Here is a 55,409-nt window from a genome sequence, read left to right as displayed (position 1 = left end):
TGGAGGAGATCGTCGTCGGGCCGGGCATTGACGGTCTTCTCGGGCTTATCGTGCGCATCTTTGCGCGCGAAGGCGACAAAATCGTCACCTCGCTCGGCGCCTATCCGACCTTCAACTATCATGTGGCTGGCTATGGCCGTCGGCTGGCGACCGTGCCCTATCGCGACGACCGGGAAGACCTCGATGCGCTCGCCGCCACGGCGCGCGCCGAAAACGCGGCGATCGTCTATGTCTCCAACCCGGACAATCCGATGGGGACATGGTGGGACGCCGCCGCGATCGACGCGTTCTGCGATGCCGTGCCCGAACGAACGCTGATCGTTTTGGACGAAGCCTATGGCGAGACAGCGCCGGCGGGCACGCTGCCGCCCATCAACACCGCACGGCCCAACCTGATCCGGCTGCGCACTTTTTCAAAGGCCTATGGGCTGGCGGGCCTGCGCTGCGGCTATGCGTTCGGCACCAAGGCGCTGATCGCCCCGTTCGACAAGGTGCGCGATCATTTCGGCGTTAACGTGATGGCGCAGGCCGCCGCCCTCGCCTCGCTGGGCGACCGCGACTGGCTGGCCGGCACGCTGGGCAAGATCGCGGCGGCCCGCGACGAGATCGCGCGGATCGGGGGCGACAACGGGCTCACCGCCCTGCCCTCGGCAACCAATTTCGTCACGCTCGATTGCGGGCGCGACGGCGACCATGCCATGGCGGTTCTGAAGGGGCTGATGGCCGGCGGGGTTTTCGTGCGCAAGCCGATGGCGCCGGTGCTCGACCGGTGTATCCGCGTCAGCGTCGGCCGGCCTGAAGAGCTGGCGCATTTCGCCACGACGCTGCCGATAGCGCTTGCCCAAGCGCGCGGCGATGCTTGATCGCAAACGGCAAATCGGCGAGGGCTTGGTTCAAGGCCGGCTTCGGCGGGCACGAGCATGGATGCTGACAGCGTGACCGATACACATCAGGAGCCGGACGGCGACAGCACGGATGAAGCCGACCGCCAGGCGATGATCATGATCCGGCCCAGCCGGCACACGCTGCCCGAGGACATCTTCGCCATTTCGATCGGCGTGGCGCTGGTCTCGTTCGGCGTCTTTCTGTTCCAGCAGGCCGAACTGGTCGTTTCCGGCGTTGCCGGCATCGCGCTGACCATCTCCTATGCGACCGGGCTGGATTTCTCCGCCCTGTTCTTTGCGCTCAACCTGCCGTTTTACGCGCTGGCCGTACGCGGCATGGGCTGGCGGTTCGTGATCAAGACGTTCTGCGCCATCGCGCTGATGAGCGTTCTGGTACGCTACTACCCGGTTCTGATCACCATCGAGACGCTGGAGCCGGGGTTTGCCGCGCTGATCGGCGGGATCATGATCGGGCTGGGGCTTCTGGCGCTGTTCCGCCACGGCGCGGGGCTCGGCGGCATCAACATCCTGGTCTACTGGCTGCAATCGGCGCGCGGCATGCGCGCCGGCTATGTCCAGCTCGGCATTGACGCGCTGATCCTGGCCGGCGCCGCGCTCGTCATCGGATGGCAGGGCATCGTGTGGTCGGTGGCCGGCGCGGTGATGTTCAACCTGATCCTGGGCGTCAACCACAAGCCGGGCCGCTATGTCGGCGTGAACTGACGGTACCGGTAATAAAACTCAGCTCTTTCATGCTATGATTTCCGTAGAAGACGCAGTCGAGTTCTTTGGGCCGGTCAGTTCGCAAATCTAAGCTTGATTAGGATCACGATGTCGAGGCGAGCCGGAAAGACTGTCGCAACCGCTGAATGCTTGCCCGACGGCCTTGAAGCTCTTCGCAAGGAGTTAACTCTGGCCGAAGTAATGCATCTAATAGAGAAAACGGCTCGATGGGTTGATCCCGCGACCTTTGCCTATCTGCCGGTTTGGTATCCCGAGCACGCCCGCCGAGCCCTGTTCTACAAGTCAAACTGGACTGAGCCGCAGATGAACCGCAATCGGCAGACCGGGCTCAGCGTCCATAAGTCAGAAGGCAATATTAATGCTAACAAGGCTCTGACAAAGGCGTTGGGCCTTCGTGGAAAGCAGCGGCCAAACTGGTCATGTTGCCATATCTGGGGTTTGGACGACGACCGCTATCAGTCATCCAACGAAGTCGTCCAGGATCATCGATTCTTTTCCTGCGTTGCCAACATGGTGTTGCTGCCAACACCGTTGAAGGCGTTCACCGATGCCATGATCGAGGTAAAGACGATGCTGCGTGTTTGCGCGCTTCACCTTTACGGTTGGTTATGCGAGCACGAGGCCGTTTCAAACACCGGTGCGCAGATTGCAAGCTGGTCCGACTGGGATGACTATCCGGTCAGTTGGCCCAAGCCAGATAAACCGGCTTTGCCGTCTGGGACGGTCCCCTTCTCAGATCGCATAAAGAACGCCGCCGACAAGCGAAAAGCGACAATCCGGAGAGACTTGGAACAGGCCGGTCCGCACTATCCCCGAAAACAGGTGCAAGCCGTGCTGGATTTCTGGAACATCGCTCTCTGAGCACGTGTTCGCCGGAAACAAACCCAATCGCTTCCTTGCGGCCAATTTATGAGACCTTATGAGCAAGAAGGCCGCGCGCTCACACCCCAAGAGCGCGCGGCCTGTCAGCGGAACCCCCGTTGCAACCGGTCGCTTGCCCCCCGCAAACCGGTGCCCCACCCGCCGATGTCTTTTCGAAGCCGGCCGTCGGGCCGGCACCACCGCTCAATGGCGGGTCATCCACTCACGCGCTTCGCGCAGCGCCTTGGCCAGTTCGGCCTTGTTCATGGTTTCGGCGATCTCGGCGCGCAGGGCGCCGGCTCGCGGCGAGCCCTTGATGGCCGCGATGTTGAACCATTTGTGCGCGGCAACCAGATCGGCGTCGCCATTGCGGCCCGTCGCGCAAGCCAGGCCCATCTCGAACAAGATGTCTGCGTTGGCGCCGGCGCCCATCCCGGCAAAGTCGGCGTTTTCCATTTCAAGGCGTGCCATGTCGACCCCCTATTGCGTGTCCCTGTTTCGTCCCCGAGCCCTTTGTCGTCCCGGCGTTTTGATGGGTGGAGGATGCCGGCAAGGCTTCAACGGCTGGCAAACAAGTGTCCTTAATGGCGCGCAAACGAAACAAAAACAGGGGGTAAATTCAACCGCGCGTTAACATGTCAAATAGCTGATTTTGCTTGGCAAACCGGGGATTTTCACACATCGTTCACAGTTGGCGCGGAAAGCAATCGCTAACCGTGGCAGCGGGTCGATGCGGGAGGGACGCGGTTTTTGCCGGTCCATGAAGCGACCGATCCGCCCGCCGGAACGCTACCGACTCCCGTCAAAACCCGTTTACTTTTACGTGTGCGTCAATAATAGTGCACGCGAACGGTCCTTGAACCGTGCATGATTGGGAGGAACCTCATGAAGACATCTCTGCTTGCGCTGGCGGTCGCCGTCACCATGACCGCAACGCCCGCTCTTGCCGACGCCATTGTCGGCACCTGGCGCACAGGAAGCGGCGAAACCGCGCGAATCGCGGAGTGCGGGAGTGCATTCTGCATCACCCTTCAGACCGGAACCTATGCAGGCCAGCAGATTGGCCGCGTCTCCCTCAGCGGCAACCGCTACGTCGGCAACATCACCGACCCGGCAGAAGGGCGCCAATACAAGGGACGTGCCCGCCTTTCGGGTAACACGCTCAACATGACAGGTTGCTTTGGTGTTTGCACTCCCATCACAAGCCGGACCGAGGCGTGGAAACGCCAGTAACCGGACCCGATCGGCCTCCCCGAACCGGACGGGGAGGCCCCATGGTCAGCGCGCGCGCTGGCCGAACAGCACCTTCTGCGCCTCCTTGTCGTCGCGCAGATTGGTTTGCTCGCGCTTTTCGCGTCCGACCGCCAGGCCGCGCTCGACCGCCGGCCGCGCATTCATCGTGTCGAACCAGCGCTTGAGGTTGGGGAAGTCGTCCAGATCCTGGCCCTGCCGTTCGTAGGGCAGGACCCAGCCGATGCACGCCATGTCGGCGATCGAATAGTCGCCGGCGAGGAAGTCGCGGTCGGCAAGGCGCCTGTTCATCACGCCATAGAGCCTGTTGACCTCATTGGTGTAGCGGTCGATCGCATAGGGCACCTGTTCGGGCGCATATTGGCGGAAATGATGCGCCTGGCCGGCCATCGGACCCAGCCCGCCCATCTGCCAGAACAGCCACTCGTCGACGGCGGTCCGCGCGCGCGGATCTGCGGGATAAAAGCGGTCGAACTTGCGGCCCAGATATTGCAGGATCGCGCCGGACTCGAACACCGAGATCGGCTCGCCGCCCGGGCCTTCCGGGTCGATGATGGCGGGCATGCGGTTGTTGGGCGCGATCTTCAGGAAATCGGGCGCGAACTGCTCGCCCTTGCCGATGTCGATGTAGCGCACCTGATAGGGCACGCCCAGTTCCTCCAGCATGATCGATATCTTCCAGCCATTGGGCGTCGGCCAATAGTATAGCTCGATCGGTGCGGTCTGTTGCGGCATGGGTCCCTCCGGTGCTGTCGCCTACGCACATAGGCGGCCGCGCGCCAAGCGCAAGCCGCGTTAACGACCCTGAACGCCATATGAATGGCGACCTCAGCACCGGTTCAGTGCCCCCTGTCTAATGTGTGCGGCAGGAAAGGGACACAGCCGATGCTCGCACGACGCTTCATCATCATCTGCCTGATCGCCATGATCTTCGCGTTCGCGCTGATCAGCCTGATCGAGCAGAGCAGCGGGCCGGCCTATTCCTGGAAAATTCAATCGACCGTGCCGTGCGTCTTCGAGCGCCCGCGCGTGTGCGCCATCCCGCGCCAGTAACTCGTCAGGGGCCGACCATGACCATGCACACAACAAACCGCCGCCGTTTTCAGACTGTTCGCGCCTTCGGACGCGCCGCGCTTCTGGCCACCTTGTTCATCGGCCCGCTGGCCGGCTTCGCCGCCGCCCAGGCGGACGAAGGCGCCCGCAAGGGAAACGGCGTGGGTTTCGTCCTCTATGTCAGCCTGATGCGGCCGTGACGCGACCGGGCCAGAGATCGCCGCGTTGCGTCTTTTGCGCGCAATGATCTGGCCGTATATGATTGTGCATGGACAAGAGAACAGACGAATCACACCCCATGGCCGGCCAGGACAGTGCCGGGTTTCTGACCCCGCCGCCCGAGCGCCCCACCTTCTACACCGATCCCGCCGAGGCGGTTGCCGCCTTGCGCGCGCTTTACGAGCGCAACACGGCCTTTATCCGCGACGCGTTTTCCGAGATGACCGACAAGGGCGATCTGGAGGGGCGCGTGCGCGCCTATTATCCGCAGCTCTCGGTCAGGACGGCCAGCTACAATCAGGTGGATTCGCGGCTCGCCTACGGCCATCTGGCCCAGCCGGGCCATTACGCGACCACCGTGACCCGACCCGACCTGTTCGGCAGCTATCTGGAAACGCAGATCGGGCTCTTGCTGAAGAACCATAGTGTGGCGGTCGAGGTGTCGGAGTCGGGCACGCCGATCCCGCTGCACTTCGCGTTCCTGGAAGGCACCCATGTCGATGGCGCCAAGGCCGACCAGCTGGCGCGTCCGCTGCGCGACGTGTTCGACGTACCGGACCTGAACGTGACCAATGACGACATCGCCAACGGCGACTTCGAACCGGCGCCCGGCCAGCCCTCGCCGCTTGCCCCGTTCACCGCCCAGCGCGTCGATTATTCGCTGCACCGGTTGTCGCATTACACCGCGACAAGCCCGTGGCATTTCCAGAACTTCGTCCTTTTTACCAACTACCAGTTCTACATCGACGAGTTCTGCGCCTTTGCGCGCGAGCAGATCGCCGACACCAATTCCGGTTATCAGAGTTTCGTCGAGCCGGGCAATGTGGTGACGCGCGCCGGCGCGGCCGAGCCGGAGAGCGGCGCACCGCCATCGCGCCTGCCGCAAATGCCGACCTATCATTTGACGCGGCCGGACCGCACCGGCATCACCATGGTCAATATCGGCGTCGGCCCGTCCAACGCCAAGACGATCACCGACCATATCGCGGTGCTGCGCCCGCATGCCTGGCTGATGCTCGGCCATTGCGCGGGCCTGCGCAACACGCAGCAGCTGGGCGATTATGTGCTGGCGCATGCCTATGTGCGCGAGGATTCGGTGCTCGACGACGATCTGCCGCTGTCCGTGCCGGTGCCGCCGCTGGCCGAGGTTCAGGTCGCGCTGGAACAGGCGGTGGCGGAGGTGACAGGCCTTTCGGGCTACGATCTCAAACGCATCATGCGCACGGGCACGGTCGCCACGATCGACAACCGCAACTGGGAGCTGCGCGACCAGCGCGGGCCGGTCAAACGGCTGTCGCAGTCACGCTCGATTGCACTCGACATGGAATCGGCGACGATCGCCGCCAACGGCTTCCGCTTCCGCGTGCCCTACGGCACGCTTTTGTGCGTCTCCGACAAGCCGCTGCATGGCGAACTCAAGCTGCCGGGCATGGCGACCGAATTCTACAGGACGCAGGTCAACCAGCATCTGATCATCGGCATCAAGGCGATGGAGAAGCTGGCGCAGATGCCGCCCGAACGGCTGCATTCGCGGAAACTCAGAAGCTTCTCGGAGACGGCGTTTCAGTAGGGGGTTTTGGTATCTGATCCGAAACGGCTTTTCACGGACCCGAACTGGCGCCAGCGGCCGTTTGAAGCAAGCACCTCACTGTTCGTCGGTCAGCATCGGCCAAGGGATTTCCCCACCGGCGGTGATCGATACATCACAGTTCTTGGCCACGAACGCATCGCAGTCGGCTTTCGATGCCGGCCCGTATGCCCGATAGTAGATGGCGGATACAACCATGTCGGCCGGAACCACGATGCACCCATGGTGGCCTGAAGCCCCCTTCGGCACTCTGGCATGGACCACGAACTGGTCCTTCTCCAACGCGGATTGCAGATTGGTCGTCTGCTCCCGGTCGGACTCGTGGCGGATTTTCACTTCGTTCTCGCCCGTTGCATCAAAAACCCTCAGTGAAGAGGCACCACCGACATTGGACATCACCACGCTTACCTCGAAGGGACGAAGGGCCGTCATGCAAACATCCGGCGTATAGAAGACCATGTTCCAGTTGGGCGGTGAGACGCGTTCGGGGCGCTGCTCCAATTGTGCGGTGTAGTTGAAGCAGGGCAGCAAACCGCGCGCTGTCAGCCGAACCAATAATGACTTGCCTATCCAGTAGGCGTCATAATCCGCTACACCGAGCACTCTCTTGATATTCTCTTCAGACATCGGCACCCTCCCGGATAGAAATAAACGAAATGAATATGATATACAAAATTGATCGATTGGCAAATTGATCGATGATTATCCCTAAAATTAAGCAGATATGACAACCAAAAATTCGACCAAAACTTGTCCGTTGATTCGTTTTTATTGTCATCGAATTCCGACTGCCAATCGACTGTCGGGCGAGCCCCGTTCGGCCTTGGGAATTCGGCCGACAGGTGGCGCGAGCAGTCAAAACAAGCGGTAGATCTGGCAAATCTCTTGGTTATGGTGTCTGTCGTGCCGGCCAATGCAGCGCCACCGCACCATAGCCCGTCATCGACGGGATCTTGGTTTTTCGTCCACCCTGTTCTGGCAAGACGATGGCAAAAGGAAATTGATGCCACTCCTGCCCAAATCCACCGCTCCGCTCCTGATCGGCGCATCGGCGCTGATGTTCGCCGGCGGCGTCAACGGGCTGATCCTGCCGGTGCGCGGCGCTCAGGAAGGGTTCTCGGCGTTTTCGCTCGGGCTTCTGGGCACGGGATGGGCGGTCGGCTTCGTGCTCGGCTGCCTGATCGTGCCGCGCACGGTCAAGCGCGTCGGCCATATCCGCTCGTTCGGCGCGATGACGGCGCTGGCAAGCGTGGCGATCCTGCTTTCCCTGTTGCTGATGCATCCGGCCGCATGGATTCCTCTCAGGGCGCTGTCGGGCTTCTGCTTTGCCGGCGCCCAGCAGATCATGGAGAGCTGGCTGAACGAGCGTTCCGGCCCCGACAGCCGCGGCCGCGTTTTCGGCATCTATGCGATGGTCAACCTGACCGCGACCACCATCGGCCAGATGGTGCTGCCGCTCGGCGACACCGGTGCGGAGACATTCTTCGTGCTCGGCGCCGTCTTCTATGCGCTCGCGATGATCCCAACGGCGCTTTACGCCTCGCAGCAGCCAAAGCCGCTGACCGAAGTGTCACTCGATATTCCCAAATTGTGGCGCAATTCGCCGGTCGCCGTCGTCGGCATCGTGCTCGTCGGCATGGCCAACTCGGCGTTCGGCACGCTGGCCGCCGTCTATGGCAACGCGATCGGCATGAGCGTGACCGCCATCGCCATCTTCCTGTCGGCGACCCTGATTGCTGGCGCGGTGGCGCAGGTGCCGGTCGGCTATGCGTCCGACAAGACCGACCGCCGCCATGTGCTCATCGCCGTGGGCGTTCTGGCCGTTGCGACCTCTGTCTATTTCATCGTCGCGGCGCCCCGGGACGCCATGCCGATCCTGATCGGAGCCGGCCTGTTCGGTGCGTTCATCCACACCATGTATCCGCTGCTGGTCAGCCACGCCAACGACCATGCGGCGGCGGACGACTTCCTGCGCACGTCGGGCGGGCTGCTGCTGCTGTTCGGCATCGGTTCGATCGCGGGGCCGCTGATCGCGGGCGGCGTGATGGGCTTTGCCGGACCCGAGGGTCTTTTCATGACGATCGCGGCGGCCCACACGATGCTTATCGGCTTTACGATCTGGCGCATCCGTCAGCGCGCGGCCGCCGCCATCCGCAGAGCCTATGTGCGCATGCCGACCGCGCGCTTCTCGACGCCCGAAACGCTCGCGATGAACCCGCGCGCCGACGAAGACGATCAAGCGGACGACGACCGCTAACCGGCAAGCACCGGCCAGAGCGAAGCCACCAGCAGTGCCGCCATGGTCCAGTTGAAGGCGCGCAGGCGCCGCGCATCGGTCAGGAAGCGCTGCATCTGCTGGCCGATCAGCGTCCAGGTGCTGACGGTCGGCAGGTTGATCACGCCGAAGACCAGCGCGACCAGCACGATCGCCGACAGGCTGCGGTCCGGCGCGTAGATCGTGATCGCCGTCAGCGCCATCGTCCAGGCCTTGGGGTTGACCCACTGGAAAGCGGCAGCCTGCAGGAACGTCATCGGTGCGCCCTGCGTCTCGCCCCCTTGCGGCGCACCGGCATTGGCGATCTTGAAGGCCAGCCAGAGCAGATAGGCGACCGAGACAATCTTGAGGATCGTGTAGCTGGCCGGCACGGCATCGAAGACCTGCATCAGCCCGACGCCGACAAGAACGATCATCACGGTGAAGCCGATGCCGATGCCCAGCATGTGCGGGATGGTCCGCACCAGCCCGAAATTGGCGCCCGACGCCAGAAGCATCAGATTGTTGGGCCCCGGCGTGACCGACGAGACGAAGGCGAAGGTGGCAAAGGCGGCGAGCAGTTCGGCGTTCATCGCACAATCATGCGCCCAGTTGGCGCGCAATGTGCTTTCTTTATTGAGCCATTTCCGGCTATATGCGCAATCGATGAAGGCAGTCGACGCAAAAAGCGAAGAAATATTGCGCGTTCTTTCGGCGGACGGGCGGATCAGCAACATCGATCTGGCTGCGCGGGTGAATCTGTCGCCCTCGGCCTGCCTGCGCCGCGTCCAGGAGCTCGAAAGGTCCGGCGTGATCGGCGGATACCGGGCGGTGATCGACCGGTCGAAGCTGGGCCAGGCGTTCACCGCCTATGTCGGCATCGGGCTGGCCGACCATTCCAAGGCCGCCCAGGACGCGTTCGAGCGCGCGGTGGCGCATGTGCCCGAGGTGCGCGAATGCCACAATGTGACGGGGCTGATCGAATATCTGCTGCGCGTCGAGGTGGCCGACATCGCCGCCTACAAGCGGTTCCACGCCGATGTGCTCGGCGCAATTCCGCAGGTCCGCTCGATCACGACCTATGTGGTGATGGGCTCGCCCAAGGACGAGCGGGCGTGAGCGTCTGCTGGCCGCTCGGTTTTGCCGCTGGTCTTGTGGCCATTATGCACGACGCATAGGCTGTTTCGGAAAGAGATCGCATCGGGACGACGCGCCATGGCCTATGTCCACGGATTTGTCGCCGCCGTGCCCAATGACAAACGCGGGCCTTTGTCGACCACGCCAAGGCAACCGGCCGCGTCTTCAACAACCATGGCGCATGGGCTTGCCCCTTTCGAGGCTCGCCGCCAGTTCCCATCATCCTGAGGTGCGATGCCGAGCTTGCCGAAACGGTGCCTGGAAGGGTCATGGGATTGGCGCCCGCATCTCGGCATGCGGCGCCTTGAGGCTTCCGCTGCGACCGACAAGGCACGGTTGTCGAATGCCGAATTATTGACGTTTACGTCAAAGTAAATTACGGGAAAGGCACTGCGCCGAAGCGTTGCGGCGTCGACGCATCTTGATAGGTCGGGCGCGCGCGGGCTAACTGCCGGCGGACTGACAACAACAGGACGCGGCCCGCAGCCGATGCGGGACGGCACGCGTCACCGGAGGACAATGATGAGCGAAGCCAACGGGGCGGACGATCCCAGGAACGAACCGCGGGAGTCGATGGAGTTCGATGTCGTCATCGTCGGCGCGGGGCCCGCGGGGCTTGCGGCCGCGATCCGGCTCAAGCAGATCGACGAGAACATTTCCGTCGTCGTCCTCGAAAAGGGCGCCGAAGTGGGCGCGCACATATTGTCGGGCGCGGTGATCGATCCGGTCGGCCTCGACACGCTGATCCCCGACTGGCGCGACGATCCGGACCAGCCGCTCAAGACGCCGGTCACCGACGACCATTTCCTCTATCTGGGGCCGGCGGGCGGCATGCGCCTGCCCAACTTCATGATGCCGCCGCTGATGAACAACCATTGCAACTACATCGCTTCTCTGGGCAATGTGTGCCGCTGGCTGGCCGGCCGCGCCGAGGCGCTCGGCGTTGAAATCTATCCAGGCTTTGCCGCCGCCGAGCTGATCTTCGACGGCAATGGCGCGGTCAAGGGCGTCGCCACCGGCGACATGGGCATCGGCCGCGACGGCGAGCCGACGGCGATGTTCGCGCGCGGCATGGAACTGCACGGCAAATATGTCCTGATCGGCGAAGGCGTGCGCGGTTCGCTCGCCAAGCAGCTGATCGCGAAGTTCTCGCTTGATGAGGGCAAGCAGCCCGGCAAGTACGGCATCGGCCTGAAAGAGCTCTGGCAGGTCGATCCGGCCAAGCACCGGCCCGGCCTCGTCCAGCATTCGTTCGGCTGGCCGCTCGGCAACCGGACGGGGGGCGGCTCGTTCCTCTACCATCTCGAAGACAATCTGGTGGCCGTCGGCTTCGTCGTCCACCTGAACTACAAGAACCCCTTTCTCAAGCCGTTCGAGGAGTTCCAGCGCTTCAAGACGCACCCGATGATCCGCGAGACGTTCGGCGGCGCCAAGCGCATCTCCTACGGGGCGCGCGCCATCACCGAGGGCGGCTGGCAATCGGTGCCCAAGGTCTCGTTCCCGGGCGGCGCGCTGATCGGCTGCTCGGCCGGCTTCGTCAACGTGCCGCGTATCAAGGGCAGCCACAATGCGATGCTGTCGGGCATGCTGGCGGCCGACAAAACCGCCGAGGCGCTGTCCAAAGGCCGCGCCAACGACGATGCGCTCGATGCCTATGAGGCCGACTGGCGCGGCAGCCCGATCGGCCAGGATCTGAAGAAGGTGCGGAACGTCAAGCCCCTCTGGTCGCGCTTCGGCACCATGGTCGGCGTCGGCATTGGCGGCATCGACATGTGGATCAACCAACTGACCGGCGGCTGGTCGCCGCTTGGAACGCTTGGTCACGGCAAGGCCGACCATGAGGCGCTCGAGCCGGCTTCCAAGCACGCGCCGATCGCCTATCCCAAGCCCGACGGCGAGATCACGTTCGACCGCCTGTCGTCGGTGTTCCTGTCCAACACCAATCACGAGGAAGACCAGCCGATCCATCTCAAGGTCATCGACGACGGGCTGCAGAAGCGTTCCGAATATGCCGATTATGCCGGCCCGTCCTGGCGTTATTGCCCCGCCGGCGTCTATGAGTGGCTCAATGCCGATGGCGACACGATCGGCGATGGTGCCGAGCGCCAGCCGGACGATGCGGTGCGGTTCCAGATCAACGCGCAGAACTGCGTGCACTGCAAGACCTGCGACATCAAGGACCCCAACCAGAACATCAACTGGACGGTGCCGCAGGGCGGCGAAGGCCCGGTTTATCCGAACATGTAGGAATGATGAGCGGTCTTGGGCAAAGACGGCATTATGATAAAACCGACAAGCAGCTAGCGGAACTGAATTGATGCCAGTCTGTGAAAGTCTTGCATTTGACACACGATAGCTCTTTTATCACTCTGCTTAAACCGATGTTGGCCGGGTGAATGCATCATGACTATACTTTGTCGGTCGCTCACCGCTGCCTTGGCGGTTTTGGCTCTGGTCGTGTCAGCCGCCGCCGAGGGTTTGCCGCTTCGGCCACCGCCGGATTTCGCGAGCCGAAACCTCACCGGTGGCGACGACATAAGGGCCTTGCAGACCAATCTGAACCGGCTCGGCTACTATGACGGCGCGATTGACGGCGCCGTGGGGCCATTGACACGCGCGGCCCTTCTTGAACTTCGGCGTGCGGCGGCGCTTGAATCGGTGACCAACAATGCACCGACGGAGGGAGATTTCGCCGCCTCTTTCAGGCTTCTTCGCGACAGGGAGATATCGGCTGGAACGTTGAATTTCGACGATCCGTCCTATCTCGCCGAGATAGCCGCACAGCAGCTTACAAGGCAACTCTCCGGCGACGGGGCGCCGATCGGCCGGATCGTTGGCCGTCTGGACACCTCGACGCTAGACAATGCGGGTCCGTCGATTACGACCGCTTCGAGACAAATGAGAGCGGTCGATCGTGCGCCGGCCAGCGCTGTCGAAAGCCAGTCGCGCGAGCGGCAGACAACAGCGACGCCCGCTGACGAGACCGGCCGAGTTGCCGCCGCGTCCGTTCGGCCCGTTCCAACGCGTGCGTTCAGCTCTCCCGATCGCTATCCGCCCGAGGGGTTCCGCGGATACGGAATCATCGCCTTCAAGGCAATCGCGACATCCTATGACATCGAAAAACACCAGCAGATCTGTGCGGCCTATGTGGCCGCATTCCGCCCCACGGCAACCCAGTCCAACACGGCCGTCACGGACCAGTTCCTCACCGTATGGCCGGTCGAGACGGACGATGTTGCCGACGCGCTCAACCAGAGCATGCGTGACCGCGATCTGACCGTCTGCCAAGACGCCATCAGGCACTTCGATACCGAGACCGCCCGCTACGCAATCCAAGAGGCGGAAAAAGCGGGCTTCGCCGGCTCGGGTACAGGCCCATTCCTGCTCGCTTGGTCGCCGGCGACGGAGTTTGGCAAGGAGGACACATTCGTCCTGTCCCTCGATCTTTCCCGCGTGTCCAACTACGATCTGGCCCACGCCATGATGCAGGAATGGCGCAATGATGTGGAGACCGACTTTGCCGACCTTAGGGGCTTCACGCTTGCACGGTTGCAGGTGACGCTGCGGCGATGGGCCGACAAGTACGGCCCTGGCTTTTTGGAGGCATTCTAGGTCGTGATCGAACTGGCTTATGGGCTCGGCATCGGCGGCGTTATCGGCTTTCTGGCCGGGGTCTTGCTCGCAACTTGGGTCGACCCGGCGACAACAGGAGGATGGGCGCTGCTGGTCGTTGTGTGTGTCGGCATCGGCGCCACGATCGGCTTTCTTGGCAGGGTGTTCGTCAAGCGCCCGACGAGGGGAAAGACCTAGCGGTCAAGCGTCCCCGCATGATGGGCGAAGTGCTCGCCGAGGAAAGTGCCGACGAAATAGTAGGAATGGTCGTAGCCGTCGCGCATGTTGAGCGTCAGTTGCTGGCCGGCATGGCGGCAGGCTTCTGCGAAGAGTTCGGGCCGCAACTGCTCGGCCAGGAACTGGTCGGCGGCGCCCTGGTCGATCAGGATGTGCGCCTTTGACCGTTGTCGGGCGACCAGTTCGGTGGCGTCATAAGCCTGCCATGCCGACCGGTCGGCGCCCAGATAGGCCGCAAACGCCTTTTGCCCCCATGGCACCTTGCTCGGCGCCACGATCGGCGCGAAGGCGGACACGGACCGATAGCGTTCGGGATGCTTCAGATGCAGCGTCAGCGCGCCGTGCCCGCCCATGGAATGGCCGAAAATGCCCTGCCGGTTCATGTCGGCTGCCGGAAAACGATCGGCAACAAGCGCCGGCAGTTCCTCGGCGATGTAGCGGTCCATGCGGAAATGCCGCGCCCAAGGGTCCTCGGTCGCCGTCAGGTAGAAGCCGGCGCCCTGCCCCAGATCGTAGGCATCGTCGTCGGCCACTCCCTCGCCGCGCGGCGAGGTGTCCGGAAACACCACCATCATGCCGTGTTCGGCCGCATGGCGATGGATGCCGGACTTTTCGTTGACGTTCTGCCAGGTGCAGGTCAGCCCCGACAGATACCACAAGACCGGCACCGGGCCGTCGGCGGCCTGCGGCGGCGTATAGACCGCAAAACGCATGGTGCAGTTGGTGACCGCGCTGTCGTGATCGTGGACCGTCAGAAAGCCGCCGAACGATTTGTGGCGCAGCGCCTCCTGCATCAATACAGCACCACCGAGCGGATGCTCTCGCCCGCATGCATCAGGTCGAAGCCCTTGTTGATGTCTTCGAGCGGCATCGTGTGGGTGATCAGCGAGTCGATATCGATGCGGCCCTCCATGTACATATCGACGATGCGCGGCACGTCGGTGCGGCCCCTCGCGCCGCCGAAGGCCGAGCCGCGCCAGTTGCGGCCGGTCACGAGCTGGAACGGCCGGGTCGAAATCTCGGCGCCCGCCGGCGCGACGCCGATGATCACCGAGGTGCCCCAGCCCTTGTGGCAGCATTCCAGCGCCGTTCGCATCACATCGACATTGCCGATGCATTCGAACGAATAGTCCGCGCCGCCGGTCAGTTCGACCAGATGACCGGTCAGATCACCGGAGACATCCTTGGGGTTGACGAAGTCGGTCATGCCGAACTGGCGCGCGATCGCCTCCTTGGCAGGGTTCATGTCGACGCCGACGATCTGGCGTGCGCCGACGAGCTTGAGGCCCTGGATGACGTTCAGCCCGATGCCGCCCAGGCCGAACACGACGGCGGTCGAATTGGGTTCCACCTTTGCGGTGAACATGACCGCGCCGATGCCGGTGGTCACGCCACAGCCGATGTAGCAGATCTTGTCGAAGGGCGCGTCCTTGCGCACCTTGGCGAGCGCGATCTCGGGCAGGACCGTGTAGTTCGAAAAGGTCGAGCAGCCCATATAGTGCAACAGTTTCTCGCCCTTGTAGGAAAAGCGCGAAGTGCCGTCCGGCATCACGCCCTGCCCCTGGGTCGAGCGGATCTTCTGGCACAGATTGGTCTTGGGGTTCAGGCAGTACTCGCACTCGCGGCATTCGGGCGTATAGAGCGGGATGACATGGTCGCCGACCTCGACCGATGTGACGCCCGGGCCGGTCTCGACGACGATGCCCGCGCCCTCATGGCCGAGGATCGCGGGGAATGCGCCTTCCGGATCGGCGCCAGACAGGGTGAATTCGTCGGTGTGGCAGATGCCGGTCGCCTTGACCTCCACCAGCACCTCGCCTTCGCGGGGACCCTCCAGATCGACTTCAACGATTTCAAGGGGTTTTGCCGCCTCGAATGCGACCGCCGCACGCGTCTTCATGGCCCGATCCTCCCGCCGTTTTTGTCCGATTAGGCATGGATAGGCTCGCCGGCGCAAGTTCAAATCGGGCTTCGCCGTTGCGGGCCCGGCCAACCGCGCTATCTTGTCCGCATGGCGGCAAGCGGATCGATGATTGCAAAGGCGGGAATGGCGGCGGCGCTGTTCATCGCGACGGGCGGCGCCGCATCCGGACAGGATATCGCTGTCCGTGCCGAACCGCCGGAGCTGACGGCAGGCTACGATTTTTCCGATACGCTGGGCGGCTTTCGCATCATCGCCCTGTCCGGGCTCGGCACCCGGACCGATCCGATCCGCATCGACCAGCAGGTCTTCGCCGCAACGGCTTCGACGCTCGTCATCCGCGCCACCAAGCCGATCAACCCGTTCGCCCATCCCAAAACCCACGCGACCGGAACGCTGCATTTCGACATCACTGCACAGAACATTTCGGGCCTGCCGTGGATCGGCGCGGAGTTCGAGCTGCAGGAGATGCTGGGCCAGGCCAGCGTCTATGGCGACGGGCTGTCGTTCGACCAGCGCCGCACCGGCAATTACAGCGTCGTGTCGGACCGCTTCGCCGACAGCCGTCTGGATTTCGAGCCGTTTGACCGGATCCTGTTTCATGACGGGTTCGTCGATCCGGGCGAAACGGTGCGGTTCCGCTTCCTGATTACCGACCTGACACCGGCGAACCTGTTCTACATCAAGTTCGACCCGCGCATTCCCGCATCCTGAGATTGCGCCGCGCCCCGCGGTCTGCGAGATAGAACCATGACCGCGACCGCAGATCCCAGCCGCGCCGAATTCGAACAGTTGCTGCGCTTTTACGCCGACAGCGGGCTGGATTTCGCGCTGGATGCGGAGCCGGGCGACAGGTTCGAGGCACCAGCGCCGCCGGCCCAACCCGCAGTAGCCAGGCCGGCGCCATCCGCACCAAATCAGGAACCGGCGGCAGGCCGGCCGGCGGCGAACCTCGCACAGCCGGCGCGCATCCCCGACGATCAGGCGGTCGGCCTTGCGCAGCAAACGGCCGCCGGCGCAGCCGATCTGGACGCGCTGCGAGCCGCGGTCGAGGCCTTCGAAGGCTGCAATCTCAAGCGCAGCGCGCGCAGCACCATCTTTGAGGGCGGCACACGCGGCGCTCACGTGATGCTGGTCGGCGCGGCGCCGTCTCGCGACGACGACAAGAACGCCGAGGCCTTTTCCGGGATCGACGGCATCCTTCTGGGCAAGATGCTGGCGGCGATCGGGCTCGACAGCAAGGCCGACATCTATGCCGGCTTTTGCGTGCCCTGGACCGTGCCGGGCGGCGAGCGGCCGACGCCGCTGCACATGAAGATCTGCGCGCCGCTCTTGCATCGGCAGATCGCCCTCGCGAGGCCGCGCCTGATCGTCGCGCTCGGCAACGCGGCCAGCCAGCAACTGCACGGCTCGAAAAAGACGATCATGCAGTTGCGCGGCACGTGGGCCGAGACCGATTTCGGTGCCGGCGCTGTTCCGGTGACGGCGCTGTTCGACCCCGCCTTCCTGCGCGAGCAACCGCGCTTCAAGCGCATGGCATGGCTCGATCTCCTGGCGCTGAAAAAGCGTTTGACAGGAGACGGCAACACGGCCTAACGGCGCCCCTTCGCAAAACCGTGTCGCCGGCGGACGCGCCTTCGGCATCGCGCTCGATTACCTTGAATATGTCAGTCCGGCCGGAAGCCCTGGGAGCCATCCATGCTGCGTAACATCGTTCCGGTCACGGGGCTGATGCTCTCGACATTCTTCCTGCTCGCCGGCAGCGGGCTGACCGGCATCACGCTGCCGCTGCGCGCGGGGCTGGAGGGCTGGAGCCCGGTCATCATCGGCTGGATCGGCTTTGGCTACGCGCTGTGCTTTACCGCCGGCTGCGTGGTCGTGCCGCGCATGGTGCGCCGGGTCGGCCATGTGCGCGTCTATGCGGTGCTGGCGACGCTGCTCGCCATGTCGCTCCTGTTCCATGCGCTGATCGTCCATCCGCTGGCGTGGATCGCGTTTCGCGGCGTGGCGGGCTTTGCGCTCGCCGGAGCCTACATGGTGGTGGAAAGCTGGCTGAACGAAAAAGCCACCAACGAGTCGCGCGGCCAAATCTTCTCATTCTACATGATCATGAACATGGTCGGCATGATGGCCGGCCAGTTCATGGTGTTGCTCGGCGATCCGGCGACGACGACGCTGTTCATCATCGCCGCCCTTCTTTACGCCATGGCGGTGATCCCCACCGGACTTTCCAACGCCGTTTCGCCGCAGCCGCTGACGCAGGTGACGCTGGATCTGCGCAAGCTCTACCGCAATTCGCCCGCCGCGATGGTCGGCATGCTGATGACCGGCATCATCGCCGGCATATGGAACTTCCAGGCGCCGGTGTTCGCCGAACAGACCGGCTTGTCGGGCAACCAGATCCCGCTGATGCTTGCGCTGGCGATGATTTCCGGCGCGGTCTTCCAGTTGCCGCTGGGCCGCGCGTCGGACCGCATGGACCGGCGCTATGTGATGATCTTCGCCGGCATTGTCGGTGTCGGCTGCGCCATCGCCTACCAGATCGTACCGGGCGCCGCGTCGGCACCGGGCATTTTCATCACCGTGTTCATCCTCGGAGCGGTTCTGTTTCCGATCTATTCGCTGGTCGTCGCCCATGCCAACGATTATGCCGAACCCAGCGAGTTCGTTGAAATCTCGTCGGGGCTTCTGGTGGTCAACGGGGCCGGCGCGATGATCGGGCCGGTCCTGTCGGGCTTTCTGATCGTCGGCCTCGGGCCGGGCGGCTTTTTTCTCTCGCTGGCGGTCGCATTCGCCATCTTCGGCGGATACGCGGCCTGGCGCATCACCCAGCGCGAAGCGGTGCCGGCCGACGAGATGACCGACTACACCTACGTGCCGGTGACCCGCAGCCAGACGCCCGAGATGTTCACGCTCGATCCGCGCTCGGACGAGGAGTGAACAACACGGCCACGTCCTTCGACGCTGACATCCCAGGAGGAGGTTTTTTTGCTCAGCCGTGCGGCGGGGTTACCGGCCGCGCCTTGCCGCGCTCGAGCCCCAGGCGGTGCTCGCGATAGATGATGAAAATGCCCGAGGCGACGACGATGGCCGAGCCGACCAGTGTGGCGGCCGTCGGATATTCGGCGAACAGCGCGATTCCGATGACGATCGACAGCACGACCGACGTGTATTCGAAGGGCGCGATCGTCGATGTTTCCGCGTAGCGATAGCTCTGAGTGAGGAGGATCTGCCCCAGCCCCCCACAGAAGCCGGCGGCGACCAGAGCCGACGTCTGGACTGCGGTGAGCGCGCTCCAGCCGAACGGGATCGAGAACAGCGCGAGTACGCTGGCCGTGATCGAGAAGTACAGCACGATCGTCGCGGTCTTCTCGGTATCGACCAGCCGGCGCACGAGTACGAAAGCGAAGGCGGCAAGGCAGGCCGACAGGAAAGTGGCAAGCGCCCCGGCGGCCTGGCCGGCATCGCCGCCGCCGCGCAGCAGTTGCAGATTGGGCCAGGAGATGATCATGACGCCGACCAGCCCGATGATGACGGCGCTCCAGCGATAGCGGCGGACGACCTCGCCGAGAATCAGGGCGCCGAGCACGACCGTGAGCAGCGGCCGCGCATAGCCGATCGCGATGGCATCGGGCAGCGGCAGGCGGGTCAGGCCAAAAAATCCAAGGCCCATCGCGCTCACCCCGACCAGACCGCGCAGCACATGGCTCAACGGGCGGTCCGTGTACCAGGCATCCGTGAACTGCCGCGTGACCAGCAGATAGGCGACGATCGGCAGGATGGCGAAGAAGGATCGAAAGAAGACGATCTGGCCGGGCGGCAACTGCCCGGCGATTTTGATGGCGGTCGCCATCGCCATGAAGGCGCAGACCGAGGCCACCTTCAGGGCGATGCCGAGGAGCGGGTTCTGTTCGGGTGCGGGAGATGCTGCCGGGCCGGTCACATGGGCTTCAATGAACCCGCCGGCAGACGAATGCAAGGCCACCGCACCCGCGCGCAATTGCCCATGACGGCCCGGATGCGATCGTGTAAACGGGCGCTTTGGCGGTCGGGATGGTAACGAAGGGCAAGAGGCGATGCGAACCGAAACCGGACAGGTCATCAGGCTGGGCGATTATCGGCCAAGCGACTATCTGATCGACAAGACCGACCTGGTGTTCCGCCTCGACCCGACCCGGACGCGCGTCACGGCGAAGCTGCAGATGCGGCGGCGGGCCGGCGTCGCGCCCGGCACGCCGCTGACACTGGACGGCGACGGGCTGACATTCGTCGGCGCGCGGATCGACGGCGCAGACGCGGGCGACAATGCCGTCAGCGCAACCGCTGACGCGCTCGTCGTCAACGCGCCCCCGGCGTCCGAGACGTTCACGCTGGAGATCGAGACGGTCGTCGATCCGACCGCGAACACCCAGTTGATGGGGCTCTACCGCACCGGCGGCAATTACTGCACGCAATGCGAGGCCGAAGGTTTCCGCCGCATCACCTATTTCCTCGACCGGCCGGACGTCCTGTCGGTCTACGCGGTGCGGATCGAAGCGGACCGCAAGGACGTGCCATTGCTCCTGTCGAACGGCAATCCCGTCGAGAACGGCGATCTGGGCGATGGCCGCCACTATGCGGTCTGGCACGACCCGCACCCCAAGCCGTCCTACCTGTTCGCGCTTTTTGCCGGCAATCTTGGCGTGGTGGAGGACGAATTCACGACGGCATCGGGACGTCTGGTCACGCTGAAGATCTATGTCGAACACGGCAAGGAGCCGCGTGCCGCTTATGCGATGGATGCGCTCAAGCGGTCGATGCGCTGGGACGAAGAGCGTTTCGGTCTCGAATATGATCTCGACATCTTCCAGATCGTCGCCGTGTCCGATTTCAACATGGGCGCGATGGAGAACAAGGGCCTCAACATCTTCAACGACAAATATGTGCTGGCCGATCCGCGTACAGCGACCGACCAGGACTATGCGTCGATCGAGGCGATCATCGCGCATGAGTATTTCCACAACTGGACGGGCAACCGCATCACCTGCCGCGACTGGTTCCAGCTTTGCCTGAAGGAAGGACTGACGGTCTATCGCGACCAGGAGTTCTCCGCCGACATGCGTTCGCGTCCGGTCAAGCGGATCGGCGATGTGCGGCTCTTGCGGGCGCATCAGTTTCCCGAGGATTCGGGCCCGCTTGCGCATCCCGTGCGGCCGCGCACCTATCGCGAGATCAACAATTTCTACACGGCAACCGTCTACGAGAAGGGCGCCGAGATCGTGCGAATGCTGCGCACGCTGCTGGGCGCCAAGGGCTTTGCCGCCGGCATGGATCTCTATTTCCAGCGCCATGACGGAGAGGCGGCGACCATCGAACAGTTCCTGGCCTGCTTTGCCGAAGCGGCGCAGACGGACCTGACGCAGTTCGCGCTCTGGTACGATCAGCCCGGCACGCCCAATCTGGCGATCACGACGCGCTACGACCGGACGGCGCGGACATTCGCGGTAACCGTCAACCAGAGCCTGAAGCCGCCGGTTGCCGGCACGCCGAACGCACCGATGGTCATCCCGATCGCCTTCGCGCTCGCAGGCAAGAACGGCTCGACACTCGACCATGACGCGGTGAGCGGCGCCCGGACGATGCAGCACGAGGGCGAGGACGGAGTTCTGGTGATCACCGAACCGAAGCACGAAATCGTCTTTACCGGCATCGCCGAGGAACCGGTCCTGTCGGTGCTGCGCGGATTTTCCGCGCCGGTGACGCGGGTGCCGCAGGCGCCCACGCGCGACCGGTTTTTTCTCGCACGCCATGACAGCGATCCGTTCTCACGCTGGGAAGCGCTCAACAGCCTGGCGATGGAAGACCTGATCAAGGCGACGCGGGCCGTCTCGGCGGGGGATCCGGCCGCGGCGAGCGATGCGCTTGTCGATATCTTTTCGGCCGTTGCCGGCGATGGGACGTTCGACAATGCCTACCGCGCTCTTTGCCTGACGCTGCCGGCCGAAACCGACATTGCCCGCGAGATCGGCCGCGACATCGATCCGGATGCGATCAACAAGGCGCGGCGCGGCGTCACCGAGCACCTGGCAAAGGCCTGCGAGCGCGTGTTTGCCCGCATCTATCACGAACTGCAGCCGCGCAACGCCTATGACCCGGGCGCCGAGGGGGCCGGCCGCCGCGCATTGCGCAATGTGGCCCTGACCATGCTGTGCCATGCCGCGCGCAGCACCGATCTGGCCGAACAGGCTCTCGCCGAAGCCGACAACATGACCGATCGCGCCCATGCGCTGATGGTGCTGACCCATCTTGCACCCGAAAGCGAAGCCGCCGCGCAGGCGCTCGAAGCGTTTCGGACCGCGTTCCGCGCCGAGCCGATCGTGCTCGACAAATGGTTCACCATCCAGGCGACGGTTCCGCGCGCCGAGACGGTGGAAACCGTGCAGGCGCTGACCAAAGCGCCCGGCTTTTCCTGGGACAATCCCAACCGGCTGCGCTCGCTGATCGGCGCGTTCGCCACCGGCAATCCGGTCGCCTTCAACCGCGCCGACGGCAAGGGCTACGAGCTCTTGTGCGCGGCGATCAGGCGGATCGATGCGAAGAACCCGCAGGTTGCCGCGCGCCTGATGACGGCGATGCGGGCCTGGCGAAACCTCGAGCCGGGCCGGCGCCAGCGCGCAAAAACGGCCATCGAGTCGCTGCGACGAGGCGACCGCGTCTCACGCGATCTGGCCGACATTATCGACCGCACGCTGGCCTGACCCCCGAAATGGCGGGGTAAAAAAATCGTTAACGGCTGTGGACAGGCCGAATCGGTTTTGATTCATTGTCTGCGATTCGGCAGTTCGAGTGGGCGTGTCGCGTTTCAGGAACAATCGGCAAGAATCCGTCGGGGGCCGGCAGTGTCGAGCTGTCGGAGGGAGAGCACGTGGCAGTCAGCGAGACCAGCAAGGCAGAACCGGGGGGCATGACCGGCCTCGCGCGGTTTCTCGCTGAACCGGCCTTTCAGCGCCTCCTCGCGCTCGAACCATGGCTGAAGCGCTCGATCCCGGTCCTGATCCTCGTCTTCCTTGCGATTGTCTTCAGCGCCCGCGCGATGGCTCTGATGAACGACCGCGAACAGGCAGGCCAGTCGGCCCGGATCATGCTGTCGCTGCTGGCCGACACCGGCGCCGCTGCGGTGCGCGAAGCCGAGCGTAACGGGTTTGCGCCACATGGCGCGGCCGATTTCGACCGCATCCTGTCGCGCGCCTTGCCGGCCGAGGCACTCTCCACCGGCCGCATGTTCATCGTCGCGGACGCCGGCGGCACGGTGATCAGCCAGCGCGGCGGAACGACCGACATGATCGGCGACCGTCTTGCGAGTCGGCTCGACGGGGTGCAGCCGCTGACGATGTTCGGTCAGGATGCAGGCGTGCAGACTGTCATGCTCGGCGACAAGCCTTGCCTCGCCGCCGCGTCGAAAGTCTCGGACGCCGACGGTTTCGTCATCCTCGCCCTGCAGCCGACCGGCGCGATCTACACGCCGTGGCGGCAGCGCGCTTCGATGAACGTGGCGCTTTTCGTCGCCATGTCGTCGATCCTTCTCATCCTGCTCTATGCCTATTTCGGGCAGGTGGCGCGTGCACACGAGGCCGACCAGGTCTATTGCGAAACCCACAAGCGCATGGATCTGGCGCTGTCGCGCGGCCATTGCGGCCTGTGGGATTGGGATCTGGCGCGCGGCCGCATCTACTGGTCGCGATCCATGTTCGATCTTCTGGGCTATGCGCCCGTCAACGACGTCCTGTCGTTTGGCGAGGTGTCCAAGCTCGTGCACCCCGAGGATGCGGACCTGTTCGATCTCGCCGAACGGGCCGCGGCGATGGAGATCAAGGGCGTCGATCGCATCCTGCGCATGCGGCACGCCGAAGGCCATTATGTACGCCTGCGCATCCGCACCGAACTGGCCGAACATCCCGGCCATGGCAATCATCTGATCGGCATCGCCGTCGACATGACCGAGCAGCACCGCCTGACGGAACTGTCGCAGATCGCCAGCCAGAACCTGAAGGCCGCCATCGAGAGCACATCGGAGAGCTTCGCTCTGTGGGACAAGCAGGACAGGCTCGTCCTTTGCAACCGAAAGTTCATGGAAATCAACGGACTGGGCGAGGGCTCGATCCGCACCGGCATGAAGCGGGCGGAAATCCGGGCGCTGATGCGCGAGCCGGTGACCGAGCGGCGCATTCCGCAGGCGGGCGACGGCGCCGTAACGCTCGAACGCCAGATCGAGGACGGACGCTGGCTGCAGATCAACGAGCGGCCGACCCCGGCCGGTGGGACAATTTCGGTCGGTGCGGACATCACCCAGCTCAAGCTGCAGGAAGAACGACTGACCGATTCCGAGCGACGGCTGATGGCAACCATTCAGGACCTGTCGATCGCCCGCCAGGCCGAGCAGGAAAAGGCGCACGCGCTCGAGGAGATCAACCACAAGTTCCTCGACGCCAAGGACCGGGCGGAAGCGGCCAATCAGGCCAAGACCGAGTTCCTGGCCAATGTCAGCCACGAATTGCGCACGCCGCTCAACGCGATCATCGGCTTTTCGGAGATGATGCAGCAACGCATGTTCGGTCCGCTGGGTTCGGAACGGTATGACGAATACATCGCCGACATCCACGACAGCGGCGCGTTCCTGCTCAACGTCATCGACGACATTCTGGAAATGTCGAAGATTGAGGCGGGCCGTGTCATTCTCGACCGGCAGGACACCGATCTGGCGCCGCTGATCGGCGAGGTCGTGCAGATGGTGTCACTGCAGGCCAAGGCGAAGTCGATCACGATCGAGGAAGGCGTGGCGCCGGCAATGCACATCCATGCCGACCGGCGGGCAATGAAGCAGATTCTGATCAATCTTCTGACCAATGCGGTCAAGTTCACCGATCAGGACGGCAGCATCCGCATTCGGGCGAAAGTCGACGGCGCAAGGGCACGGATTCTCATTGCCGACGATGGCTGCGGCATTCCGCCCGATGCGCTCAAGCGGCTGGGGCGGCCGTTCGAGCAGGTCGCCAACCAGTTCTCCAAGAACCATGGCGGGTCAGGCCTTGGCCTGGCGATCTCCAAGTCGCTGGTCGAGCTGCATGGCGGCACGGTGACCATCCGGTCGCGGCCGGGTCACGGGACGATCGTTGTGGTCCGTCTGCCGGTCGATGAAGACGGGCAACCGGACGCGCACGATGCCGCGCCCGGTCAGGCCTGATCCGCCGATCAGTTGCCGCGGCGCTTGCCGCCGGCAAAGCGGCGCGGCAGTTCGTCTTCGGTAATGACGCCCGAATCGTCGCGATCCATCAGCGCGAACATCTTTTCCTGGCGGTTGACGATCTCGTCGGCCGAGACGCGCTCGTCGCCGTCAATGTCGAACCGTTCGATCATGTGGCTGGCGCGACGCTCGGCGCGGCGGCTTTCAAGCGCCTCTTCCAGTTCGGTGGCACTGATCGTCCCGTCGCCGTCGGCATCGGCTTCGTTGAAGCGCTCCATCATCGGGCGGGAGAACTCCGCAAACGTGACCGAACCGTCGCTGTCGGCGTCGAGCCGCTCGAAGCGCATTTCACCGCGTTTGCCGCCGCGATCGTCAGCAAGGGCGATACCTGCCCCGGTGACGGTCACCACGGCTGCGAGAAGGGCAATGTTGATTTTTCTGAAGAGAGTCATTGACGTATACCTTTGCATCGTTCGTCATCCCGCGATGCAAGGCCGCCGGCATGCTTCCCGTCACGCCTCCGGCACCGGTTCACCGATCACGTCGTGGAAAATGGCTTCCACCCGCTCGCGATGGCTTTTCAGACGCGCCTCGACATGGCCGATCGCCGGCACATGGAACTTCGAGCACAGGGCCTCCACGAGACCACGGGGTGCCTGTTCGGGGTCGAAGGCCTCGGACGTGCACAGCCGCAGCATGTGGCCGACCGTTGCGTAATCATGGGCGGCGGACACCAGATCCTCTCTTTGCCGCCCGCCGATCACCGCATCGTCAAGCACACTGAAAATAGCGGTCGCGCGGGCGCCCTTCAAATTAAGCTTTGGTAAGGCCGTCAGCCGCCAGTACTGGGCCAGAAAATCGATGTCGGTGATGCCGCCGGAGACGCGTTTGAGGTCCCATTCGCCGCGCGGCGGCTTGTCCCGCAAAAGCCTTGCGCGCATGGCAAGAACGTCCGCGCGAACCGCGTCGGCATCGCTCGGAAGGGCCAGGATGGCGTGCAACTCCTCTTGGACCCGCGCACTCAACCCCTCGTCTCCCGTCACGACGCGGGCGCGCGTCAGTGCCATATGCTCCCACGTCCAGGCCTCGGATCGCTGATAGTGCGAGAACGCACGCAGCGAGGTGGCCAGAGGTCCCTTGTTGCCCGACGGCCGCAGCCGGAAGTCGACCTCATAGAGGACGCCTTCGCTGGTCGGGGCGGAAAGGGCCGCAATCAGGCGCTGGGTGAGCCGGGCGTAGTACTGCGTCGGCGCGAGTTCCTTGTCGCCGTCGCTGGCGTCGATCCCCTCGGGATGGTCGTAGAGCAGGATGAGATCGACATCGCTGCCGGCCGTCATCTCGTGGGACCCCAGCCGGCCGAGCGCCAGAACGCAGCACTCGCCGCCCGGTACATGACCGTGCCGCCGCGCCACTTCGCGGCGTGCCGCATCCAACGCTTCGGCGATGGCGAGATCGGCGATGTTGGTCAGCGCCTCGCCCATCTGCTCGGCTTTGGCCGCACCGGTCAAAAATCGTACGCCGACAAGGAAGCGTTGCTCGGCGGCGAAGATGCGCAGCCGGTCGAGGCGGTCCTCATAGTGCCGGGCGTCGCCGAGGAAGTCGCCGAGGCTCGAAGCCAGCTCCTCGCGGTCGGGCAAGCCCTCGTAAAAGGCGGGGTCCAGCATGCCGTCGAACACCAGCGGGCGCTTGGTGATGATTTCCGACAGCCGCGGGGCCGCCGACAGGATGGTCAACAGCAGCGACAGAAGGTGGCGGTTGGAATGCAGCATCGAGAAGAGTTGAATGCCCGTGGGAAGCCCCTTGAGAAACGCGTCAAAACGCAACAACGCGTCATCCGGCTGGCCGGTGGCGGCGAAGGCCTCCAGCAGGGCGGGCGTGATCCCGGTCAGCCGCTCGCGCGCCTTTTGCGACTGGACCGCGCCATAGCGGCCGAAATGCCAGCTTCTGATCACCGACCACATGTCCGCCGGGCGGGTGAAGCCGAGCTGCGACAGGGTCGTGAGCGTGTCCGGATCGGGGTCTTCGCCGGTGAAGGAAAGATTGCCCGCCGCCGCAGCCAGCGTTTCGCCTTCCTGGAATAGATCGCCGAAATGGCGCTCGACGGTCACCAGACGCTCGCGCAGCGCAAGACGGAATGCGTCGGTCTCCTCAAAGCCCATCAGGGCGGCGACCGCAGCCATGCCCTCATGGATGACAGGCAACGTGTGGGTCTGCTCGTCGCCGATCATCTGGACGACATGCTCGACGCGGCGCAGGAAGCGATAGGCATCGGTCAGCTCATCGCGCGCGTCGGCGGTGATCCAGCCATCATCGGCAAAGCGCCGCAGCATTTCGAGCGTGCGCCGGTCGCGCAGGTGCGGCGCGCGGCCGCCGGCGATCAGTTGCTGGGTCTGGACGAAAAACTCGATCTCGCGGATGCCGCCGCGTCCGAGCTTGACGTTATGGCCCTCGATGGCGATGGCGCCGTGGCCCTTGTGAGCATGGATCTGGCGCTTGATCGACTGGACATCGGCGATAGCCGCATAATCGAGATATTTGCGCCAGATGAAGGGAGTGAGCTGGGCAAGGAACGCCTCGCCCGCAGCCCTGTCGCCGGCGACGGGCCGCGCCTTGATCAGCGCCGCGCGCTCCCAGTTCTGGCCTCTGCCCTCATAATAGGTGAGCGCGGCATCGACGGAGATGGCCAGCGGCATCGCGCCGGGATCGGGCCGCAGACGCAAGTCCGTCCGGAAGACGTAGCCGTCGCCGGTGCGTTCCTGCATGATGCGGATCAGCCGCCGCAGCATCTTGGAGAGATTGGCTCCGGCCTCATAGGGATCGACCCAGGTCAGACCCTCGGGCTCATGCTCGAAGAAGACGATCAGATCGATGTCGGAGGAATAGTTGAGTTCGCCGGCGCCCAACTTGCCCATGCCGAGCACGATCACGCCCGAGCCCCTGCCCGGATCGCCTGGGTCGGCCAGTTCCAGCTTGTTCTGGCGGGCCAGATCGCGAAGCAGCCAATTGAGCGCCGCGTTCAGCGCCGCCTCGGCAAGCGCAGACAGATGGCCGGTCGTCTGCTCGACCGTATGCACACCGCAAAGGTCGCCGAGCGCGATCAGAAGGTGTGCCCGGCTCTTCAGATCACGCAACTGGCGCGAGAGCTCCTGTTCGGACAGGTCCGGCGGCGATGCCGACCGGGCGAGTTCATCGAGCGCGGCGACCGTTTCGCCGATCGCCTTGTCGAGCCGGTACGGATCGAGCGCGTCCAGCGTCGCGGCGTTCCGCGCCATGGCGGCGGCGAGAAACGGCGCGTGGCTGGCCGTGGCAACCAGAAATCCGCCCCACGGATCGTCGCCTTCGAGCGCGCCGCGCAGTTTGTCCGCGCCGGCGCGTTCGGCCGCTTCGATCAGCGATCGGCGGCACGTGTCGGCCACCGCATCGTCGACGATCGCGATGGTGCGCGGGTGGTTCTCGTCAGTCTGGTTTTCCGGTGCCGTCGACACGCGCTTCTCCGGTCATTGACGGCACACACCTAACGCGTCCGGGCAGCGAGGCAAAGCGGTCGTCAGATGGCGTGTGTCAGCCCGAAGCGGGAAAGGACAGGACGGCACAGAGGCCAGGCCCATTGTCCTCGAGCCGCAAGGCGCCGCCATGCTGGCGCATGATTGCATCGACCAGAGACAGACCGAGCCCCGAGCCGGGTTCGGTGCGGCTCTCGTCGAGCCGCTCGAAACGGCGCACGGCGCGTTCGCGGTCGTCCGGCGCAATTCCCTTGCCGCCGTCACAGACCAGCAGTTCGACCCGGCCGGCGGCCTTGTCCGCCCGCCCCTTCAGGACGACGGTTCCGCCCGCTTCGGTCAGCCCATACTTGATCGCGTTGTCGAGAAGGTTGGTCACCGCCTGGCCGACCAGTTCGCGGCTGCCCGCGGCGACCAGCGGACCGGTGACGGTGTTTTCGAGATGCCCGCCCGCATCCTCGACCAGCGGCTCGTAGAGTTCGGCCAATTCGTCGGCGACAGCGGCGAGATCGACCGGTTCGGGTGCGAATTTGGTGTAGCCGGCCTCGACGCGCGAGATCTGCAGCATGGCATTGAAGACACGGATCAGCTGGTCCGCCTCGCCGATCATGTCCTCAAGCGCATCGCGATAGCCGGTCTCGGTCGGCTTCTTGCGCAGCGCGTCCTCGGCACGGTTGCGCAGCCGGGTGAGCGGCGTCTTCAGATCATGGGCGATCGAATCGGACACCTCGCGCAGTCCGTCATTGAGCGTCTCGATCCGTCCCAGCATCGCGTTGAGGCTGCCAGCGAGGCGGTCGAACTCGTCATTTGCGCGCGAGACCGGCAGCCTTCGGCTGAGATCGCCGGCCACGATGCCGGCACTGGCTGCCGACACGGCATCGATGCGCTTTAACGCACGGCGCCCGATAAAGAACCAGATCAGGAAGCCGCCCAGCGCCATCAGGCTGAGAGCGAACATCAGGGAGCGCTGGACGATGACGCGAAACCGTTCGGGCTCACCCAGATCGCGGCCGACCAAAACGCTCATGCCGTTATCGAAACGGAAGATATTGGCGATGGCGTGCGGGCTGCGGTCCTCGTCTGCGCGTGCGCGGAACTTTTCATAGGCAAACGGGCGCGGGGTCCAGCCCTGATTGCCCAAAACACCCGGTTCGAGCGACCGCACATTGCCGGCGAGGATGCGGCCGGTCTGGTCGGCCACCAGATAGACGAAGGCGCCCGGCGCGCGCGAGCGCCGGTCGATCGCGACGACGAGCCCGCGCATGCCGCCGCGCTGGTAGACCCGGTCGAGACTGCGGACCTCCTGCTCGATCGCCTGCCGCGTCTCGCTCATGAAGAAGCCTGCGGCGAGCGACGTCATGTAGAAGATCAGGACAATCGCGCAGACACTGAACAGCAGCAGATAGAGCGCCGAAAGGCGCACCGCCGTGGTCTGGAAAACGGCGCCAAAGCGCCGGCGGGTGCGCACCTCGGACATCAGTCGCGCATGACGTAGCCCGCACCGCGCACCGTGTGCAGCAGCGGCTTGTCAAAACCCTTCTCGATCTTGCTGCGCAGCCGCGAGACGTGCACGTCGATCACATTGGTCTGGGGGTCGAAATGATAGTCCCAGACATGTTCGAGCAGCATCGTGCGGGTTACCACGCGACCGGCATTGCGCATGAGATATTCGAGCAGGCGGAATTCGCGCGGTTGCAGGGTGATTTCCTGACCGGCACGCGACACGCGGCGCGACAAGCGGTCGAGTTCGAGATCGGCCACCTTGTAGCCGGTGTCGCCGTCGCCATTCTGCGAGCGTCTCTGCAACACTTCAAGACGGGCCAGCAGCTCGGAGAAGGCGTAGGGCTTGGTCAGATAATCATCACCGCCGGCGCGCAGACCCGTGACCCGGTCGTCGACCTCGCCCAAGGCGGACAGGATCAGCGCGGGCGTGCGGTCTTCTTCGGTGCGCAATTGCGAGACGATCGACAAGCCGTCGCGTTTCGGCAGCATCCGGTCGACGATCAGCGCATCATAGGCACCGCCATTGGCCATGGCGTATCCATCGTCGCCGTCATGGGCGACATCGGCGGTATGGCCGGCCTCGGTCAGCGCTTTCTTCAGATAGGATGCGGCCTGCCGGTCGTCCTCGATGATCAGCACTTTCATGGGCTGGGTCTTAGCAGGCACGGCGTAATCCTAAAAGGGCGGCGGCGGGCGCGAGGGGGGAAGGCCCGCCGCCGTTTGACCCGTCCGGAGGGGATGACATGGAGGGCCCGGACAGGAACTGGTTGACCGGTCAGCCGCGGGGCAGCGGCACGGCGACGAACCGGCTGGCGTCTTCGCCTTCAAGGCGCAGAAGCGCGGCCGCGCGGCCGCGTTCGGCGATTTCAGCGACGCGCTGCTCGATGTCGGCAGCCGATGCCACTGGCTGGTTGTTGACCTCACGGATGATGTCACCGGGGCGGATGCCGGACTGGAAGGCCGGGCTGTCGGGCTCGACGGAGGTGATCAGCACGCCTTCGCCGTCATCGGCCGGCACCACCGTCAGGCCGAGATCGTCCATCGAGGACGGCTCGACCTCGTCGGGCGTTGTGTCTGAGCGGGCGGCGGCGAAGGTCTGGAGCGAAGGCAGTTCGCCCAGTTCGACCGCCAAGTCGCGGCTGTCGCCGTTGCGCTGGACGGTGATCGTCACCTCGGTGCCCGGATCGAAGCCGGCAATGGCGCGCGACAGATCGCGCGGCCCGTCGATGGCATCGCCATTGACCGCGGTGATTACGTCACCGGCACGGATACCGGCGCGATCAGCCGGCGCGCCTTCTTCGGGATCGGCGACGATGGCGCCCGACGCGTCGGCCAGACCGAGCGACTCTGCGATCTCGTCGGTCACCGGCTGAATGCGCACACCGAGCCAGCCGCGCTCGACATCGCCATCCTCCATCAGTTCGGCAACCACGTCGCTTGCGACCGAGGCAGGCACGGCAAACGCTATGCCGACGTTGCCGCCCGACGGCGAAAAGATCGCCGTGTTAACGCCGACCACTTCGCCGGCAAGATTGAAGGTCGGCCCGCCGGAGTTGCCGCGGTTGACGGCCGCATCGATCTGCAGGAAGTCGTCATAGGGGCCGGCGCCGATGTCGCGGCCGCGAGCGGAGACAATTCCCGCGGTGACCGTGCCGCCAAGGCCGAACGGATTGCCGACCGCGACCACCCAGTCGCCAACGCGCGTCGCATTGTCGTCGCCAAAGGTGACATAGGTGAAGTCGCGGTCGTCATCGACCTTCAGGACGGCCAGATCCGTGCGCGGATCGGCGCCGATCAGTTCGGCGTCCAGCTCGGTGCCGTCATTCATGATGACGGTGAACTCTTCGCCGTTTTCAATGACGTGATTGTTGGTGACGATGAAACCGTCGCCGGAGATGAAGAAACCCGAACCCTGGCTGACAGGACGGGCGCGGCGCGGGCGTTCGGGCTGGCGCTCGCCGAACCGGCGGTTCTCGAAATCGCGGCCACCGAATTCGCGGTCGAAGAACCGGCGGAAGGGATGGCTTTCGGGCAGGTCCTCGAAGGGGCTGCCGCGATAGTCGAAACCGCGCGGCGAACGGTCGGACACATTGTCGATGCGGCTGCGCACGCGCACCGAGACGACGGCCGGCGAGACGGCATCGACCACATCTGCAAAACCGGGCGCGGCGACGGGTGCCTCCAGCCGAACGGCCTCGGCATAAGCGGGGTTTGCGAACTGGGCGGTGCCGTATCCGGCAAAGCCGGCGCCAACAACGGCAGCAGCGACGATGACGGTGGCAAAACGGGACTTCTTCATCGGTTTTCCATCCTCTTGAATTCCAGCATGGCGCGACGGCGCCTTGGGACCCAATCTAGGAAGCCGAAGATTGCGCAAACATGTCCGTCAGATGAAAAATCGGTAAGGTTGGGTCACGGGCGTGTGAGCACCGTGTCGGCGGACGGGATGTCAGCCCCGCCCCGCCTCCACCCTGGTCACGACCGTCGCGTTGCCTTCCAGCGTCTTGTGCACCGGGCATTTGTTGGCGATTTCCTCAAGCTTACCGGCCAGTTCTTCCGGGACGTTGCCATCGACCGTGATCACCCGCTCGAACCGGTCGATCTTGCCGCCATTGGCGCGCGATTCCTCGGTGCAATCGGCGCAATCGTCGGCATGCACCTTGGCGTGACTGACATCGACGGTCACGGTGCCCAGATCGAGCTTCTTGAAGCTGGCATACATGCGCAGCGTCATCGACGTGCAGGCGCCGAGTGCGGCCGACAGGAAATCGTAAGGGGTTGGCCCGGTGTCGGTACCGCCCACGGATGGCGGCTCGTCGGCGAAGAAGCGGTGCGTGCCGGCCTGGACAATGTTCTGGAATTTGCTGGCGCGGGTTTCGGTGACGCGGACATGCTCGATCGCCTCGATGCCCTGAGGCTCGTCCCTGGGAAGAAGGCGCGACGCCCAACCGGCAATGACTTCGGCGGCGAACTCCGCGTCGTCCGCGCCCGACAGCAGATGGTCGGCCTTGTCCAGAGACACGAAACTTTTTGGGTGTTTGGCCGCCGTGAAGATGCGCGTGGCATTGTCGATGCCGACCGTCTCGTCGATCGGCGAATGCATGACAAGCAGCGACGCGCGCAGCGTGGCGATCCGGTCGGTCAGGGCGGTTTCGCGCGCGGCATCGACAAACCCCTTGCCGATGCGGAACTTGCGCCCGGCCAGCGTGACCTCGGCGGACCCTTCGCGCTCGATTTCCTCGATGCTGGCTTCGAAATTGTGAAGGACATGTTCGGCATCGGCCGGGGCGCCGATGGTCACCACGCCCTTGACCTCGGGAATGTCGCCCGCCGCGGCCAGAACGGCCGCGCCGCCAAGCGAATGGCCGATCAACAGCATGGGCGCTTCGCCGCTTTCGCGCAGATGATCGGCGGCGGCGATGAGGTCGTCCACGTTGGAAACAAAGGAGGTGTTGGCGAACTCGCCTTCGGAGGAGCCGAGGCCGGTGAAGTCGAAGCGCAACACCGCCACCCCGAGCCGCGCCAGGTTGGCCGCGATGCGGCGGGCGGCGACGATGTCCTTGGTGCAGGTGAAGCAGTGGGCGAACAGAGCGTTGCCGCGCACCGGCCCCTCGGGTCTGTCGAACCGCGCGGCAAGCATGTGCCCGTCACGGGACCTAAAGGTGCGTTTTTCGACAGGCATGGCGACTTCCCCTCATGGTTGGGGACTACCTAGCCGTCGTTGCGCTCACCTTCATCTAAAATCTTTGCGACACGGGCTCGTTCCTCGGCGGTCAGCGCCTCACCGGCGCGTGACCGGCTGTGCCGGCGCCCGAACAGGAAGGCGGCGGTGCCGCCCAGCAGCAACATGATGATCGGCGTGCCCCAAAGGAGCGCGTTGCGGGCCGAAAAGGTCGGCCGGAGCAGAACGAACTCGCCATAGCGATCGACCACATAGGCGACCACCTCGTCGTTGGTGTCGCCGGCGACGAGACGGTCGCGGACCAGAACCCGCAGATCGCGCGCCAACTCGGCGTCGGAATCATCGATCGACTGGTTCTGACAGACCATGCAGCGCAGGCCGGCCGAGATATCGCGTGCGCGGTCCTCAAGCGCCGGATCGTCGAGGATCTCGTCGGGATTGACGGCATGGGCCGGCGCCGCGCCCAAGGCCGCGATCAGCGCGAGCGTTGCAACAAGACGCCTCATTCGGCCGGCTCCGCCCTTGCGGCGGCCAACGCCTCTTGACGCCTGCGGCGGGCGGCAACCGGTGCACCGATCCGAAGGCGCCGGTCGGAAAGAGAGATAAGGCCCGCAGCGACCATGACGACCGTGCCGTACCAGATCAGCGTCACCCACGGTTTCCACCAGATGCGCACCACGATGTCCTCGGACCCTTCGACGGCATCGCCCAGCGCCAGATAATACTGGCTGAACAGGCCGACAGTCTGAATGCCCGCTTCGGTCGTCGGCATCCGGCTTGCGACATAGACACGCTTTTCCGGCTCGACCGTTCCGATCACGCGGCCGTCGCGGCTGATCGTGAAGATGCCCTTGTCATAGGTGAAATTGGGACCCTTGCCCGGCGTCAGCGAATTGAACTCGACATCATACCCGGCAAAGCTCGTCGTCTCGCCCGGCGTCATGCGCAGCACGGTCTCGTCCTCGAGCGTGGTCACGCCGACAATGCCGAGCGTCGTGATACCGAGCCCGGCATGTGCGAGCGCGGTTCCCCAACTGGCGCGCGGCAGGCCCTTGAGGCGTGCCCAGCCGGTCGACCAGCCATTCTTGACGAACCCGGCCTTCTGCCAGACATCGGCGAACGAGCCGACAATCAGCCAGAAGGCGAGCGCGTAGGCAAAGGCGGACAGGACCGGCGCGTCATAGATCAGCCATGCGATGGCGAGCGCGGCCACCAGGGATATGGCGGCGGTCAGCCAGAGCCGTTCGGCGGCGGCGGCCAGATTGCCGCGCTTCCATGCCAGAAGCGGTCCGAACGGCACGGCCATCAGGAGCGGGATCATCAAGGGGATAAAGGTGTAGTTGAAATAGGGCGCGCCGACCGAGATCTTCTCGCCGGAGACCGCTTCCACCAGAAGCGGATAGAGCGTGCCGACAAGCACGGTCGCGGTCGCCGTCGTCAGGAAGAGGTTGTTGAGAACCAGCGCCCCTTCGCGGCTGACGGGATGGAACATGCCGCCATTGCGCAGGGTTCCGGCGCGCAGCGCGAACAGGATCAGCGATCCTCCGATGAAGAAGACCAGAATCATCAGGATGAACAGGCCGCGCTGAGGATCGGTGGCGAACGAATGCACCGAGGTCAGAACGCCCGAGCGGACGAGGAACGTGCCGAGAAGGGAGAAGGAAAAGGCGAGGATGGCGAGCAGGATGGTCCAGACCTTCATCGCCTCGCGCTTTTCCATCACCAGCGCGGAATGGAGCAGCGCGGTGCCGATCAGCCACGGCATGAAGGAGGCGTTTTCGACCGGATCCCAGAACCACCAGCCGCCCCAGCCCAGTTCGTAATAGGCCCAGTAGGAGCCCATCGAAATGCCTGCGGTCAGGAACACCCAGGACACAAGCGTCCACGGCCGCACCCAGCGCGCCCAGGCCGCGTCGATGCGGCCTTCGATCAACGCCGCAACGGCAAAGGAGAAGCAGATGGAAAAGCCGACATATCCGAGATAAAGGAGCGGCGGATGGATCGCCAGGCCAATGTCCTGAAGGATCGGGTTGAGATCGCGCCCTTCGAGCGGCGGCGGCGACAGACGCTCGAACGGGTTGGACGTCAACAGGATGAACAGCGCGAAAGCGACCGTCACCGAGCCCTGCACGGAGAGCACCGCCGCCTTGAGGCGCGAGGGAAGATTGCCGCCGAAGAAGGCGACCAGCGCGCCGAACAGCGCCAGCGTCAGTATCCACAGGAGCATCGAGCCTTCGTGATTGCCCCAGACGCCGGTTATCTTGAAAAGCAACGGTTTGTCGGAGAACGAGTTGGCCCAGACGTTGCGAACCGAGAAGTCGGACGTAACATAGGCCCAGGTCAGCGCTGCAAACGAGACCGCGACGACGAGGAAGGTGGCCACCGTCAGCGACGGCGCGACGGCAAGCATGCGCGCATTGTTGGTGCGCAGGCCGATCATCGGCACGATCATCTGAGCCAGCGACAGCGCCAGTCCCAGAACGAGCGCGTAATGGCCCAGTTCGACGATCATGTCCGTCACTCCCTAATAATCGCTGCTTGCCGGGGTTTCACCGGACGCTTCGCCCTTCCAGACGCCCTGTTCCTTGAGCGCGTCGGCGACTTCGCGCGGCATGTAGGTTTCGTCATGTTTGGCAAGCACCGTGTCGGCCCGGAACGTGCCGTCCGGTTGAAGCGTGCCTTCGGCGACGATTCCCTGTCCTTCCCGGAACAGGTCCGGCAGAATGCCGGCATAACGCACCGTTACCGCGTGATTTGCGTCTTCGATGGCGAAGCGAACCGCGGCATCGTCGAGCGTCTCCACCGAGCCCATCACGACGAGCCCGCCGAGCCGCAGCCGGCCCTCGTTTTCGGATGCGCTCGCCGTCGAGACGATGTCCGTCGGCGTGCGGAAAAAGGTGACCTGCTCGCTGAGCCCGGTCAGGACCAAGGCCACCGCACCGCCCAGAACGGCGAGCGCGGAGAAGATGACGGCAAAGCGCTTCTGCTTGCGGGTCACGGCCAGTATTCCTCCAAGTCCACCCCAAGGCCCTGGGCGAAAGCGCGCAGGCTCTCGAGCTCCTCGGGCCGGCCATCATAAGCGCTGCGGGCACGTTCTAGCGCGTCACGCAGGCCATCGTCTTGATCAAGGACAATCCGGGCGCGAATGAGGCGCTTCCAACCCTCCAGATCGTCGGGCTGGGCACGCAGCCGCTCGTCGAGCGAGGCCACCATGGCTTCGATCACCGAGCCGCGCTCATCGGCGCTCATATTCTGCATCTGCTCGATCGTCGCTTCGTCGAGCACCGGCGGACGGCCTGAAGTCTCCGCGACAGGCGCCGTCTCGTCGAGCCGCCCAAGGCTCTGTTGCGCGACGGCTCGCCAGGCCATGTCGGCGCCCTCATCGGCGGCCAGCGACGTCCATGCCGCGCGAGCGTCCTCATATTGGCCGATCTGCACGTCGGCCAATCCGACGAAGAATCGGGCGCGGGCGTCAGCGGGATTGGTGTCCAGTGCCCGCTCGAAAAGCGCCGACGCGTCGGCGGTGACGATGCCGCCAGCGGCAGTGACCATCGTTTCTCCAAGGCCCGAAAGCCGCTGTGGCGTTTCACCCAGAAGGCGGATCGCGTTGCGATAGGCGGTTTCGGATTTTCCCACCTCGCCGAGGCGGAAATAGACCGGCGCCAGCACGTCCCATCCGCGGCCGTCATCGGGATTGTCGCGCAGATGATCCTCGGCGCGCACGACAAGGTCCCGCAACTGGTCTTGGGTCTGGCTGCGCATGGCCGCAACATCGCGCATCGCTTCGAGCCGCATCGCCAAGGGTTGCGACTCATACCCCGGCGAACCGATGCCGGTATAGATGATCAGCGTCAGGCCGGGGACAAAGACCAGCGCGAACAGACCCAGCATCGCCAGGCCAGAGCGCGGCGCGCGCGCCGGTTTGCCCGCCGTTCCGACCGGTGACATCCGGTCCTCGACGGCGAGGATGCGCCGCGATATCTCGTTGCGCGCCTGCGCCGCCTCGACCGGCGAGATCGAACCGCGCGCTTCCTCGCCGGCCAGTTCTTCGAGTTGGTGGCGGTAGACGGCAATGTCGTGCTCATGGTCCTCGGCGCGATTGAGGTCGGCCGATCCACTGCCGCGCAGCATCGGCCGGAAGCCGATCACGATTGCCGCGGCGGTGAGCGCCAGCACTGTCAGCCAGAAAACCATGGTGACCAGATATCGCCAGAGCGCGGTGTTTCCAAGCAAAACCGGCTGCGACAAAGGTGCACCGGCACATCGGTTGCGTCAGGAAAGAAGGGTCCAGCTGCCGTCGGGGTTGCGACAGGCGGTGCCGCGGACGACCGAGGGGGTCACCGCTCCGGTCGTGACGGTATGGGTGTATTGCCGGCAATCCTGCGAGCCGACGCGGTAGGGCTGGGAGGCGACAACCTGCCCCGCAAGGCCGCCGGAGCGCCCCTGCCAGGTCACCAGATCGCCGGGCGCGGTGTATTCAAGCGCGCGATATTCGCTTTGAAGCGCGGCGATGCGGTCGGCGCGGGACAGGCGCGGAGCCTCGATACGACCGACAAGGCCACCGGCCAGCGGTTCGAGGAGGCTGGCAGCCGGAACTGCCGCACCGCCGCCGCCCGAGCCGGGCGTCAAGGGAAGAGCCGGACTTCCGCCCAGGCTGACACATCCGCCGAGGCCCAGCGACAATCCGCCCACAAGGACAAGTCTCGTCAGGGTGCGCGCCACGCCGGCCATCGTTCTGTCCGCCTTCGGTTGGTTCCGGTCGCCCGCATTTACGGGGCATTGATCGCCGCGGCAACAGGCAGATTCATGGCGCTGTACGTGCCCGAGGCAGGATCAGCGTGACGCGCAGGCCGCCCATCTCGCTTTCACCGAGGCTCACATGGCCCTTGTAGGCCTCCACCGTTTCGACGACGATGGAAAGACCGAGACCGGTACCCGGCTTGGTTTCGTCGAGACGTTGACCGCGCCTGAGCGCCTGAGTGCGCTGCCCGGCGGCAATGCCCGGCCCGTCATCATCGACGGAGATTGTGAACGACCGGTCATCTCCCGGCGTATTGGTGAGGCCGACCCGAATGCGTTCATCCGCCCATTTGCAGGCATTTTCGAGAAGGTTCCCGCATATCTCCTCGAAGTCCTCCTTCTCGCCGGCGAATGCTGGCGGGGCGGCCGGCAGCTCGAGGGCGATCGACTTGTCGGGATTGAGCTTGCGCATGACCTTGACCAACCGCCCCAGCGTCTCGGCGATATCGGTCCGGAAGGCGGTGCCTCCGGTCTGGGCGGCAATGCGCGCGCGATGAAGATAGTGCTCCACCTGAGCCTTCATGGCGTCGGCCTGGTCGGCAACCAGACGCGGATCGACGGGCTCGCCCCGATCCGCCTCGTTTTTCAGAACCGAAACCGGCGTCTTCAGCGAATGGGCCAGATTGCCGACCTGCGTCCGCGCGCGCTCGACGACCCTGCGATTGTTGTCGATGAGCATGTTCATCTCATCCACCATCGGCTGGATCTCGTCGGGATAGCGACCCGCCAGCGCGTGTTCCTCGCCCGCGTGGATGGCGCGCAATGCCTCCCGCACGCGGTTGAGCGGCCGCATGCCAAACACGATGATCGCACCATTGATCGCCACGAGCCCGGCTCCGAACAGCGTCAGCAGGAGCGCAATGTTCTGCCCCAGTGCGGCGATGGCCGCATCGAACTCGCTCTGGTTGCCGGCAAGCTGGAAGAAGGCGATCTCTCCGGCGGGGCCGATCTGGACTTCGGCCTCCAACACGCGCAGCCGATTGCCCGCCGGACCTTCGGTTTCGAACGTCCGGGTGAATTGTTCGTCATAGGGAACTTCGGCCAGCGAAGGGCCGGTGAGGAACTGTCCTCCAAGCGAAACCGACTGCCGTGCCGGCGCGTCCGAGCCGACCACGGCCACCTGCCAGTACCACCCAGACGCCGCTTCGCGAAAGCTCCGGTCGCCCAGATTGGGCGTGCCGGTCAGCGTACCGTCATCGGCGATGCGGAACGCGGCGATCAGGCTGAACAACTGCGCCTGTTGCAGGTCGGCAAAGCCGCGTTCGGCATTGAGCCGATACTGCGTGACCAGCAGCCAGCCCAGCAACGCGACGGCGAGCACCGTCCATACAGTGGACAGCGCGATCACCCGGTTGCGCAACGATCCTTTCACGGCGCTCAGCCGGCTGCAGGCGTTCCGGCCTGTTCGTCGTCAGGATCGCGCAAGCGGTATCCGAGCCCGCGCACGGTCTCGATGAGGTCGCATCCCAGTTTGCGGCGCAGGCGGCCGACAAAGACCTCGACCGTGTTGGAATCGCGATCGAAATCCTGATCGTAGAGATGCTCGGTGAGTTCAGTGCGGGAGACGACCGCAGACTTGTGGTGGATAAGGTAGGACAAAAGCCGGAACTCGTGCGAGGTGAGCTTGAGCATCTTGCCGTCGACCATCGCCTTGGATGTCTTGGTGTCGAGGACCAGCGGCCCGCACACCAGTTCGGACGTCGCATGTCCGGACGCGCGGCGGATCAGCGCCCGAACGCGGGCCAGCACTTCCTCGATGTGGAACGGCTTGGTGACGTAGTCGTCGGCGCCCGCATCGATGCCGGCAACCTTGTCGTTCCAGCGATCGCGGGCCGTCAGGATCAGGACCGGCATCGCCCGACCATCATCACGCCAGCGCTGGAGCACCGAAATGCCGTCCATCAGCGGCAGCCCGATGTCGAGAACGACGCAGTCATAGGGTTCGGTGTCGCCCAGGAAATGGCCTTCCTCGCCGTCGGCCGCGCTATCGACCACATAGCCGGCGTCTTCCAGCGAATCCTTGATCTGGCGATTGAGATCGGCGTCGTCCTCGACAACCAAGATGCGCATCGGACCGGCTCCCGTTGATTGCCGCCCACTCTAAGTCAGGCACGGCGCGGTGCTGTGCCTTTTATCACGACACTCACTGCGCAACAAAAATCTCCTCACGGCGCGGGCGCTCTCCGCCTTGGCCCTGATAGAGCAGCACCACCCGACACCCGTTCTGGCCGTTCTGCTGCGCCGCCTCGGCGCCCACCAGCGTCGCGCCCTGCCGGGCCGCCAGATTCTGGCCGAGGGCAAAACAGCTTTCGCTTGCCACTTCGACCGTGTCGCTGGCATGAGCCGGGCCGGCAAGTGCCAGTCCAACCATCAGCGCGCCGAATGTGAGTGCATTCCTGAACATCATGGCCCCTCTATAAGGGGTGTCAGATGAATGCAAACTGAATGGAACCGGCCAGTTTCGCTAACGGATTTGCGTGGTCGCGCCGATCCGCCCGAAGATCGCGACGGCGCCGGCGGCAGCCGAGACTAATTGCAGCACCGCGTCGGTCAGGCCCTCGCGCGCGGCCGCCTCGACCGGCAGGCCGAGAGCCGCGCCGCCGCTGGCGGCAATGGAGACGATCGCCGCCCAGATCGTGCGAGAAAGATACCAGGGTTTGCTTCCGGTCATGTCGGATCCTTTCAGGTGGGATGATCAATTGGGGGTCAAATGCAGGATCGTGCGCATCGCCAGGCCGTCGCCGACACGGGCGCTGACTTGCCTGATCTCGGCGTCGATCGCGTCCGGTACGGAACCGAAGATCGAGACGATGCCGGCTGGCGAAAGCGTCAGTGAAGACGCGTCGGGCTCAGCGGTATGGATTGGCGCCCCGCTGCCATCGAACAGCGTGACGCGATAAAGCTCGCGCTCCTCGCCGAGCGGAGTTGAGCCGCCGATCGCCACATCGCCGCCGATCCGGCTCCTGCGGATCCACGACAATTGGACCGCGCCGTCCGGCATAAGATGAGCGCGGGGATGAACCGGCGAGAGCGGCAGCAAGGCCCGCGTTCCGGCGATTGCCGTCAAGACTGTGAAGTAACGCGAGGAAAACGTCCTGCCGGCGGGGCCGATCCGCCAGTTGAGCGTTCGGCCGGCCTCTGCGGCGGTGAGCCCCGAAGGCGGGACGCGACGGTCCAGAAAGACGATCCGGCCGCCCGCCGGCGCGCCGGCAGCCGCGGCATCGTCGGTTCCGGCCTGACCGCGCAGAAGCTCCCAAAGACGCCACTCGCCGGGCGCCACTTCTTCCGCGAAGCGGAACTGGAGCACCTCGAACAGACCGCCTGTGATCTCGACCGCCAGTGCGTTGCGCCCGGCCAGCAAAAGTTCCCGGGTTACGGACGAAAACTCGCCACCGAACAGGCGGGCATGAACCGTGCTGGCACGGTCATACCGGCCCGGCGGGCCGGGCGACAACGGTGTCAGCAGCGTGCCCATGATCGCGTTGCCGGCAACCGTCTGGCGCAGTTCGAACCCGTCGGCGCCCGGCGATGACAGCACCGCGTGCGGACGATCAGGCACGGCGTGTACAGCGATCCGGTGATTGTTCTCGACGGTCGTTTGATCGAGCATGGGTAAGTCGAGCAGAACCGTTTCCGGCGGCCCGCCAAACCTGCCCGATGCTTCAGGTGACGCGGAGTGGACGGAAAACGCCGGCGGCATTGCCGGTGACAGCGACCGGACGATGGAGCGTGCCGTGATCTCAAGACGGTCCGTCAGATCGATCGCGGTGATGCGCCAATGGCCGCGCGGATTGTCGTCAAAGGCGACGACATCGCCCGGTTCAAGGCCCGCAAAGCGCAGCGGCAGATGGAATTTCAGCGTGTCGCGGCCAAACCAGAGACGATCCAGCATCGCGTTCGCGACGGCGAGCGCGCCTTCGGGATGCAGCGTACAAGGCAGATTGGCGTCAATCAGCATGGCGGACGGCCCATCCCGCCGGCGCGAACGTGCCGATTGGGTGCGGTAGTCGGTCAGCGCGTCGCGATAGCGGAGCACCACCTCGGAGGGCAATTCATCGGCTTGCCCCGATATCAGCGTGCGGTCGCCATGCTCCTTGCCCAGACAAAGCTGCGCGCGAGGAACCGCGACCGGTCGATAGTCGGGGTCGGCGATCCGGATCAGCGGTGCCTGGGCGTCGCCCGTGTCCGTTGCAACCAGCCCGAACGCATCGACAAGCGGTTCGAGCGTCTGGCGGATGCTGCCGGGCGTCAGCACCGTCATGCCCTGCACAACGCCCCTGACGGCCTCGACATCGGGCGCCGGCAGGCCGTGATCTGCGAAGATGGCGCCGATCAGTCCCGCGAGCGGGGCGCAGCCGAGGCGCCCATTGATCCAGTGTCCGGTCAGCCAGTTCGGCCCGTCGCCCCAGATGGTGCCATTGCGCGGAAACTCGGGATAGGGCCGGGCGTCCCAGGCCCAGATGTACTGCCGTTCGGGATCGACCATCGGCACCGATGTGCCGGGGGCGACGGGGTTCGCTGGCGCGCCCACCTGGACCCAGTGCCTTTGATGCGCCGTCAGGAAGGCCCGCTGGACCCCGTCGCCGCGCGTGCCGGCCGAATGGTGCGGCCGTGCACTTTCGCTCGACTTGGGATCGGGGAAGACATTGGGTTGATTGGCGCCCGCATCGACGGCGGGGCATCCAGTCTCGGTCATCCAGATCGGCTTGCCATAGGGCACCCACGGCGATTGCGGCCCGGTCTCGGCGCCGCCACGCCGGTCGACGTGAACGTTCGACCACCAGGAGACCAGATCCTTGTAGCGATAGACCCATGGCTTGCCATGGGCTCCGTCGGTAATCGGCGAACGCATGCGGTCCGCACGGCCGGCATCGCTCGCATAGTACCAGTCAAATCCTTCGCCAGCGGCGATCGCTGCCTGCATGGCGGCCGCGTCATTGTCGGCGCGCATGCCATCGGGGTTGCCCTGGTCGGAAAACGCATCGGCCGCGCGCCAGTCGGACAGAGGCATGTAATTGTCAATGCCCACCGCATCGATCTCGGGCGCCGCCCAGAGCTGATCGAGATGATAGAAGACATCGCCCGAGCCGTCGGCCGGATGATAGCCGAAATATTCCGACCAGTCGGCGCCATAGCTCAGCTTGCAGCCCGGCCCGAGTATCGCACGAACGTCACTTGCCAGTTGGCGCAGCGCATCGACGAACGGAAACTGGTTGGACGCATTGCGCAGACATGTCAGGCCGCGCAACTCGCTGCCGATCAGCATGGCATCGACGCCGCCAGCGATCTGTGCGAGGCGAGCCGTGTGCAGGACGAGGCGCCGATAGCCCCAATCGGCGCCGGGGCCGGGAACCACCATCTCGCCGCTCACCGCCAGATCGGCGGGCTGGGTGGCGCCGACGAATGCTGCAACCTGGCTTTGCGCCGTCGCCGTCCCGTCCGCGCTGCCCGCCTGTGCGGGGCCGGGAAAGCAGGTGATCCGCCCGCGCCAGGGATAGGGCGCCTGCACCGCACCGTCATAAGGGTCGGGCAGCGCGTTGTCCTGCGGAACATCCATCATGATGAAGGGATGCAGCATGACCGAAAGGCCGCGCGCCTTCAGATCGCGAATGGCTTCGATGACGGAGGCGTCAGTCGGCGTTCCGCCATAGGCGGGGCGGCCCTCGACCCGGCTGACCAGACGAGAATCGGCGCTCTGGCGGCTCAGACCGCTGACCTTCCAGGGCGGACTTTCCTCGCCCATCTGGCGTTGTGTGACGCCGGGCCTGAGCGAACAGCCGCCAGCGCGCAGATCGTCACCGAACCATGTGACGATGAGCGAGACATGCCTCAGGTTCGGGCAGATCGCCTGCAATTCATCGATCGAGGCCGACCAGTCATTGCCCGCATAAAGGATGTGGCGATTGTGTTCGACCGTTTCGCCCGGGCCAAGCTGGCTGATGGCGGAGCTTGGCGAAAGGCCGTGCTCGGTCGCGCCGGGAATGACCGAGACGGCGGTCAACCCCTTCTCGAGTTCGCCGACCGGCCGGATCACTTCGGCTTCGATCTGCGGAATGCGATTGCCGAAATCCTCGAGCGGAAAGCGCTCAAAGACCAGATAGGCGATATTCCTGTAGGCGGGGGTGTTGTCCGCGCCCTGCTTTACCTCAAGCAATGGGTCGGCCGTCTGTCCGGCTTCACCGGTGTGGACGCGTACGGTGATTTCAGTCAGGTCGATTTCGCGGCCGTCCGCCCAGACGCGCTTGACCATGGCAACCGGCCCTTCGCACAGGGCCACCGCGACATTGCCGAAATAGCTGTAGGTGGTGGTCGTGACCTTCGGACCGCCCTTGCCGCCCTGGCGTTCGGTCGTCGTCTCCTCCTCGAAACGCGTTGCCCAGATGACCGTGCCGGCGAGCCGCACATGGCCATAGGCGCGGGCTACCGGGACACCCTCCTCGGCCGTCATCGGCCGCTGTTCGGTCAGGCGCGGTCCCTCGGCATGCTGGCTGGCGCCGAACAGACGCTGGTCGATCCAGTAGCCAGCGAGGGCACCTGCAGCGGTGCCCACTGTGGCGCCGAACGTGCCGAATGCGCCGCCCAGCAACCCGCCGGCGGCCTGAAGCAGAAGCGTCGCCATCAGCGCGCTGCCGAAAAATCGCCGTGAAAGGGAAATGCGAACACCGCCGCCAGACGCCGTTTCCACCAGTGCGTAAGCGCGGTCTCGCAAACCGCGTGGCGCTCGCGCGCATGGATCATCATCGCCGGCGCCGCCATAATCGCCAGGTGCTTGGCGGCGACGTGGGGCGACCATCGGAAGACGAGAAGATCGCCAGCTTGTTCGTCCCCGACAAAGACAGCGCTGCAGCGGGCCTTGCAGGCGCCGAGCAGCGGTTCTCCGGCACCGGCGCTCTCAGCCCAATCGGCCGAATAGGAGCGGTCGTAGTCAGGCATCGCACCATAGACATCGGCCCAGACACCGGCGACGAGCCCAAGGCAATCGCAGCCGACGCCGCGCCGGGCCGCCTGGTGGCGATAAGGCGTGCCGATCCAGCGGCGCGCGGCCGCAACGATCGCCATGCGCAGCGGATCAGGGGACAAGGGGCCCGCCATCGAACACGGCGTCGGAATGAACATAGCTGAGCGCCCGGTCGTCGCCGGGCATGTGCGGGAACCCCTGAAAATTGAGCTGGTTGGAGAACTTGGCCTTGCACGTCGCGAACGTCTTGTCGCAGCCGGCGAACAGCGTCACCGGGTCGCCTGTCGCGGGCGACACGCCGACCGGTTCGCGCAGCAGAATGCGCATGATCGATGCATCGGACAGGCTGGCCGCTGAGACGGAAAGCATGTCGCCGGCGCGGACGCCGCCATCGAACCGCAACACGCCATGGTCGAACCAGCGGTCCGGGTGAACGCCGATCCCGGCCAGGTCGATCGAGCGGGCGCCGTCGCCGCCCGAAACGGTGCCCGAGGCGCTGTATCCCGGCGTGGCTGACAGTGCAAAACCGCAGCGTGCATCGCCGAGCCCGGCATCGCAATGGCGGGTGAAGAAGCGGCCGCGCGGCTGGTCGAGCGTCGCCGACAGACTGCGCAATTCGACCCGAAAGGCCCGGCCCTCGCGCGTGATCTCTCCGACATGGAAACGGCGCAGCAGGCTTGCCGTTTCCGGCGCTTCCCAGTTGACCAGATAGAGCGCGACATCGGCGCCGTCATATGCGCCGCGTTCGATGTCGGTTTCCGAGACTGCCGATGATGACAAGGCGCCCGAAACATCCGAGATGTCGCCACCCAGACCCATCGACGCCTCGGCCGCGCCGGCGGTGAACCCCGTCTGCGGCTCGCACAGCGTGCCGGCAATCATCAGCGGCCGGTCATGGTCGGTGAAGCCGAGCGAGGCGCCGTCGGTTCGCCGGACGATCCACGCCAGACAGACCGTGGTGGCATCGTTTTCCAGATGGGTCTGAAGATCGGGATGCAGGGTTCTCACGCGATCACCTCGGTCAGGACCAGGTCGTCGAGCGCGCCCGCGTCGGGGTCGGCGCGCGTGATCTGCAGCGATTGGTTCTCAAAACGCACCGGTACATCGAACAGGCAGCCGCCGGTGAGGGCGACGCCGGGGGCCGGAGCGGCCGAAAGAGTGACGATGCCCGTCGCCGCATCGACCGAAACCGAACCGGGATCGATGACGGATCCGTCGAGGGCCATGACCACGCTTGACGGCTCGGGCTTGCGGATGACGCGGCCGCTCGCGGTCGTGAGCTGAAATTGCGTTAGCGCGCCGTCGCCCGTGCCCAGATGTACGTCCGATGCATCGGGAACGCCGCCATCGGGTCCGGTCGAAGGTTCGACCGGATCGCGGAACCGGAAGGCATGCAACGGCCCGCCACGCGCCTCGAAGAACGTCAGGATGGCGCGGATTTCGGCCATCGGACGCGTGCCGACAGGGATCGTATATTGCCGCATCGTCTCGGCGGTCCGGCTGTTGCGGATCTCGTGACCCGAAGACAGGGCGACGACATCGATGTGCCGGCGGCTGGCGACATTGATGCCGAAAGGCAGGCGCGGAAGGAATGCGACATCGTGAAAATCGGCCATGGCCCGCTCCTCAGACGCTGCGCCGGCCGCGCATCACGGCGCGGGTGAGCGCCGCGCTGACCTGGGACCGGGAGCGCTCGAAGCCCCTTACGTCGGGTGTCGAAATGTTGACGACGACCTGCGCGGGGGCCTCGCTCGGTCCGCGCGCGGCGACACCCAGACGGCCGTCCGCACCGCGTCTGAGCGGCAGGATGGCCTCGGCACCGGCCTCTCCCGCAACGCCAAATCCGTTGCCGTGCGGGAAATAGGCCGGTGCAGCCAGAACCCCGCCTCCGCCTGCAAAAAGACCGGTCGATGCGACCCCGCCCGCGGCAAACGGCTTTGCCGCGCCCAGTAACCCGCCGAGAACCGATCGGCCGAAACCGTCGAACATGGACTGCAGCGGCGCCAGGCCCCGGTTGAGTGCGTTGCGCGACATGCTCATGGCGATGCCGCGCAGAACGTCCTCCACCGACTTGCCCTTGATGACGATGTCGCTCAATGCGCCGGTCATCGTCCGGCCGAAGCTCTCGGCTTCGTTCTTGAGCGTCGCGAGCGCGGTTTCGAGCCCTGTCGTGTCGGCATCGACAGTGACGATCAGTTCTTCATCCATGGTGGTTCGGTCCCAGCTCGGACGTGCCGCTATCGGGAAATGCCGACAGCAAATCCTCAAGTGTGCGGCGCGATGGCGCCAAGGTCCCGGCGCCGTGTGCAACCGACATGGCCGCCGCAAGTTCGCGTGGTGTCATCGCCCAGAACGCCTGCGGCGCAAGCCGCATGATGCCAAGCCCGAACACGATGGCGTCGTTCCAGGGAAAGGCGCGCCGCATCGATCAGTTTTCCTCGGCCGGGCCAAAGGTCGCAGCCAGCAATTCGCTGACGATCGCCGCATATCCGGCCAGCCCGCCTTCGGCCTGCATCTCGGCCACATCGTCGAGCGTGAATGTGTGGCCACCGCCTTCAAGGCCCGCATGGATGATGGTCAACAGGTCGCGCGCCGACAGCCGGCCGGACGAAAAACGCTCGCCAAGAGCGCCCAGATCTCCGACGGCAAAGGCGCTTTCGAGTTTTGCCAACGCTCCGAGCGTCAGGCACAGGCAACGGTCCTTGCCGCCCAGATTGGCGACAATCTCGCCGCGTCTGCGATTGACCAGCATCACAATGCTCCGAAGGTCAGTTCGCCGGCGGATTCAAGAGCCGTCTCGAACGTCACCTCACCATCATGGTTTCCGGCATAGTCGAGCGCGGTGATCGCGAACGCGCCCGAGATCGCTCCGAAATCGGGGATCACGATCTCCCACTGATCGATCGTGCCATCGAAGAAGGCTTGCCGGACAAGCGCATCGGACGCCGCATCCTTGAAGATGCCTGATCCGGAAATGGAGGCGCGCCGCACGCCCGCACCGCCCAGAAGCTCGCGCCACCGGCCGGCCGACTCCGTGTCGGTGATGTCGACGGTCTGCGCATTGAAAGCGATCCGCTTGGTGCGCAGTCCCGCCACGGAGACGAACGCCTGCTGACCGTCGTCGAAGAATTTCAAAAGGATGTCCTTGCCACGCTGGGCGGTCATGGGAGGTCTCCGTTTCGGATGTCGGGTTGTTCCGGATCACGCACCGGCCGCCGCGCACAGGAAACGCAACCGCAGCGTTGCGTGGAAGGCGGCCTGTCCGCGCTCATAGGCTGTCGATATGGCGACCGGCATTGCCAGCACGATCCGTGTGGACTGGGCTGTCGCCGGGACCGCATCGGTCAGCGTGCTCTCGATGCGGGCAACGATCCGGTCGATATCGGTTCGGCCGGGACCGCGCGCATAGGCGTGAATGACGACGGACACCGCCTGCCCGCGCGCATCGTCGGTGCTCCAGTCCGCCACCTCGATCCGGCCGACATAGACGCTGGGCAAGGCGCGACGCGGCGGCGGCCTGTCGAAGACGCGCGGCGGATCGCCGAGATCGGCCACGAGCGCGGCATCGTTCGACAGCCGGTCGAGGAGCCAGGCGTGAAGATCGCCGGTCATGACCGCTTGTCCTCATTCTTGGCTGGAGCGCGGCCATTGGTTGACGCCTCGTCGGCAAGCCGCGTGGCGCGTTCGTCGGCGCGCGCCAGAACCGCCTTGCGCAGAGCGCCGACCAGATCGTCGACCGTGGTCCTGATGGCGGTCTTCACTGCGGCACCTCGCTGGTCGCGATGCAGCGCAGATGGCGCCCGCCCATTTCTTCGTCGTGCACCGTCTGGATGACGAAACGGTCGCTGCCCGCCACAAGACCCATGGCAGGCCGGACGCGGGGATCGGCGCGCAGCACGATGGTGCGCTCGGTCACCTGCTCTCCGGCGCCGGCGCGCAGCGGATCGGTGGCGCGTGACGAGGCGACCATGCCCCAGACGTGGGCGACATGGGTCCACATGTCGGTGAAGCCGCCCTGCCCGTCGGGCGCCGACGCCCATTCTTCGAGCGCAAAACGGACGCGCAGCCGGCCAGGATCGATTGATTGCGGCGCCATGGTCAGATGCCGATCCGGCGCCAGGCGCGCACCAGGCGCGAATAGGCCATCGGAACCGAAACGGGCTGCTCGCTCGGTCCGTAGCTGCCCCGGAATTCGTACCAATGGGCGACGAGGGTCAGGATCGCGCGGCGCAGCGTGTCGGGCACAGCGGGTCCCGCGGGTCCGAAGCCGGCGCGGAAGTCGATCTCGACGCCGGTCATGGAGGCCGACAGGGATCCCGGCTCGAAGGTCAAGGTGGCCGGCCGCCGCATGGTGTCGAGCCGGTAGGCGCTGCCCTCCAGAACGTTCGGATCGCCGTCCGGGTCGTAGACTGTGACCGCAACGATCGCGGCAACGGGATGGCGCGGCAGCGAAACGGGCGCCGCCGGCGCCTCGGACAGCGAAAGACGCCAAGTCTGGTCGATCAGGGCGAGGCCCGTATCGTCGGCGATAAAACGCGCGGCGGCATCGACCAGTTCGGCGATCAGCGTGTCTTCTCCTTCATGGGTGACGCGCAGATGCGCCTTGGCGTCCGCAAGCGTCACCGGCGGAACGGCCGGCGTGCCGATGGGCATCAGAACCATTGTTTGTCCTTTGCGAAATGGATGCGGACGGCCCGGCAGGGAGGCGGACCGGGCCGTCCGCTGCGGCGTGAAGCGCGGGGGACGAGGCCGCGCCTATCAGCTCACGCCGAACCGGATCAGCTTGATGGCATCGAAGTCCTGGATGCCGCCTCCGACGCGCTTGGTGGTGTAGAAGAGCACGTAGGGTTTGGCCGAATAGGGATCGCGCAGCACCGAGACGCCGCGCCGGTCGACCACCAGATAGCCGCGCGCGAAATCGCCGAAGGCGATGGCAGGCGCGTCTGTGGCGATGGCCGGCATGTCTTCGGATTCGTGCACCGAAAAGCCCATCAGGGAAGGCTTCTGCTCCGCCGTTGCCGGAGGCTGCCAGACATAGTTTCCGTCCGCATCCTTGAGCTTGCGGATGGCGGCCTGGGTCTTGCGGCTCATCAGCCAGGATGCGTTCTGCCGATAGCCGGCCTTGAGCGTGAACACCGTGTCGAGCAGCACGCCGGTCGCGTCGTCGGCAGGCAGATCGCCGGCCGTGCCGGTTGGAACATAGCCGAGATTGCCCCAGCTCCACGCACTCTCGTCGACCATGGTGTAGTCGAGAAGGCCGCGCGGCTTGTTGACGCCGTCGCCATTGACGAAGGCCGTTCCTTCCTGCTCTGCGAATGCCGCCTCGACCTCGGCGGAAATCCACTGGTCGATGTCGACGGCGCTGTCCTCGAGCAGGGTCGCGGTCGCCGCCGGCATGGCGTAGAGTTCCATCGTTGGAAACTGCAGTTCGGCCAGCGTTCCCGCCGCCGTCTCGGGACGCGCATCGGTTTCGCCGACCCAGCCGACCGCAGGGCCGCTGACGGCGAACGGCTTTTTCAGCACCGCGCCGGTGACCTGGCGCACGGTCGCCAGCGCGCGAACAGGCGACAAATCGCGCAAGCGGGCTGCGATGGCCGTCTCGGTCTCGGGCGGCACGAGAAAACCGCCGTCGGGACCCGAACCATAGGACATGGCCTTGGCTTCGAGACGCCGCAGGCCGGTTTCGTCGCCGCCGCGCACATAGCGCTCGAAAGCGGCCTTGTGTTCGCTCGCGCCAGCAAAGGCGAAGCCGCCGCCGGCTGCCGGCCGCGCGGCCTTGGCGACCAGCCGTTCAAGCACTCGCTTTTGCTCGTCAACCGCCTGGTTGATGCGGTCCACCTTGTCGGCGGAGACCGGATCCTCGCCGAGCTGGCTCTCCAACTCGCGCAGACGTTCGTCATTGGCCTGCTTGAACGCGTCGAAGGCCCGCATGAAATCGTCGAACGCCTCGGCGACATCCTGTGCATGGGAGACGGGCATGGGTTTGGCCGCGGGCATGGCCGGCGCGGCCGAGGCGGCCTTTCGCGCCGGAGCCATGCGGCACGTTTGGAGGGTGCTCATGATCGCAGTTCCTTGGTCTTGAGTGTGAGATGATCGGCGGCACGGCGGATGGTGCTCGCAAGCACAAGGCCGTCCTGCGCACCGGTTCCGGACGCGGCTTCCCGCCCGCGATCCAATGCGGCAAACCCCTTGGTGATGACCGTGCGGGCCTGCCGTCTGGTCAGCCCGGCATCGCGCACGAGCCAACGTTCGAAGTCCCGAACCGTCGGCAGGGTCGGCGCGGCCTTGACGGCCGCCACCCGTGCCTCGGGCAACATCGGGAAGGTGACGACGGAAATCTCCCAGAGATCGGCTTCGAGAATGTGGCGTGCGCCGGTGGCTGCATCGGTCTTGGCACGCACCGTCTTGAAGCCGATCGACAGGCCGTCGAGACCGCCCGCCTGCATCAGCGCCAGCACCTCGCGGCCCCGCGCGACTTCGGTGCTGATCCGGCCACAAACCTTCAGGCCGTGCGCATCCTCCTCGACCGACAGCCAGTGGCCGATCGGCTCGTCGGGATTGTGCTGGAACAGCATGCGGATGCCGCCGGCGCCCCTTTCGGCCAGCGATTTCGTGAACGCGCCGGCGGCGACCACTTCCTGACCCAGATCGACCGCGCCGAACACGGACGCATAGCCGGTGAACGTGCCTGTCTCATCGACATCGCCCAGTTCGGTCGCGGCGAATTTGCGATCAAGAGGGATCATCGGGCTTCCTTGTGCCGTTTTTTCCTTTCGGGCTGCCGCCGCGGTCGGCAAAGCGGATCGCCAGACCCATCGCCCACCAGATACTGACCGAGGCAAGCGCGGCGCCCATCAGTACGGTTTCGAACTCGCTGAGCACGTCCGCGATCGCCAGGCGTTCGGCGACCGCGACGCCGGCCGTGGTGCCGAAGACGACACCGCCGGTCACGCCGGTCATAAACCGCAACGCGGCCTCGCGGCGCGAGCGCGGAAACAGATAGGCGAGCGAGATCGCCGAGCCGGCGATCGCGCCGGCCAGCTTGGCGAGCCACACCGTGCCCGCCGGGTTGATGTCGGTCATGATGGTCAGCCGTTCCGTGTCGGCGTCGGCGCATAGCCGACCGCTTCACGTTTTTCGGTGTCCGTCAGGAAGGAGGCCGCTTCGAGCCGCGCCCATAGCGCGTCGCGCTCGGCCGCCAGCCCTTCGACCCGGTCGAGATCAATGCCAATCCGCATGCGCCCCGGATAGAGAGGCGCCAGCCAGCCCGAGAGCGCTTCGACCGTCCGGCGGACCAGCGGCAGAACCGTCAGGCGGTAGAAGGCGCGCTGTGCCTCCTGATAGTTGGAATAGGTGTTGTCGCCGGGAATGCCCAGGAGCATCGGCGGCACGCCGAAGGCGAGCGCGACGTCGCGGCTGGCCGAGTTCTTGGCTTCGATGAAGTCCATGTCGCGCGGCGTCAGGCCCATCGCCTTCCAGTCAAGCCCGCCTTCGAGCAGCAGCGGGCGGCCCGCATTGAGCGCGCCCGAATAGCCGTCGGCAAGTTCGCGCTTGAGCTGGTCATATTGCTCGGCCGTCAATGTCGAGCCGTCGCCCGGCGCATAGATCAGAGCGCCCGATGGCCGCGCCGCATTGTCGAGCAGCGCCTTGTTCCATTGGGCGGCGGCATTGTGGACGTCGAGCGCCATCAGCGCGGCCTCGAGCGGAGCGAATCCATCGGTCTCGCTGAGCGGATTGTAGAGCGACAGATGCACGACAGCCGGCGCGCGGCCGTCATCGTCCATGCCGATCGTGCGCGCTCCGTCGGCACCTTCGATGATGCAGCGGGCCGGCCATCCGCGCTCGTCATGCTCGATCCGCACGCGGTCGGGCCGGATCGCATGCAGCCGCATCCGGCCGTCGGCGGCCTCGACGCGTTCCAGATAGGCATTGCCTGACAGAAGCAGGTTGCCGAACAGCGTCTCGGCCAATGCGGTTCGCGACTGGCCGAGATTGGGGCGTTCGAGCGTGTCCACAAGCGGATGTTCGGCAAGGTCGCGGTCGCCTTCCTGCACGCTCCAGGGGACGGCGGCAGCGGCCTCCGACACCATCCGCACACACCGGTGCACGATCGGATTGCGCATGAACCCTTCGCGTGCCAGGGCGGAGAAGGAGGCATGCGTCCAGCCGGCATCGAGCATGGTGTGCATGGCGACAAAGCCCTGCGCGATGGCCGACTTGTGTTCAGGCACAGTGTTGCCCGCCGGATGCGTGTCGGCGGCGTTTGCGCGTGCCCGCCATCGACCGAGCATGGTCTTGACCCTGTTCATCGGTTCTTCCGTTGTTCACACGATCGCGCGGACGCGCGGACGGCCGCGCGCACCGGAAACCAGTTCGCCGATCGCCCAGACCAGCGCGTCGAGCCGGTCGGGAGAGCGGCCCGAAGAAAGCCCGTCCAGCCCGAAATCGCACATCTCGTCTTCCAGTTCTGCCAACACGCCCACATGGCGCACACGGCCCTGTTCATAGAGCGCGGCCACCGGTTCGGCGCGCAGCCATTTGGCGCGCGTCGCCCGCACCGGACTGACATTGACGGTCGGATCGACCATGCCGATCACGCTCTTGACCATGTCGCCGCCCTGGTTGACTTCGGCGACCATGATGTCGGCGCCTGCGGCGTGGTAGGCCGCAACCGCGCGGCCAGCCCATTGGCGCGGCGTCGCCGCGCCAATGCTGTGATCGGCGATGACGTCGACCACGCCCTCATCGGTGAGGCCGGCAATGACGATGCCGCACGCATCCGAAGTCGCTTTCGCACTGGCCGGAGGATCGACGGCAACGACGATCCGCCGATGGTCGTCGCGGCCGGCTGACCTGCTCCGCTCGAGCAGGTCGCGTGTCCAGAGCGCACCATCGCGTTCGCCGAGGATTTCGGCATCGAGTTCCTGCCGTCCAAGCCGCGTGCCGCCATAGCGCGCCTGCATCGTGTTCAGGAAGCCACGCGCCAGATTGGCGGCATTGTCGGCGGTTCTCATCCGGACGGTGACGGTTGCGGCATCATCCATGATGCGCGCCAGAAGCTTGAGCGGCCTCGGCGTTGTCGTCACCGCCAGGCGCGGCCAGTCGCCCAGGCGCAGGCCGAATTGCAGCATGTCCCAGCACTCGCCGGGATAGGGCCATTTGACCAGCTCATCGCACCAGGCGGCCGCGAATTGCGGCCCGCGCAAACTGCCCGGATCATGCGCAGAAAAAACCTGCGCCACCGCGCCCGTGGGCCAGACCAGCCGGCGCCGCGTTGCCTCGTAGACCGGCCGGTTATAGAGCGCCGAACGCAAAATGCCGGCCGGCCCCTCGATCATCACATCGCGCACATCGGCGATCGTTTCGCCTATCAAGGCGATCGGCGCCGATATGCCGTCGCCGAACGGACGGGCTGCGCTGGCAAGACCATGCACCCATTCGGCGCCGGCGCGCGTCTTGCCCGATCCGCGCCCGCCCAGCAAAAGCCATGTCGACCAGTTGCGGTCACGGGGCGGGGTCTGCGCCTCCCGCAGGGCCAGAAGTCCGCATCTGAGCGCCACACGCCGGACATGTCGCGACGGTGTCGTCAGCCACCATCGCGGCGGCACGTTCATGGGCAAGCTCGTCGATCCGTTTGTCGATCGCCTCAAAAAAGGCGCGCAGTTCCGCCAGTTCGTCTTCAGGCGTCTCGCCATCCGCGTCACCGCATAAAGCCTTGAGGTCGCCAAACCTCTCGGCCGCCTTGGTCAAAGCCGGAACGGCATCCAGAAACGGCCTGTCGACGCCCACGCTCTGCTCACCCAGCGCGATCACGCGCTCGGCCTGCACCTCAAGCTGCGCCTCCAGCGCCTCAAACACACGGGACGGCAGGGCGATGTACGGCGCCGCGCCTTGGCGGCCCGATCCGGAAACCATCGCAAACCTCTCTTGAAAACCCACAATGGGCCAACGATCCAGCCCTCGTCATGCGACGAAGCGCCGTGTC

General features: G+C 65.0%; 57 protein-coding genes (1 of these 57 cut by a window edge). 17 read left to right on the top strand and 40 right to left on the bottom strand.

The annotated features are described in order from the left end of the window. The 3 genes from DEM25_RS10825 to DEM25_RS10815 form a co-directional block, all read left to right on the top strand. Positions 1-863, top strand: partial view of a pyridoxal phosphate-dependent aminotransferase gene (locus DEM25_RS10825; RefSeq protein WP_109767255.1) — the 3' portion only. 250 nt of this gene lie to the left of the window's left edge; 863 of the gene's 1,113 nt are visible here — the last part of the coding sequence; its start codon lies off the left edge, out of view; it ends in the stop codon at positions 861-863. Between the two features lie 57 nt (positions 864-920). Continuing rightward, positions 921-1,607 (top strand): YitT family protein, encoded by a 687-nt coding sequence (locus tag DEM25_RS10820; RefSeq protein ID WP_109767256.1) that lies wholly within the window; start codon positions 921-923, stop codon positions 1,605-1,607. A gap of 150 nt (positions 1,608-1,757) precedes the next feature. After that, the gene (locus DEM25_RS10815; protein ID WP_245412871.1) at positions 1,758-2,489 is read left to right on the top strand and encodes a hypothetical protein; all 732 of its coding nucleotides are present in this window, start codon (positions 1,758-1,760) and stop codon (positions 2,487-2,489) included. A 204-nt stretch (positions 2,490-2,693) separates the two neighbouring features. Here the strand turns inward: DEM25_RS10815 and DEM25_RS10810 are convergent, their stop codons facing one another. After that, positions 2,694-2,960: a sel1 repeat family protein gene (locus DEM25_RS10810; protein WP_109767258.1), complete on the bottom strand. Its 267-nt coding sequence runs from the start codon at positions 2,958-2,960 to the stop codon at positions 2,694-2,696. A 414-nt stretch (positions 2,961-3,374) separates the two neighbouring features. On the opposite strand from DEM25_RS10810, the gene DEM25_RS10805 reads away from it, so the two are divergent. Then, positions 3,375-3,722 (top strand): DUF2147 domain-containing protein, encoded by a 348-nt coding sequence (locus DEM25_RS10805; protein ID WP_109767259.1) that lies wholly within the window; start codon positions 3,375-3,377, stop codon positions 3,720-3,722. Between the two features lie 45 nt (positions 3,723-3,767). Here DEM25_RS10805 and DEM25_RS10800 read toward each other — a convergent pair whose 3' ends face one another. Beyond that, positions 3,768-4,475, bottom strand: a complete 708-nt coding sequence (locus tag DEM25_RS10800) for a glutathione S-transferase family protein (protein ID WP_109767260.1) — start codon at positions 4,473-4,475, stop codon at positions 3,768-3,770. Between the two features lie 150 nt (positions 4,476-4,625). Here DEM25_RS10800 and DEM25_RS17940 point away from each other — a divergent pair, with 150 nt between their 5' ends. From DEM25_RS17940 to DEM25_RS10790, 3 genes are all read left to right on the top strand, one after another. Continuing rightward, positions 4,626-4,793, top strand: coding sequence for a hypothetical protein (locus DEM25_RS17940; RefSeq protein ID WP_196780352.1), 168 nt, complete (start codon positions 4,626-4,628; stop codon positions 4,791-4,793). 17 nt (positions 4,794-4,810) lie between these two features. Further along, positions 4,811-4,993 (top strand): hypothetical protein, encoded by a 183-nt coding sequence (locus DEM25_RS10795; RefSeq protein ID WP_109767261.1) that lies wholly within the window; start codon positions 4,811-4,813, stop codon positions 4,991-4,993. Between the two features lie 98 nt (positions 4,994-5,091). Further along, a complete protein-coding gene (locus tag DEM25_RS10790; protein ID WP_109767262.1) occupies positions 5,092-6,582 on the top strand; it encodes an AMP nucleosidase in 1,491 nt (496 codons plus the stop codon). 75 nt (positions 6,583-6,657) lie between these two features. On the opposite strand, the gene DEM25_RS10785 is transcribed toward DEM25_RS10790, so the two are convergent. Next, positions 6,658-7,227, bottom strand: a complete 570-nt coding sequence (locus tag DEM25_RS10785; protein ID WP_120222723.1) for a hypothetical protein — start codon at positions 7,225-7,227, stop codon at positions 6,658-6,660. Between the two features lie 376 nt (positions 7,228-7,603). Here DEM25_RS10785 and DEM25_RS10780 point away from each other — a divergent pair, with 376 nt between their 5' ends. Next, a complete protein-coding gene (locus DEM25_RS10780) occupies positions 7,604-8,857 on the top strand; it encodes an MFS transporter (protein ID WP_109767264.1) in 1,254 nt (417 codons plus the stop codon). Here DEM25_RS10780 and DEM25_RS10775 read toward each other — a convergent pair. Then, positions 8,854-9,447, bottom strand: coding sequence for a LysE family translocator (locus DEM25_RS10775; RefSeq protein WP_109767376.1), 594 nt, complete (start codon positions 9,445-9,447; stop codon positions 8,854-8,856). The genes DEM25_RS10780 and DEM25_RS10775 overlap by 4 nt on opposite strands. Before the next feature lie 73 nt (positions 9,448-9,520). Between DEM25_RS10775 and DEM25_RS10770 the strand changes: the two genes are divergently transcribed. The 4 genes from DEM25_RS10770 to DEM25_RS10755 all read left to right on the top strand — a co-directional run bounded on the left by DEM25_RS10770 (position 9,521) and on the right by DEM25_RS10755 (position 13,801). Further along, entirely contained in the window at positions 9,521-9,973 is a 453-nt protein-coding gene (locus DEM25_RS10770; protein ID WP_109767265.1) for an Lrp/AsnC family transcriptional regulator, read from the top strand. A 540-nt stretch (positions 9,974-10,513) separates the two neighbouring features. Then, positions 10,514-12,238, top strand: coding sequence for an electron transfer flavoprotein-ubiquinone oxidoreductase (locus tag DEM25_RS10765; protein WP_109767266.1), 1,725 nt, complete (start codon positions 10,514-10,516; stop codon positions 12,236-12,238). A gap of 156 nt (positions 12,239-12,394) precedes the next feature. Further along, the gene (locus DEM25_RS10760) at positions 12,395-13,603 is read left to right on the top strand and encodes a peptidoglycan-binding domain-containing protein (RefSeq protein ID WP_109767267.1); all 1,209 of its coding nucleotides are present in this window, start codon (positions 12,395-12,397) and stop codon (positions 13,601-13,603) included. A gap of 3 nt (positions 13,604-13,606) precedes the next feature. Continuing rightward, positions 13,607-13,801, top strand: a complete 195-nt coding sequence (locus DEM25_RS10755; RefSeq protein ID WP_109767268.1) for a hypothetical protein — start codon at positions 13,607-13,609, stop codon at positions 13,799-13,801. Here DEM25_RS10755 and fghA read toward each other — a convergent pair. After that, the gene (gene fghA / locus DEM25_RS10750; protein ID WP_109767269.1) at positions 13,798-14,634 is read right to left on the bottom strand and encodes an S-formylglutathione hydrolase; all 837 of its coding nucleotides are present in this window, start codon (positions 14,632-14,634) and stop codon (positions 13,798-13,800) included. The genes DEM25_RS10755 and fghA overlap by 4 nt on opposite strands. Further along, on the bottom strand, positions 14,634-15,740 hold the full coding sequence (locus DEM25_RS10745) for an S-(hydroxymethyl)glutathione dehydrogenase/class III alcohol dehydrogenase (RefSeq protein WP_109767270.1): 1,107 nt from the start codon (positions 15,738-15,740) through the stop codon (positions 14,634-14,636). Before DEM25_RS10745 ends, fghA begins: the two co-directional genes overlap by 1 nt. A gap of 129 nt (positions 15,741-15,869) precedes the next feature. Between DEM25_RS10745 and DEM25_RS10740 the strand changes: the two genes are divergently transcribed. From DEM25_RS10740 to DEM25_RS10730, 3 genes are all read left to right on the top strand, one after another. Then, positions 15,870-16,475: a hypothetical protein gene (locus DEM25_RS10740; RefSeq protein WP_245412870.1), complete on the top strand. Its 606-nt coding sequence runs from the start codon at positions 15,870-15,872 to the stop codon at positions 16,473-16,475. A gap of 36 nt (positions 16,476-16,511) precedes the next feature. Continuing rightward, positions 16,512-17,357, top strand: a complete 846-nt coding sequence (locus DEM25_RS10735; protein WP_109767271.1) for a uracil-DNA glycosylase — start codon at positions 16,512-16,514, stop codon at positions 17,355-17,357. 102 nt (positions 17,358-17,459) lie between these two features. Continuing rightward, entirely contained in the window at positions 17,460-18,701 is a 1,242-nt protein-coding gene (locus DEM25_RS10730; protein WP_109767272.1) for an MFS transporter, read from the top strand. Positions 18,702-18,753: 52 nt separating this feature from the next. On the opposite strand, the gene DEM25_RS10725 is transcribed toward DEM25_RS10730, so the two are convergent. Beyond that, positions 18,754-19,704 (bottom strand): DMT family transporter, encoded by a 951-nt coding sequence (locus DEM25_RS10725; protein ID WP_245412875.1) that lies wholly within the window; start codon positions 19,702-19,704, stop codon positions 18,754-18,756. A 133-nt stretch (positions 19,705-19,837) separates the two neighbouring features. Here DEM25_RS10725 and pepN point away from each other — a divergent pair, with 133 nt between their 5' ends. Next, complete coding sequence (gene pepN, locus DEM25_RS10720; protein ID WP_109767273.1) at positions 19,838-22,498, top strand: aminopeptidase N; 2,661 nt, start codon at positions 19,838-19,840, stop codon at positions 22,496-22,498. A 167-nt stretch (positions 22,499-22,665) separates the two neighbouring features. Further along, the gene (locus DEM25_RS10715) at positions 22,666-24,981 is read left to right on the top strand and encodes a PAS domain-containing sensor histidine kinase (RefSeq protein WP_245412869.1); all 2,316 of its coding nucleotides are present in this window, start codon (positions 22,666-22,668) and stop codon (positions 24,979-24,981) included. A gap of 8 nt (positions 24,982-24,989) precedes the next feature. Here DEM25_RS10715 and DEM25_RS10710 read toward each other — a convergent pair whose 3' ends face one another. From DEM25_RS10710 to DEM25_RS17625, 33 genes are all read right to left on the bottom strand, one after another. Then, positions 24,990-25,433: an EF-hand domain-containing protein gene (locus DEM25_RS10710; protein WP_245412868.1), complete on the bottom strand. Its 444-nt coding sequence runs from the start codon at positions 25,431-25,433 to the stop codon at positions 24,990-24,992. Between the two features lie 60 nt (positions 25,434-25,493). After that, on the bottom strand, positions 25,494-28,466 hold the full coding sequence (locus DEM25_RS10705; RefSeq protein ID WP_109767275.1) for a bifunctional [glutamine synthetase] adenylyltransferase/[glutamine synthetase]-adenylyl-L-tyrosine phosphorylase: 2,973 nt from the start codon (positions 28,464-28,466) through the stop codon (positions 25,494-25,496). A 76-nt stretch (positions 28,467-28,542) separates the two neighbouring features. Continuing rightward, positions 28,543-29,958 (bottom strand): sensor histidine kinase, encoded by a 1,416-nt coding sequence (locus DEM25_RS10700; RefSeq protein ID WP_109767276.1) that lies wholly within the window; start codon positions 29,956-29,958, stop codon positions 28,543-28,545. Next, positions 29,958-30,629, bottom strand: coding sequence for a response regulator transcription factor (locus DEM25_RS10695; protein WP_109767277.1), 672 nt, complete (start codon positions 30,627-30,629; stop codon positions 29,958-29,960). The genes DEM25_RS10700 and DEM25_RS10695 overlap by 1 nt, the downstream gene beginning before the upstream one ends. A gap of 130 nt (positions 30,630-30,759) precedes the next feature. Then, a complete protein-coding gene (locus DEM25_RS10690) occupies positions 30,760-32,283 on the bottom strand; it encodes a Do family serine endopeptidase (protein WP_109767278.1) in 1,524 nt (507 codons plus the stop codon). Between the two features lie 150 nt (positions 32,284-32,433). Next, entirely contained in the window at positions 32,434-33,666 is a 1,233-nt protein-coding gene (locus tag DEM25_RS10685) for a bifunctional alpha/beta hydrolase/OsmC family protein (protein ID WP_109767279.1), read from the bottom strand. Between the two features lie 29 nt (positions 33,667-33,695). Then, entirely contained in the window at positions 33,696-34,172 is a 477-nt protein-coding gene (locus tag DEM25_RS10680) for a cytochrome c-type biogenesis protein (RefSeq protein ID WP_109767280.1), read from the bottom strand. Continuing rightward, complete coding sequence (locus tag DEM25_RS10675; RefSeq protein ID WP_109767281.1) at positions 34,169-36,178, bottom strand: heme lyase CcmF/NrfE family subunit; 2,010 nt, start codon at positions 36,176-36,178, stop codon at positions 34,169-34,171. The genes DEM25_RS10680 and DEM25_RS10675 overlap by 4 nt, the downstream gene beginning before the upstream one ends. Positions 36,179-36,190: 12 nt before the next feature. Beyond that, a complete protein-coding gene (ccmE, locus tag DEM25_RS10670; RefSeq protein WP_109767282.1) occupies positions 36,191-36,664 on the bottom strand; it encodes a cytochrome c maturation protein CcmE in 474 nt (157 codons plus the stop codon). Then, positions 36,661-37,899 (bottom strand): c-type cytochrome biogenesis protein CcmI, encoded by a 1,239-nt coding sequence (gene ccmI, locus DEM25_RS10665; protein ID WP_158585247.1) that lies wholly within the window; start codon positions 37,897-37,899, stop codon positions 36,661-36,663. Before ccmI ends, ccmE begins: the two co-directional genes overlap by 4 nt. Positions 37,900-37,938: 39 nt before the next feature. Next, the gene (locus DEM25_RS10660; RefSeq protein ID WP_109767284.1) at positions 37,939-38,397 is read right to left on the bottom strand and encodes an RT0821/Lpp0805 family surface protein; all 459 of its coding nucleotides are present in this window, start codon (positions 38,395-38,397) and stop codon (positions 37,939-37,941) included. Between the two features lie 73 nt (positions 38,398-38,470). After that, entirely contained in the window at positions 38,471-39,838 is a 1,368-nt protein-coding gene (locus tag DEM25_RS10655) for an ATP-binding protein (protein ID WP_147393310.1), read from the bottom strand. 5 nt (positions 39,839-39,843) lie between these two features. After that, entirely contained in the window at positions 39,844-40,536 is a 693-nt protein-coding gene (locus tag DEM25_RS10650; RefSeq protein WP_109767286.1) for a response regulator transcription factor, read from the bottom strand. Between the two features lie 73 nt (positions 40,537-40,609). Further along, positions 40,610-40,873, bottom strand: a complete 264-nt coding sequence (locus tag DEM25_RS10645; RefSeq protein ID WP_109767287.1) for a hypothetical protein — start codon at positions 40,871-40,873, stop codon at positions 40,610-40,612. A gap of 57 nt (positions 40,874-40,930) precedes the next feature. Then, positions 40,931-41,137, bottom strand: a complete 207-nt coding sequence (locus DEM25_RS10640; RefSeq protein WP_109767288.1) for a hypothetical protein — start codon at positions 41,135-41,137, stop codon at positions 40,931-40,933. A gap of 24 nt (positions 41,138-41,161) precedes the next feature. Further along, the gene (locus DEM25_RS10635; protein WP_109767289.1) at positions 41,162-45,085 is read right to left on the bottom strand and encodes a baseplate multidomain protein megatron; all 3,924 of its coding nucleotides are present in this window, start codon (positions 45,083-45,085) and stop codon (positions 41,162-41,164) included. Further along, positions 45,085-45,546, bottom strand: coding sequence for an NlpC/P60 family protein (locus tag DEM25_RS10630; RefSeq protein ID WP_245412867.1), 462 nt, complete (start codon positions 45,544-45,546; stop codon positions 45,085-45,087). The genes DEM25_RS10635 and DEM25_RS10630 overlap by 1 nt, the downstream gene beginning before the upstream one ends. After that, positions 45,536-46,432, bottom strand: a complete 897-nt coding sequence (locus DEM25_RS10625) for a phage/gene transfer agent baseplate hub protein (protein ID WP_158585246.1) — start codon at positions 46,430-46,432, stop codon at positions 45,536-45,538. The genes DEM25_RS10630 and DEM25_RS10625 overlap by 11 nt, the downstream gene beginning before the upstream one ends. Beyond that, a complete protein-coding gene (locus DEM25_RS10620; protein WP_109767292.1) occupies positions 46,429-47,040 on the bottom strand; it encodes a phage distal tail protein, Rcc01695 family in 612 nt (203 codons plus the stop codon). The genes DEM25_RS10625 and DEM25_RS10620 overlap by 4 nt, the downstream gene beginning before the upstream one ends. Before the next feature lie 10 nt (positions 47,041-47,050). After that, positions 47,051-47,632, bottom strand: coding sequence for a phage tail tape measure protein (locus DEM25_RS10615; RefSeq protein WP_109767293.1), 582 nt, complete (start codon positions 47,630-47,632; stop codon positions 47,051-47,053). Beyond that, the gene (locus DEM25_RS10610) at positions 47,625-47,849 is read right to left on the bottom strand and encodes a rcc01693 family protein (RefSeq protein WP_109767294.1); all 225 of its coding nucleotides are present in this window, start codon (positions 47,847-47,849) and stop codon (positions 47,625-47,627) included. The genes DEM25_RS10615 and DEM25_RS10610 overlap by 8 nt, the downstream gene beginning before the upstream one ends. A gap of 3 nt (positions 47,850-47,852) precedes the next feature. Then, complete coding sequence (locus DEM25_RS10605) at positions 47,853-48,179, bottom strand: gene transfer agent family protein (RefSeq protein WP_196780349.1); 327 nt, start codon at positions 48,177-48,179, stop codon at positions 47,853-47,855. Beyond that, the gene (locus DEM25_RS10600; RefSeq protein ID WP_109767295.1) at positions 48,176-48,589 is read right to left on the bottom strand and encodes a phage major tail protein, TP901-1 family; all 414 of its coding nucleotides are present in this window, start codon (positions 48,587-48,589) and stop codon (positions 48,176-48,178) included. The genes DEM25_RS10605 and DEM25_RS10600 overlap by 4 nt, the downstream gene beginning before the upstream one ends. Before the next feature lie 36 nt (positions 48,590-48,625). Continuing rightward, the gene (locus DEM25_RS10595) at positions 48,626-49,036 is read right to left on the bottom strand and encodes a DUF3168 domain-containing protein (protein WP_109767296.1); all 411 of its coding nucleotides are present in this window, start codon (positions 49,034-49,036) and stop codon (positions 48,626-48,628) included. Beyond that, positions 49,033-49,185, bottom strand: coding sequence for a hypothetical protein (locus DEM25_RS17795; protein ID WP_158585245.1), 153 nt, complete (start codon positions 49,183-49,185; stop codon positions 49,033-49,035). Before DEM25_RS17795 ends, DEM25_RS10595 begins: the two co-directional genes overlap by 4 nt. Further along, the gene (locus tag DEM25_RS10590) at positions 49,182-49,520 is read right to left on the bottom strand and encodes a head-tail adaptor protein (RefSeq protein ID WP_109767297.1); all 339 of its coding nucleotides are present in this window, start codon (positions 49,518-49,520) and stop codon (positions 49,182-49,184) included. The genes DEM25_RS17795 and DEM25_RS10590 overlap by 4 nt, the downstream gene beginning before the upstream one ends. Positions 49,521-49,522: 2 nt before the next feature. After that, positions 49,523-50,086 carry a head-tail connector protein gene (locus DEM25_RS10585; RefSeq protein WP_109767298.1) on the bottom strand — a complete coding sequence of 188 codons (564 nt, stop codon included), beginning with the start codon at positions 50,084-50,086 and terminating at the stop codon, positions 49,523-49,525. Positions 50,087-50,182: 96 nt separating this feature from the next. After that, positions 50,183-51,421: a phage major capsid protein gene (locus tag DEM25_RS10580; RefSeq protein WP_245412874.1), complete on the bottom strand. Its 1,239-nt coding sequence runs from the start codon at positions 51,419-51,421 to the stop codon at positions 50,183-50,185. A 59-nt stretch (positions 51,422-51,480) separates the two neighbouring features. Then, a complete protein-coding gene (locus tag DEM25_RS10575) occupies positions 51,481-52,170 on the bottom strand; it encodes an HK97 family phage prohead protease (RefSeq protein ID WP_109767300.1) in 690 nt (229 codons plus the stop codon). Continuing rightward, positions 52,157-52,507, bottom strand: coding sequence for a DUF6107 family protein (locus DEM25_RS10570; RefSeq protein ID WP_109767301.1), 351 nt, complete (start codon positions 52,505-52,507; stop codon positions 52,157-52,159). Before DEM25_RS10570 ends, DEM25_RS10575 begins: the two co-directional genes overlap by 14 nt. Positions 52,508-52,512: 5 nt before the next feature. Beyond that, entirely contained in the window at positions 52,513-53,715 is a 1,203-nt protein-coding gene (locus DEM25_RS10565; protein ID WP_109767381.1) for a phage portal protein, read from the bottom strand. 33 nt (positions 53,716-53,748) lie between these two features. Continuing rightward, entirely contained in the window at positions 53,749-54,984 is a 1,236-nt protein-coding gene (locus tag DEM25_RS10560) for a DNA-packaging protein (protein WP_245412866.1), read from the bottom strand. After that, on the bottom strand, positions 54,929-55,339 hold the full coding sequence (locus DEM25_RS17625; RefSeq protein WP_109767303.1) for a phospholipase D-like domain-containing protein: 411 nt from the start codon (positions 55,337-55,339) through the stop codon (positions 54,929-54,931). Before DEM25_RS17625 ends, DEM25_RS10560 begins: the two co-directional genes overlap by 56 nt. Positions 55,340-55,409 lie beyond the last annotated feature (70 nt).

The organism is Oceaniradius stylonematis, from assembly GCF_003149475.2.
GTDB classification, from domain to species: Bacteria; Pseudomonadota; Alphaproteobacteria; order Rhizobiales; family Rhizobiaceae; genus Roseitalea; species Roseitalea stylonematis.
This window is presented reverse-complemented; position numbering and strand designations above follow the sequence as displayed.

What these genes read in the sequence shown, in the direction of transcription:
- DEM25_RS10800 (WP_109767260.1), bottom strand. Translation starts at nt 4,475, where the DNA reads ATGCCGCAACAGACCGCACCGATCGAGCTATACTATTGGCCGACGCCC.
- DEM25_RS10790 (WP_109767262.1), top strand. Translation starts at nt 5,092, where the DNA reads ATGGCCGGCCAGGACAGTGCCGGGTTTCTGACCCCGCCGCCCGAGCGC.
- DEM25_RS10585 (WP_109767298.1), bottom strand. Translation starts at nt 50,086, where the DNA reads ATGGTTCTGATGCCCATCGGCACGCCGGCCGTTCCGCCGGTGACGCTT.
- DEM25_RS10575 (WP_109767300.1), bottom strand. Translation starts at nt 52,170, where the DNA reads ATGATCCCTCTTGATCGCAAATTCGCCGCGACCGAACTGGGCGATGTC.
- DEM25_RS10600 (WP_109767295.1), bottom strand. Translation starts at nt 48,589, where the DNA reads ATGACCGCCCAGCGTGGCAAGGACATCCTTTTGAAATTCTTCGACGAC.
- DEM25_RS10660 (WP_109767284.1), bottom strand. Translation starts at nt 38,397, where the DNA reads ATGGCCGGCGTGGCGCGCACCCTGACGAGACTTGTCCTTGTGGGCGGA.
- DEM25_RS10740 (WP_245412870.1), top strand. Translation starts at nt 15,870, where the DNA reads ATGATTGCAAAGGCGGGAATGGCGGCGGCGCTGTTCATCGCGACGGGC.
- DEM25_RS10590 (WP_109767297.1), bottom strand. Translation starts at nt 49,520, where the DNA reads ATGGCGCCGCAATCAATCGATCCTGGCCGGCTGCGCGTCCGTTTTGCG.
- DEM25_RS10760 (WP_109767267.1), top strand. Translation starts at nt 12,395, where the DNA reads ATGACTATACTTTGTCGGTCGCTCACCGCTGCCTTGGCGGTTTTGGCT.
- DEM25_RS10695 (WP_109767277.1), bottom strand. Translation starts at nt 30,629, where the DNA reads ATGAAAGTGCTGATCATCGAGGACGACCGGCAGGCCGCATCCTATCTG.
- DEM25_RS10730 (WP_109767272.1), top strand. Translation starts at nt 17,460, where the DNA reads ATGCTGCGTAACATCGTTCCGGTCACGGGGCTGATGCTCTCGACATTC.
- DEM25_RS10700 (WP_109767276.1), bottom strand. Translation starts at nt 29,958, where the DNA reads ATGTCCGAGGTGCGCACCCGCCGGCGCTTTGGCGCCGTTTTCCAGACC.
- DEM25_RS10635 (WP_109767289.1), bottom strand. Translation starts at nt 45,085, where the DNA reads ATGGCGACGCTTCTGCTTCAGGCCGCCGGCGGGTTGCTGGGCGGCGCA.
- DEM25_RS10735 (WP_109767271.1), top strand. Translation starts at nt 16,512, where the DNA reads ATGACCGCGACCGCAGATCCCAGCCGCGCCGAATTCGAACAGTTGCTG.
- DEM25_RS10810 (WP_109767258.1), bottom strand. Translation starts at nt 2,960, where the DNA reads ATGGCACGCCTTGAAATGGAAAACGCCGACTTTGCCGGGATGGGCGCC.
- DEM25_RS10640 (WP_109767288.1), bottom strand. Translation starts at nt 41,137, where the DNA reads ATGACCGGAAGCAAACCCTGGTATCTTTCTCGCACGATCTGGGCGGCG.
- DEM25_RS10780 (WP_109767264.1), top strand. Translation starts at nt 7,604, where the DNA reads ATGCCACTCCTGCCCAAATCCACCGCTCCGCTCCTGATCGGCGCATCG.
- DEM25_RS10745 (WP_109767270.1), bottom strand. Translation starts at nt 15,740, where the DNA reads ATGAAGACGCGTGCGGCGGTCGCATTCGAGGCGGCAAAACCCCTTGAA.
- DEM25_RS10620 (WP_109767292.1), bottom strand. Translation starts at nt 47,040, where the DNA reads ATGGCCGATTTTCACGATGTCGCATTCCTTCCGCGCCTGCCTTTCGGC.
- DEM25_RS10805 (WP_109767259.1), top strand. Translation starts at nt 3,375, where the DNA reads ATGAAGACATCTCTGCTTGCGCTGGCGGTCGCCGTCACCATGACCGCA.
- DEM25_RS10820 (WP_109767256.1), top strand. Translation starts at nt 921, where the DNA reads ATGGATGCTGACAGCGTGACCGATACACATCAGGAGCCGGACGGCGAC.
- DEM25_RS17940 (WP_196780352.1), top strand. Translation starts at nt 4,626, where the DNA reads ATGCTCGCACGACGCTTCATCATCATCTGCCTGATCGCCATGATCTTC.
- DEM25_RS10615 (WP_109767293.1), bottom strand. Translation starts at nt 47,632, where the DNA reads ATGGATGAAGAACTGATCGTCACTGTCGATGCCGACACGACAGGGCTC.
- DEM25_RS10795 (WP_109767261.1), top strand. Translation starts at nt 4,811, where the DNA reads ATGACCATGCACACAACAAACCGCCGCCGTTTTCAGACTGTTCGCGCC.
- fghA (WP_109767269.1), bottom strand. Translation starts at nt 14,634, where the DNA reads ATGCAGGAGGCGCTGCGCCACAAATCGTTCGGCGGCTTTCTGACGGTC.
- DEM25_RS10785 (WP_120222723.1), bottom strand. Translation starts at nt 7,227, where the DNA reads ATGTCTGAAGAGAATATCAAGAGAGTGCTCGGTGTAGCGGATTATGAC.
- DEM25_RS10685 (WP_109767279.1), bottom strand. Translation starts at nt 33,666, where the DNA reads ATGCCTGTCGAAAAACGCACCTTTAGGTCCCGTGACGGGCACATGCTT.
- DEM25_RS10675 (WP_109767281.1), bottom strand. Translation starts at nt 36,178, where the DNA reads ATGATCGTCGAACTGGGCCATTACGCGCTCGTTCTGGGACTGGCGCTG.
- DEM25_RS10775 (WP_109767376.1), bottom strand. Translation starts at nt 9,447, where the DNA reads ATGAACGCCGAACTGCTCGCCGCCTTTGCCACCTTCGCCTTCGTCTCG.
- DEM25_RS10765 (WP_109767266.1), top strand. Translation starts at nt 10,514, where the DNA reads ATGAGCGAAGCCAACGGGGCGGACGATCCCAGGAACGAACCGCGGGAG.
- DEM25_RS10770 (WP_109767265.1), top strand. Translation starts at nt 9,521, where the DNA reads ATGAAGGCAGTCGACGCAAAAAGCGAAGAAATATTGCGCGTTCTTTCG.
- DEM25_RS10680 (WP_109767280.1), bottom strand. Translation starts at nt 34,172, where the DNA reads ATGAGGCGTCTTGTTGCAACGCTCGCGCTGATCGCGGCCTTGGGCGCG.
- DEM25_RS10595 (WP_109767296.1), bottom strand. Translation starts at nt 49,036, where the DNA reads ATGACCGGCGATCTTCACGCCTGGCTCCTCGACCGGCTGTCGAACGAT.
- DEM25_RS10690 (WP_109767278.1), bottom strand. Translation starts at nt 32,283, where the DNA reads ATGAAGAAGTCCCGTTTTGCCACCGTCATCGTCGCTGCTGCCGTTGTT.
- DEM25_RS10610 (WP_109767294.1), bottom strand. Translation starts at nt 47,849, where the DNA reads ATGCGGCGCGCCTTTCCCTGGAACGACGCCATCGTGTTCGGGCTTGGC.
- DEM25_RS10650 (WP_109767286.1), bottom strand. Translation starts at nt 40,536, where the DNA reads ATGCGCATCTTGGTTGTCGAGGACGACGCCGATCTCAATCGCCAGATC.
- DEM25_RS10710 (WP_245412868.1), bottom strand. Translation starts at nt 25,433, where the DNA reads ATGACTCTCTTCAGAAAAATCAACATTGCCCTTCTCGCAGCCGTGGTG.
- DEM25_RS10565 (WP_109767381.1), bottom strand. Translation starts at nt 53,715, where the DNA reads ATGCTCGGTCGATGGCGGGCACGCGCAAACGCCGCCGACACGCATCCG.
- DEM25_RS10580 (WP_245412874.1), bottom strand. Translation starts at nt 51,421, where the DNA reads ATGCCCGCGGCCAAACCCATGCCCGTCTCCCATGCACAGGATGTCGCC.
- DEM25_RS10570 (WP_109767301.1), bottom strand. Translation starts at nt 52,507, where the DNA reads ATGACCGACATCAACCCGGCGGGCACGGTGTGGCTCGCCAAGCTGGCC.
- pepN (WP_109767273.1), top strand. Translation starts at nt 19,838, where the DNA reads ATGCGAACCGAAACCGGACAGGTCATCAGGCTGGGCGATTATCGGCCA.
- DEM25_RS10645 (WP_109767287.1), bottom strand. Translation starts at nt 40,873, where the DNA reads ATGATGTTCAGGAATGCACTCACATTCGGCGCGCTGATGGTTGGACTG.
- DEM25_RS17625 (WP_109767303.1), bottom strand. Translation starts at nt 55,339, where the DNA reads ATGGTTTCCGGATCGGGCCGCCAAGGCGCGGCGCCGTACATCGCCCTG.